Annotated in this window: 47 protein-coding genes (1 of these 47 running past the window's edge); 17 read left to right on the top strand and 30 right to left on the bottom strand. The window is 67.8% G+C overall.

Translation table 11 applies throughout. The features are described from left to right. The 4 genes from KEG57_RS45735 to KEG57_RS45720 form a co-directional block, all read right to left on the bottom strand. Nucleotides 1–1,011 carry the 5' portion of a TolB-like translocation protein gene (locus tag KEG57_RS45735; RefSeq protein WP_272429036.1) on the bottom strand. It extends 396 nt beyond the left edge of the window, so the window shows 1,011 of its 1,407 coding nt (coding positions 1–1,011); its start codon is at nucleotides 1,009–1,011; its stop codon lies off the left edge, out of view. 137 nt (nucleotides 1,012–1,148) lie between these two features. Continuing rightward, the gene (locus tag KEG57_RS45730) at nucleotides 1,149–1,643 is read right to left on the bottom strand and encodes a hypothetical protein (RefSeq protein ID WP_272429034.1); all 495 of its coding nucleotides are present in this window, start codon (nucleotides 1,641–1,643) and stop codon (nucleotides 1,149–1,151) included. Between the two features lie 18 nt (nucleotides 1,644–1,661). Then, on the bottom strand, nucleotides 1,662–2,300 hold the full coding sequence (locus KEG57_RS45725; RefSeq protein ID WP_272429033.1) for a peptide chain release factor-like protein: 639 nt from the start codon (nucleotides 2,298–2,300) through the stop codon (nucleotides 1,662–1,664). Continuing rightward, nucleotides 2,297–3,535 (bottom strand): RtcB family protein, encoded by a 1,239-nt coding sequence (locus KEG57_RS45720; protein WP_272429032.1) that lies wholly within the window; start codon nucleotides 3,533–3,535, stop codon nucleotides 2,297–2,299. Before KEG57_RS45720 ends, KEG57_RS45725 begins: the two co-directional genes overlap by 4 nt. Before the next feature lie 164 nt (nucleotides 3,536–3,699). Here KEG57_RS45720 and KEG57_RS45715 point away from each other — a divergent pair, with 164 nt between their 5' ends. Next, on the top strand, nucleotides 3,700–5,238 hold the full coding sequence (locus tag KEG57_RS45715) for a sigma-54 interaction domain-containing protein (protein ID WP_272429029.1): 1,539 nt from the start codon (nucleotides 3,700–3,702) through the stop codon (nucleotides 5,236–5,238). Nucleotides 5,239–5,567: 329 nt separating this feature from the next. On the opposite strand, the gene KEG57_RS45710 is transcribed toward KEG57_RS45715, so the two are convergent. The 11 genes from KEG57_RS45710 to KEG57_RS45660 form a co-directional block, all read right to left on the bottom strand. Continuing rightward, a complete protein-coding gene (locus tag KEG57_RS45710) occupies nucleotides 5,568–5,924 on the bottom strand; it encodes a hypothetical protein (protein ID WP_272427867.1) in 357 nt (118 codons plus the stop codon). A gap of 12 nt (nucleotides 5,925–5,936) precedes the next feature. Then, on the bottom strand, nucleotides 5,937–6,332 hold the full coding sequence (locus tag KEG57_RS45705) for a hypothetical protein (RefSeq protein WP_272427868.1): 396 nt from the start codon (nucleotides 6,330–6,332) through the stop codon (nucleotides 5,937–5,939). A 217-nt stretch (nucleotides 6,333–6,549) separates the two neighbouring features. Continuing rightward, nucleotides 6,550–6,945, bottom strand: coding sequence for a hypothetical protein (locus KEG57_RS45700; protein ID WP_272427869.1), 396 nt, complete (start codon nucleotides 6,943–6,945; stop codon nucleotides 6,550–6,552). Between the two features lie 81 nt (nucleotides 6,946–7,026). Then, nucleotides 7,027–7,392: a DUF3037 domain-containing protein gene (locus tag KEG57_RS45695; protein WP_308215666.1), complete on the bottom strand. Its 366-nt coding sequence runs from the start codon at nucleotides 7,390–7,392 to the stop codon at nucleotides 7,027–7,029. A 10-nt stretch (nucleotides 7,393–7,402) separates the two neighbouring features. Then, the gene (locus KEG57_RS45690; RefSeq protein ID WP_272427871.1) at nucleotides 7,403–8,191 is read right to left on the bottom strand and encodes a HipA family kinase; all 789 of its coding nucleotides are present in this window, start codon (nucleotides 8,189–8,191) and stop codon (nucleotides 7,403–7,405) included. A gap of 45 nt (nucleotides 8,192–8,236) precedes the next feature. Then, a complete protein-coding gene (locus KEG57_RS45685; RefSeq protein WP_272427872.1) occupies nucleotides 8,237–8,623 on the bottom strand; it encodes a hypothetical protein in 387 nt (128 codons plus the stop codon). Nucleotides 8,624–8,657: 34 nt separating this feature from the next. Beyond that, nucleotides 8,658–10,421, bottom strand: coding sequence for a monovalent cation:proton antiporter-2 (CPA2) family protein (locus KEG57_RS45680; protein ID WP_272427873.1), 1,764 nt, complete (start codon nucleotides 10,419–10,421; stop codon nucleotides 8,658–8,660). A gap of 55 nt (nucleotides 10,422–10,476) precedes the next feature. Continuing rightward, complete coding sequence (locus KEG57_RS45675; protein WP_272459693.1) at nucleotides 10,477–11,391, bottom strand: alpha/beta hydrolase family protein; 915 nt, start codon at nucleotides 11,389–11,391, stop codon at nucleotides 10,477–10,479. Nucleotides 11,392–12,149: 758 nt separating this feature from the next. Next, the gene (locus tag KEG57_RS45670) at nucleotides 12,150–12,929 is read right to left on the bottom strand and encodes a hypothetical protein (RefSeq protein ID WP_272427875.1); all 780 of its coding nucleotides are present in this window, start codon (nucleotides 12,927–12,929) and stop codon (nucleotides 12,150–12,152) included. Then, the gene (locus tag KEG57_RS45665; protein ID WP_272427876.1) at nucleotides 12,926–13,438 is read right to left on the bottom strand and encodes an endonuclease V; all 513 of its coding nucleotides are present in this window, start codon (nucleotides 13,436–13,438) and stop codon (nucleotides 12,926–12,928) included. The genes KEG57_RS45670 and KEG57_RS45665 overlap by 4 nt, the downstream gene beginning before the upstream one ends. Nucleotides 13,439–13,490: 52 nt before the next feature. Next, complete coding sequence (locus tag KEG57_RS45660) at nucleotides 13,491–14,018, bottom strand: protein-tyrosine phosphatase family protein (protein WP_272427877.1); 528 nt, start codon at nucleotides 14,016–14,018, stop codon at nucleotides 13,491–13,493. A 6-nt stretch (nucleotides 14,019–14,024) separates the two neighbouring features. Between KEG57_RS45660 and KEG57_RS45655 the strand changes: the two genes are divergently transcribed. Together KEG57_RS45655 and KEG57_RS45650 are read left to right on the top strand one after the other, a co-directional pair. Then, nucleotides 14,025–15,344 (top strand): cytochrome P450, encoded by a 1,320-nt coding sequence (locus tag KEG57_RS45655; protein WP_272427878.1) that lies wholly within the window; start codon nucleotides 14,025–14,027, stop codon nucleotides 15,342–15,344. A gap of 49 nt (nucleotides 15,345–15,393) precedes the next feature. Continuing rightward, entirely contained in the window at nucleotides 15,394–17,139 is a 1,746-nt protein-coding gene (locus tag KEG57_RS45650; protein WP_272427879.1) for a hypothetical protein, read from the top strand. A gap of 13 nt (nucleotides 17,140–17,152) precedes the next feature. On the opposite strand, the gene KEG57_RS45645 is transcribed toward KEG57_RS45650, so the two are convergent. From KEG57_RS45645 to KEG57_RS45635, 3 genes are read right to left on the bottom strand one after another with little or no spacing between them, the layout of a single operon-like run. Beyond that, nucleotides 17,153–17,557 carry a nuclear transport factor 2 family protein gene (locus KEG57_RS45645; RefSeq protein WP_272427880.1) on the bottom strand — a complete coding sequence of 135 codons (405 nt, stop codon included), beginning with the start codon at nucleotides 17,555–17,557 and terminating at the stop codon, nucleotides 17,153–17,155. A 55-nt stretch (nucleotides 17,558–17,612) separates the two neighbouring features. Then, nucleotides 17,613–18,287, bottom strand: a complete 675-nt coding sequence (locus KEG57_RS45640; RefSeq protein WP_272427881.1) for a tRNA-uridine aminocarboxypropyltransferase — start codon at nucleotides 18,285–18,287, stop codon at nucleotides 17,613–17,615. A 39-nt stretch (nucleotides 18,288–18,326) separates the two neighbouring features. After that, nucleotides 18,327–19,526 carry a glycoside hydrolase family protein gene (locus KEG57_RS45635; protein WP_272427882.1) on the bottom strand — a complete coding sequence of 400 codons (1,200 nt, stop codon included), beginning with the start codon at nucleotides 19,524–19,526 and terminating at the stop codon, nucleotides 18,327–18,329. A 168-nt stretch (nucleotides 19,527–19,694) separates the two neighbouring features. Between KEG57_RS45635 and KEG57_RS45630 the strand changes: the two genes are divergently transcribed. Both KEG57_RS45630 and KEG57_RS45625 read left to right on the top strand, forming a co-directional pair. After that, nucleotides 19,695–20,375, top strand: coding sequence for a hypothetical protein (locus KEG57_RS45630; RefSeq protein WP_272427883.1), 681 nt, complete (start codon nucleotides 19,695–19,697; stop codon nucleotides 20,373–20,375). A gap of 281 nt (nucleotides 20,376–20,656) precedes the next feature. Beyond that, nucleotides 20,657–21,304 carry a hypothetical protein gene (locus KEG57_RS45625; RefSeq protein WP_272427884.1) on the top strand — a complete coding sequence of 216 codons (648 nt, stop codon included), beginning with the start codon at nucleotides 20,657–20,659 and terminating at the stop codon, nucleotides 21,302–21,304. 13 nt (nucleotides 21,305–21,317) lie between these two features. Here the strand turns inward: KEG57_RS45625 and KEG57_RS45620 are convergent, their stop codons facing one another. From KEG57_RS45620 to KEG57_RS45610, 3 genes are all read right to left on the bottom strand, one after another. Next, entirely contained in the window at nucleotides 21,318–25,163 is a 3,846-nt protein-coding gene (locus KEG57_RS45620; protein ID WP_272427885.1) for a serine/threonine-protein kinase, read from the bottom strand. An 83-nt stretch (nucleotides 25,164–25,246) separates the two neighbouring features. Then, nucleotides 25,247–29,095, bottom strand: coding sequence for a serine/threonine-protein kinase (locus tag KEG57_RS45615; protein WP_272427886.1), 3,849 nt, complete (start codon nucleotides 29,093–29,095; stop codon nucleotides 25,247–25,249). Nucleotides 29,096–29,513: 418 nt separating this feature from the next. Beyond that, a complete protein-coding gene (locus KEG57_RS45610; RefSeq protein WP_272427887.1) occupies nucleotides 29,514–30,092 on the bottom strand; it encodes a hypothetical protein in 579 nt (192 codons plus the stop codon). A 174-nt stretch (nucleotides 30,093–30,266) separates the two neighbouring features. Here KEG57_RS45610 and KEG57_RS45605 point away from each other — a divergent pair, with 174 nt between their 5' ends. The 12 genes from KEG57_RS45605 (at nucleotide 30,267) to KEG57_RS45550 (ending at nucleotide 47,367) form a co-directional block, all read left to right on the top strand. After that, the gene (locus KEG57_RS45605; protein ID WP_272427888.1) at nucleotides 30,267–30,977 is read left to right on the top strand and encodes a hypothetical protein; all 711 of its coding nucleotides are present in this window, start codon (nucleotides 30,267–30,269) and stop codon (nucleotides 30,975–30,977) included. Nucleotides 30,978–31,710: 733 nt separating this feature from the next. Beyond that, nucleotides 31,711–32,598: an ABC transporter ATP-binding protein gene (locus tag KEG57_RS45600; RefSeq protein WP_272427889.1), complete on the top strand. Its 888-nt coding sequence runs from the start codon at nucleotides 31,711–31,713 to the stop codon at nucleotides 32,596–32,598. Nucleotides 32,599–32,610: 12 nt separating this feature from the next. Beyond that, on the top strand, nucleotides 32,611–36,219 hold the full coding sequence (locus KEG57_RS45595; RefSeq protein ID WP_272427890.1) for an ABC transporter permease/M1 family aminopeptidase: 3,609 nt from the start codon (nucleotides 32,611–32,613) through the stop codon (nucleotides 36,217–36,219). A gap of 117 nt (nucleotides 36,220–36,336) precedes the next feature. Then, entirely contained in the window at nucleotides 36,337–38,442 is a 2,106-nt protein-coding gene (locus KEG57_RS45590) for a potassium transporter Kup (protein WP_272459692.1), read from the top strand. 34 nt (nucleotides 38,443–38,476) lie between these two features. Continuing rightward, a complete protein-coding gene (locus KEG57_RS45585; protein ID WP_272427892.1) occupies nucleotides 38,477–39,223 on the top strand; it encodes a DUF5995 family protein in 747 nt (248 codons plus the stop codon). Beyond that, the gene (locus KEG57_RS45580) at nucleotides 39,220–39,912 is read left to right on the top strand and encodes a hypothetical protein (RefSeq protein ID WP_272427893.1); all 693 of its coding nucleotides are present in this window, start codon (nucleotides 39,220–39,222) and stop codon (nucleotides 39,910–39,912) included. The genes KEG57_RS45585 and KEG57_RS45580 overlap by 4 nt, the downstream gene beginning before the upstream one ends. Nucleotides 39,913–39,991: 79 nt before the next feature. After that, nucleotides 39,992–40,405, top strand: coding sequence for a DUF302 domain-containing protein (locus KEG57_RS45575; protein ID WP_272427894.1), 414 nt, complete (start codon nucleotides 39,992–39,994; stop codon nucleotides 40,403–40,405). 133 nt (nucleotides 40,406–40,538) lie between these two features. Further along, on the top strand, nucleotides 40,539–43,574 hold the full coding sequence (locus KEG57_RS45570) for a peroxisomal multifunctional enzyme type 2 (RefSeq protein WP_272427895.1): 3,036 nt from the start codon (nucleotides 40,539–40,541) through the stop codon (nucleotides 43,572–43,574). 28 nt (nucleotides 43,575–43,602) lie between these two features. Next, complete coding sequence (locus KEG57_RS45565; protein ID WP_272427896.1) at nucleotides 43,603–44,781, top strand: lipid-transfer protein; 1,179 nt, start codon at nucleotides 43,603–43,605, stop codon at nucleotides 44,779–44,781. A gap of 603 nt (nucleotides 44,782–45,384) precedes the next feature. Continuing rightward, the gene (locus KEG57_RS45560) at nucleotides 45,385–45,993 is read left to right on the top strand and encodes a hypothetical protein (protein ID WP_272427897.1); all 609 of its coding nucleotides are present in this window, start codon (nucleotides 45,385–45,387) and stop codon (nucleotides 45,991–45,993) included. 13 nt (nucleotides 45,994–46,006) lie between these two features. Beyond that, nucleotides 46,007–46,765: a class I SAM-dependent methyltransferase gene (locus tag KEG57_RS45555; RefSeq protein ID WP_272427898.1), complete on the top strand. Its 759-nt coding sequence runs from the start codon at nucleotides 46,007–46,009 to the stop codon at nucleotides 46,763–46,765. Between the two features lie 20 nt (nucleotides 46,766–46,785). Next, complete coding sequence (locus KEG57_RS45550) at nucleotides 46,786–47,367, top strand: hypothetical protein (protein WP_272427899.1); 582 nt, start codon at nucleotides 46,786–46,788, stop codon at nucleotides 47,365–47,367. Between the two features lie 319 nt (nucleotides 47,368–47,686). Here KEG57_RS45550 and KEG57_RS45545 read toward each other — a convergent pair whose 3' ends face one another. The 9 genes from KEG57_RS45545 to KEG57_RS45505 form a co-directional block, all read right to left on the bottom strand. Beyond that, on the bottom strand, nucleotides 47,687–48,994 hold the full coding sequence (locus KEG57_RS45545; protein WP_272427900.1) for a glycosyltransferase: 1,308 nt from the start codon (nucleotides 48,992–48,994) through the stop codon (nucleotides 47,687–47,689). A 56-nt stretch (nucleotides 48,995–49,050) separates the two neighbouring features. After that, nucleotides 49,051–49,551, bottom strand: a complete 501-nt coding sequence (locus KEG57_RS45540; protein ID WP_272427901.1) for a hypothetical protein — start codon at nucleotides 49,549–49,551, stop codon at nucleotides 49,051–49,053. 726 nt (nucleotides 49,552–50,277) lie between these two features. After that, nucleotides 50,278–51,039 carry an alpha/beta fold hydrolase gene (locus tag KEG57_RS45535; RefSeq protein ID WP_272427902.1) on the bottom strand — a complete coding sequence of 254 codons (762 nt, stop codon included), beginning with the start codon at nucleotides 51,037–51,039 and terminating at the stop codon, nucleotides 50,278–50,280. 20 nt (nucleotides 51,040–51,059) lie between these two features. Beyond that, nucleotides 51,060–52,187 carry a type 2 periplasmic-binding domain-containing protein gene (locus tag KEG57_RS45530; RefSeq protein ID WP_272427903.1) on the bottom strand — a complete coding sequence of 376 codons (1,128 nt, stop codon included), beginning with the start codon at nucleotides 52,185–52,187 and terminating at the stop codon, nucleotides 51,060–51,062. A 360-nt stretch (nucleotides 52,188–52,547) separates the two neighbouring features. Then, on the bottom strand, nucleotides 52,548–53,765 hold the full coding sequence (locus tag KEG57_RS45525; protein ID WP_272427904.1) for an FAD-dependent monooxygenase: 1,218 nt from the start codon (nucleotides 53,763–53,765) through the stop codon (nucleotides 52,548–52,550). A gap of 503 nt (nucleotides 53,766–54,268) precedes the next feature. Beyond that, nucleotides 54,269–54,580 carry a hypothetical protein gene (locus KEG57_RS45520; RefSeq protein ID WP_272459691.1) on the bottom strand — a complete coding sequence of 104 codons (312 nt, stop codon included), beginning with the start codon at nucleotides 54,578–54,580 and terminating at the stop codon, nucleotides 54,269–54,271. Between the two features lie 206 nt (nucleotides 54,581–54,786). Next, nucleotides 54,787–55,971 carry a cytochrome P450 gene (locus KEG57_RS45515; protein WP_272459690.1) on the bottom strand — a complete coding sequence of 395 codons (1,185 nt, stop codon included), beginning with the start codon at nucleotides 55,969–55,971 and terminating at the stop codon, nucleotides 54,787–54,789. Nucleotides 55,972–56,144: 173 nt separating this feature from the next. Continuing rightward, the gene (locus tag KEG57_RS45510) at nucleotides 56,145–57,272 is read right to left on the bottom strand and encodes a glycoside hydrolase family 5 protein (protein ID WP_272459689.1); all 1,128 of its coding nucleotides are present in this window, start codon (nucleotides 57,270–57,272) and stop codon (nucleotides 56,145–56,147) included. A 192-nt stretch (nucleotides 57,273–57,464) separates the two neighbouring features. Beyond that, nucleotides 57,465–57,671: sigma factor-like helix-turn-helix DNA-binding protein (locus KEG57_RS45505; protein ID WP_272459688.1), on the bottom strand; the 207-nt coding region annotated here is incomplete at its 5' end.

Raw genomic sequence — 57,671 nt, 5'->3', positions numbered from 1 at the left:
CGTCACGGGCTCCGGATCGACTTCGAGCGTCTCCGCATCGACGAGCCAGAGCTCCTGGTTGCCGTTCATGTCCTGATCGCCGTAGGACACGATGGTCGAGCCGTCGGGCGTGAAGCCCACGGGGCCACGCGCGCCGGGGACCTCGCGGAGCTCCTTCGTTCCCGGGTCGAGCACGAGCAGCTCGTGCGTGTAGACGATCTTGTCGTCCGGCTGGACCTCGGCCTTGCGAACGGGGAACACGATGTACTTGTCGTCCGGGCTCGTGCCGATCCACGTGAACGAGGACGAGAGATCCCAGGCGATGCCAGGTACCTCGATGTCGAACACGGGCGCCGCCCAGAAGCCGGTCGGGCCGAGCGGATAACCGGCGATCGCGAGCTCCTGCATCGACCAGCCGAGAAGACGCGCCCGCGGCGTGGGTTTGCCCTGATCGTAGAAGACGATCGCGACGAGGGTGTCGCTCTTGTTCAGGAACACCGCCTCGAGCCACTCGCCGTCGTGCGGGATCACGTGGCGATCGAGGGTGTCGGCTTCGATGACGTGGATCGGAAATTTTTCCGAGGTGTTGTCCGCGACGCCGATGAAACTGCGGCTCGGGCTCATGCGGGTGCCGTGGTACCGGATGTCGAGCTCCACGCTCTTCTTCAGCGCGAGCGTCTCCTGATCGAAGAGATCGAGCCGATCCTTTTCGCTCTCCTCGCTCATCACGAGCAGGCCCGAGGCCGGGAAGAGCAGACGCGGATCGTCACGGCCCGTGAGATTCGCGGCCTCGCGCACAAGGCCCGTGTCGGGGTCGATCGCGAAGAGTGTGCTCGCGGGGATCTTTTCAGGTTGGGCCGGGTCTTCCGTGTCGCTGGCGAGGACGAACGATGTCTCGGTGCGATCGTCGACGGCGATGGCGCCGTTGCCGAGCCACGTGTCCTGGCCCGGGTTGTTTTCCCCGAGCGCGAGGCCCGTGCAGCCGGTGAGAGCGAGCGTCGAGACGAAGGCAAGGTAGGGAAGTCGAAGCATGAATGGTCCTCCTTTGAGCGCGTCGCGCGATGGCCGGCGGTCGGCAAGAAGAGTGCCATCACGGCGTCGTTCGAAAAACGCGCGGGGAGGGGGAGCGCGGCGCGCGGTGCGAGCGCGGTGCGGCCCTGACAACGACGTCAGGCTCGCGAAGCGCGCTTTTTACGGCGGCGGTGGGCCTCGCCGGCCGCGCAGAGCAGGCCGGTCCGGGGACAAACGTAGAAGGATTGCCAGTGCCCGTGGCTCCTGAGCGGGAGGAAATTGTCGCGTCGCGAGCCTCTGCCCGCGGGCGCGTGCGGGATGCCGCCGATGAGGATCGGGTTTCGTTCGACGTACTGGAGGACGTGATCGAAGACGTGCTTCTGCACGGCGCTGTCGGGCGAGAGGGAGGCGCGGATCTCTGACCAGACCGCGTCCCACGGGCGTCCCACGCGGCGCTCGAGGAAGCGGCGGAGCGGGGCGAGGTTCTCGTTCAGATCCCGCGTCCGGCCACGGTACTTCATGCCCTCCTTGAGCGGCGCGGCCTCGGGATCGGCCTTCATGCGCGTCGCGTAGCGGCCCTTGCCCGCGCCACGCCCGCGACCCCAGTCGTACCGCGGGCGCTCGATGATGAGCTCGAACATGTCTTTTCGCATGGGTTCACCTCTCGAAGTTCACGTCTCCACGAGCGCGCCCCGCGACGAGAGCGCGTAGGTGCGCACGGGCGCGCCTCGTTCGAGCCGCGCATGCGAGGTCCATCGCGCAGCCTCCTTCGCGGCCGCCGCGTGTGCGGCCCGCTTCCGGAGGAGCACCGCGATCCGCGCGAGCGCGCGCCGCACGTTCGCCCGCTGGGATCGCTCGTCCGCGACCCGCACGACGATCCCCGTCGGCACATGCCGCGCGCGGACCGCCGTCTCCGTCTTGTTGACGTTCTGCCCGCCGGGGCCGCTCGCGCGCATCGTCGTGACCTCGACGTCGCGCGGGTCGATCGCGGCCCCGTCGTCCGCGCCGACGTCGTCGTCCTCGTGCAGCACGACGGACGCGTACCAGCGCTTGCGGGCGGCTTTTCCGCGGTCGGGACTGCGCGCGACGAGCGCGTGCGTGCCTGCCTCGCCTTCGATGCGCGCAGGATCCCCCGCGACGACGAGCTCCACCGAAAGAGGCGCGTCCTCGTCGCCGTGGATCACCGTCTCCTCGACGACGAGGCCCCGCGCATCACACGCATCCGCGAGCCGCGCCGCGAGGAGCGCGACGAACCGGCGCACCTCCGCGGGCCCGTAGCCGGCCGTCACCTGCACGACGAGCTTCTTCATTGCTTCACCGTGACGAGCGGCACGAGCGAGGCGATCGGAGCCGCGAGGCCCTCGTCGACCAGGCTCGCGACGACCGGCTCGATCGGCTTGTACGCGTCCGGGTGCTCCTCGTAGAGCAGGTCCGCGTCGTCGCACACGATGCGGCCGCCGTGCGCCGTACGGCCGAGCTCGGCGCGTTTGTACCGCGTGGCGAGCTTGGCGCGCGCTTCGGTGCGGGTCATGCGACGACCCGCGCCGTGCGCGACCGACGCGAGCGCGCCCTCGTGCCCATTCCCGACGAGCACCCAGGAAGGCGCGCCGCGGCTGCCGAGCACGACCGTGGCCTCGCCGCGGCTCGCGGGCGCGGCGCCCTTGCGATGGATCCACACAGGCGTGCCCGCGATGTCCTCGCGCCGGATCGTGTTGTGCACGATGTCGATCGCGGAGCGGACCTTGTCCCTTCGCAACGCCGAGAGCGCGCGGAGCAGCCGGCAAGCGACGAGGAAGCGGTTTGCCTGGGCGAACCGCACCGCGCCCGCGAGATCCGCGAGGTAGACGTCGATGGCCGCGCCCGTGAGCGTGACGTCGCCGTAGCGCCGCCCGATCTGGGCGCCGAGCCCACGCGAGCCCGTGTGCACGAGCGCGACGAGGCCGCCTTTTTCGAGGCCCATCGCGTCTGCCGCGGCCTCGTCGCGCACCTCGGTGACGCGCGTGATCTCGGCGAAGTGGTTGCCGCTGCCGATGCTGCCGAGCGCGCGGCCGTGCGAGGGATCGCGGTAGTCCGCGGGATCACCGCTCGGGCCGAGATCGAGCGTGCACTCGCGTTCGGCCATCGCGGCGATGTCGTCCGGCACGTTCGCGACCTCGGTGAGGCCCCTCGCGCCCTTGTGCCAGCAGGCATCGAAGACCTCGAGGGGGTCGCAGCCTTCGAGCGGATCCTCGTCCATCGCGGCGCGGACGCGGCGCTCGAGTTTGTCCACGGCGCGCGGGGAGGCGGTCGTGGCGAAGAGGAGCACGCCGCACCCGGCGTCGCCGCCGACGAGGTACGGGAGCACGCGCTCCTCGAAGGCGAACGCGGCGCCGATGGGGCCGCGTCCGGAGTGAAGATCGGGCATGCCCGCGGCGCGCACGCAGCCGGGGAGCTCGGCGACGCGGACGAACTGCGTGATGGCCTCGCCCTCCATCCAGACATCGGGGCGGGCGAAGATGCGGGCATGCGGGGGAAGGGACGGTTTGGGGAGAGAAGAAGTGCCCATGGCAGGTAGCTCGAACGGCTTGTTGATTGCGTTCGTGGCCCCGTAATGCGGAAAGCGTGCCAGTCAGATTTCGCGGAGAATTCGATGGGAGCCTCGCAGGGATGGTGCACGGTGCATCAGAACGGTGGTATACGGTGCACCATGGGTGGTGTACGATGCACCAGGTGAAGCAAGCGCTCATCACGTGGTCGGATGCGGGAGTGACGGGCCCGCAGCCCTCGCATCAGATGGCGCGGCCCGCGAGTGATCGGGGGCCGGTGCTCAGGCTGCTCGACCAGAACGAGAGCCGCTACGACGTCGCGTGGGTGCTTTCGATCCCGCAGGGAGAGACGCCCGCCCGCTCGCTCTGCCGCTCGATCGAGGCGCGCGTGCGCAAGGTCGAGCTCTGCGTGATCGACACCGATGATCCGACCGATTACGGACGGCTCTTTCGCCTGCTCGGCCCCCTCGTCGAGCGGGCGAAGTCGGAGCTCTTGGCCACGAACGTGGCGCTCGACGTCCTGCTCTCGGCGGGCACGCCACAAGCGCAGACGCTCTGGGTGATCCTGGTGCAAGCAGGCCTCTTGCCGGCGCGGATGCTGCAGGTGATCCCGCCCGCGTTCGTGCCCGTGCCGCATCCGAAGGCGGTGCGGGAGGTGCGGCTCGACATCGAGGGGTTTCCCGAGATCCGCGCGATGCGCGACGAGATCGCTCGCCTACGGGCAGCGGCGCAGAAGGGAACGTCGTCGCTGCTCGGCGAGAGCGCTCCGATGGTCGAGCTGCGGGCGAAGATCGAGCGCGTCGGCGCGAGCGACGCGCCGGTGCTCGTGCTCGGGGAGACGGGCACGGGCAAGGAGCTCTGCGCGCGGGAGATTCACGCGCTTTCGCCGCGGAAGGACGGGCCGTTCGTGGCGGAGAACTGCTCGGTGTTCGCGGAGGGCGTGCTGTCGAGCGAGCTCTTCGGGCACGAGGCGGGCGCGTTCACGGGCGCGGGGAAGAGGCGCCGGGGCGTGTTCGAGCAAGCGCACGGCGGGACGTTGTTCCTCGACGAGATCGGCGAGATGCAGCCGCGGGTGCAAGCGGCGCTTTTGCGCGTGCTGCAGGAGGGGACGCTCCGGCGCGTGGGCGGCGAGGGGCGGGTTTCCGTCGACGTGCGGATCGTGGCCGCGACGCACCGGGATCTCGGGGCGATGGTGAAGGCGGGCGCGTTCCGGGAGGATCTCTACTATCGGCTACGCGGCGCGACGCTGCTCGTGCCGCCGCTCCGGGCGAGGCCGGGCGACGTGGAGCGACTCGTGGAGTCGTTCCTCGCGGAGATCCGGGCGAAGAAGGGAGGGCGGCGGCTCCGGGTGACGCGCGAAGCGATGCGGGCGCTCGCGAGTCACGCCTGGCCGGGCAACGTGCGCGAGCTCCGGGCCGAGGTGATGCGGTGGGCCGTGTTCTGCGACGACGTGGTCAACGTGTCGGATCTGGCCCCGGACATCCGGAGCGGAAGCGGCAGCGGGAGCGCAAGCGCAAGCGCCGCCGGAAGCGCAAGCGGCAGCGACGTGCGGCCGCTGCGGGACGTGGTCGAGGCGGCGGAGCGCGCGGCCCTCGCGGCCGCGCTCACGGCGGAGAGCGGCAACCTGAGCCGCGCCGCGCGGGCCCTCGGGATCGACAGGAATACGCTGAAGCGAAAGATGCGGGCGTTCGGGATGGCGGGCGACGACGAAGCCGAACGCTAGGCTCTCAGAGCGTAGCGCCGGGGTTTCACCCCGGACCCCGACCAGGGGTTGTCCACCCCTGGACCCGGGGCCTGGGCAAGCCCTGGACGCGGGGCGACAGCGCGCGATGCGCGCTGTCGACAGGGAAGACGTTGCCACCAGGCAGGGCAGTGCTGCTGTCTCAACTGGCAAGGTCGTCGCGGGTCTTGCCACGGCCTGTTCGATGAACTGCGCATCGCGCAGTTCATCGACCCCGAGTCCAGCGCTTGCGCTGGTCCGGGGTGAAGGGGGCGGACAGCCCCCTTCTGGGGTGCGGGGCAAAGCCCCGCGCATCCCTGTGGAACACCCTCTCAGAACCGGACGCCGCCGTGCGCAGAGGCCGCGTCGATGCACGACTGGAGGGCGTTCCGATCGGCGTCGCACAGGTCGTTGTTGTTCTGCACCGTCGAGAATTGGGCCTCCTTTTCGTCGCACGTGCCCTTCTCCTCGACGCAGAGTGTGTAGGTCGTCCAGGCGTCGCCGCAATCGTAGGCGTCCGCCACGTCTTCCTGCGTCGCGAGTTGCTCGCACGTCTGGACTTCTCTCTCGTCGCTGCAGTGCTCGCACTCGCAGATGATGTCGCAGACGGCCTGCGCCCGGGAACACCCGGACGAAGCGGCGGCGAGGCCCAGAAGGAGGCCGGCATTCACGAGGATCGTTCGAATCATGCTCCTACCTCCTCAGTCACAGCGTGAATACGCGCTTTGCTCGGCTTCGCACGTGTCCGCGTCGGCCCCGCGGACGCCGAAGGACTTTCCCGTGCATTGGCCATTGCTGCAAACGGTGCCGCCGTTGCAGTCGGCGTTCGACATGCACATCTCCCCGGTGGACTGGCTCGAACACTCCAGCAAGGGATCCGTGCAGGCGACGATCGTGTCGAACTCCTCGCCGCAGCCGATTCCGTACGCGGTGTCGCGTTGCCCCTCGTACGTCGCGATGCAGGCGTCGATGTCGGCCTCGTTACCGCCGTAACACGCCTCCTGCCGCTCGCATATCCCCGCGATGTCGGGCGCGCACCCCGTCGCGAAGGCCACGACGAGGCCAAGACCCGCGAAAAGCAAGTTTTTTTGTACCATTCTTGGCTCCTTCGTCGAGTATAGACGTTTCGAAGCCAAAGGAACGCAATTTCCGTCGGGGAGGGCACAGTCCCAACGATGGAAACTCGAATGACCACCCCCCCTATCGAAAACTGGACACTCGAGTGACCATTTTGGCGAGCGCTCACTCAGAACGCGACGGGCCCATGAGGCGGGCGGCATTCACGAGAATCGTTTGAATCATGCTCCTACCTCCTCAGTCGCAGCGTGAATATGCGGTCTGCTCGACTGCGCACGTGTCCACCTGGCTCGCGGGGATGCCGTAGGACTCCCCCATGCATTGCCCATTGCTGCAAAGGTCGTCTCCACTGCAATCGGCGTTCGAGTTGCACGGCTCCCCCGTGGGCTGGATCGAGCACGAAAGCAGGGGCTTGGTACAATGGACCAACGTGTCGAACTCCTCGCCGCAGCCGATTCCGTACGCGGTGTCGCGTTGGCCCTCGTACGACGCGATGCAGGCGTCGATGTCGGCGTCATTGCCGCCGATACACGCCTCCTGCGCCTCGCATAGCCCCTCGACGTCGGACCCACACCCCGTCGCGAGGACCACGACGAGGCCAAGACCCGCAAAAAGCAAGCTTCGTTGTCCCATTCTTGGCTCCTTCGGCGAGTAAGACGGATCGAGGCAGAGCGTCGCAACGCCGACGCGGGCACTGCCGTACCGGGATCTCCGTCAGCGCGAACGCGGCACGCGGACGAGCTTGTCGAGCAACCGATCGAGCACCAGATCCGGCGCGTCGCACAGGCCCACGTGCACCTCCGAGGTCTGGATCATCGTGCTGCGCGTGGCGACGAGCCACGAAAAACGCTCTTTCCGCGAGAGGAGCCCGATCGGCCCGGCGTCGGGCCCGCCCTCGCAGACGCGCGGGATCGCCGCGAGGTGGCGGCGCACGGATTCGAGATCCACGTCCGGCGCAAGCGCGAGGAGCCGCGCCTCGTCGAGCTCGATCCGCGCGCCGAGGTAATCGTGCGCAGAGCAATGAAGAAGGACCCCCGCATTCATGCATTCGCCCCGCTCGACGCGAGGGACGATACGCACGATGGCGTACTCAAACGAGCTCTTCGCGCGCACGCTCGGCCTCCGAGAGGATCAAGGGGAGCGCGGCGAGCCGCGCGGAGAGCCACGCGCCATAAGCCGCGCGGTGGGCGTCGGGGGAAGCGAATCCCATGTCGTCCGTGAGGAATTCGTCCGGGATCGCCTGCGCGATCCGCGTGACGAACGCCTCGGACCACGCGGCCCGGAGGTGCGCCGCGGCCTCGGCGAGCGCGGTCGCCCACGGCAAAAGGACGTGTTTTCGTACGAACGTGAACGGATCCTGGCTCTCGGTGAGCGGATCCGCGGGGCCCCAGCCGTGGTGGAAATACAGGGACGCGCCGTGATCGATGAGCCAGATCCCGCGGTGCCAGGTGAGGAGGTTCGGGTTTTTCGGAGTGCGGTCGACGTTCGTGACGAACGAGTCGAAGAGCACGACGCGGGAGGCATACGCGGGATCCGGCGTCGGGCCCGCGACGGGGTCGAAGGTGACGCTGCCGGGCAGGTAATCGAGCGCGAGGTTCAGGCCCACGCTCGCGTCGAGCAGGTCGCTGATCTCGCGGTGCGGCTCGGCGCGGCCGAGCGCGGAGTCGAGCGTGATGAGCACGAGCTCGGGGACGGAGAGCCCCGCGGCGCGCGCGAGCTCGCCCGCGACGAGCTCGGCAATGAGCGCCAAGGGCCCCTGGGCCGCGCCGCGAAGCTTGACGACGTAAAGCCCGTCGTCGTCGGCCTCGACGAGCGCGGGCACCGACCCTCCCTCGCGCAGCGGGGTGACGTACCGGACAGCGTTGACGGTGCGTAGCATGCGCGGCGCAGTCTAGAAGCCCCCCGCTGCAAGGCGAAGAAACTTTCAGTCCGCGGGCGGCACCCAGGTGTCGCCGCTCTCGCACTCTGCCTTCGCTGCGGCCTCGTCCGGGTACTTGTCGTCGCTCTTGTAGAACCAGTTCGTCTGCAGGTGGCCGTCGATGTTGCTCGACTGGCAGCCGCCCCAGGCGTCGGTCATGTCGCAGACCGCGCCCTCCTCGTAGGAGCCACTCTTCGTCGCGGCCTTGAGCGTCTCACAGACGCCCTCGAACGTGAGGAGCGAGGGGCCCTTGAAGTTGCGGATGTCGGTACACTGCGGCCGGTCGGGCCGGAGGTCACAGCGGGCCTGCCTCGTGCCGAGCGGCGCCTGATCGAGGAGGTCCCCACACGCGAGGGTACCGAGGATCGGGAGGAGAAATAGAAACGTGCGCATGGACTCCGATATCGCACATCGGCAAGCCCGCGGTCTAGCTCCGGTGCGCGGCGTCCTCCTCAAAGATTCGCTCGAGCTCCGCGCCATACTGCTTCGCCGACTCGACGAGCGCCTTCTCGTCGTGGCGATGGACGAACACCTTGCGGATCTGCGCCTCGTCGTATTCGGCGAACATGCGCACCGTCTCGCGCGCGTCGTCCGAGGGCAGGCCGAGCTCCTCGAGCGTGATCATGGCCGCCTCGAGGCTCCCGGCGAAGGTTTCCCGAATGATGTTCGTGACGCCCGCGCCGAGCAGCGCGTACGCATGTTGCCGATTGCGGGCGCGCGCGACGATCCTGAGGTGCGGGAAATGCGACTGCACGACGTGAAGGGTACGCATCGAGGCGTCCATGTCGTCGATCGCGAGCACGATGAGCCGCGCGCGCTCCGCGCCCGCCGCGCGGAGGAGATCCACGCGGGAAGCGTCGCCGTAATAGATTTCGTTTCCGTACCGGCGGACGAAATCGACGTGCGTGGGGCTCGCGTCGAGCGCGGTGAACGGGATGCGCTTGAGCCGCAGGATGCGGCCGACGATCTGCCCGAACCGGCCGAACCCCGCGATGATGACGCTGCTGCCCTCGTCGTAAATCTTGTCGAAGGAGCGGCGATCCGCGGCAGCGAGGCGCTTCGTGATGCCGTCGCGGGCGAGGAAGAGGAGCGGCGTCACGGCCATGGAGAGGGTGACGACGACGATGAGTAGCTCCACGGTCTCGGGCTTCATGACCTTGGCGCCGCGGGCCACGCCGAAGATGACGAACGCAAATTCGCCGCCCTGCGAGATCGACACGCCGAGGCTCGCCGCCGAGCGCCGGCTGAGCTTCGCCGCGACGCCGAGCCCGTAGAGGACGGCCATCTTCACGAGCACGAGCCCGACGACGAGGCCAATCACGAGAAGCGGGCGGTCTTTGATCAGGCGCAGGTTCGCGGACATGCCGACGGCCATGAAAAACAGGCCGAGGAGCAGGCCCTTGAAGGGCTCGATGTCGGCTTCGAGCTCGTGCCGGTACTCCGAGTCGGCGAGCAGCACGCCGGCGATGAACGCGCCGAGCGCCATCGAGAGCCCGACGCTCGCCATGATGAGCGCGGTGCCGAGGACGACGAGGAGCGCGGTGGCGGTGGAGAGCTCGTGGCTCTGGGCCTCGGCGATGAAACGGAACGCCGGGCGCAGGAGGTAGCGGCCGGAGATGACGAGGCCCGCGATCACGGCCACGATGACGAGGCCGTGCGTGAGCGGACTGCCGGTCGAGGCCGAGGGCCCCGCGCCGAGCAGAGGGACGAGCGCGAGGACGGGAATGGCCGCGACGTCCTGGAAGAGCAGGATGCCGAACCCGGTGCGGCCGTGCGGCGCGCCGAGCTCGTTTTTCTCGCCGAGGATCTGCGTGGCGATGGCCGTCGAGGACATGGAGACGCCGACGCCAGCGACGACGGCCGCGGGGAAGGGCGCGCCGAGGGCGAGGCCGAGCAGCGTGATCGCCGCGGTCGTGACCCCGACCTGGGCGCCGCCGAGGCCAAACACGGTGCCCCGCATGCTCCAGAGGCGGCTCGGCTGGAGCTCGAGCCCGATGAGGAACAGGAGGAAGACGACGCCGAGCTCGGCGGTGTGGAGGATCTGGTCGACATCCTGGATCAGGCGCAGGCCCGAGGGGCCGATCAACGCGCCGGCGGCGAGGTAACCGAGCACGGTACCGAGGCCGATGCGCCGGAAGACGGAGACGGCCACGACGGCCGCGACGAGGAAGATGGCGGATTGTGTCAGCATTGCGCGGGAATCGAAGAGAGGAGATGAGCGTGACGGAAAAACTCTGTCGCGACCATCAGGGAAGCGCCCCGATCCCGACGATCGCCTGGGAGACCTCGGCCCATTTCGTCGACGACGGCTCGATCATGTCGAAATGATCGCCGCCCTCGATGACCTTCAGCGTGATGTCCTTCTCGCCGGCCGCCTTCGCGGCGTCGAGGTAATGGGTGCTCATCACGAGGGGGACGATGGCGTCGTCAGTCCCGTGGACGAGGATCTGTCGTACGCCGATCGGCAAAAGAGCGCGCGGAGAAGCCTCGGCGTACCGCGCGGGGACCTCGGTCGGGCTGCCCCCGAGGAGGTTTGCCGCCGCGGTGCCGCAGACGCCGAGGTCGAGAGCTTCGGCGAGATCGAGGACGCCGGCGAGGGAGACGGCGCCAGCGACGGGGAGGGGATTCACGCCGCGGAGGGGATTTCCAGCGGGCAGGCGTGCGCGAGCGGCGACCCAGACGGCGAGCTGCCCGCCGGCGGAATGGCCAACCGTGAAGACCTTCGTCGTGTCGAGATGGTGCGTCGAGGCGAGATCACGGAGCGTGTCCACGGCGAGGCCGACATCGGTGAGCGTGACCGGATACCCACCGCTGCCGAGGCGGCGGTATTCGACGTTCCAGGTGGCGAACCCTGCTTTGGTGAGGGATTCGCTCATGCCGTCCATGAGGTCCTTGCGATACCCATCGGCCCAGCAGCCGCCGTGAAGGATCACCATCACGGGGTGCGGGCCTTCGCCTTGCGGGACACGCAGCTCCCCGAATTGAGAGGGATCAGGGCCGTACGCGTGGCGCAAGGGCCCGGTCGGCGCGCCGCCGCCAGACGAGGACGCAGGCTCCGGGGATTTGCCGGTCTCGGGGCCGGCGCAGGCGGCGAGCAGCGCAAGGGAAACCACGAGGCCGAGGCGGCGGAGGGGAACGTGGCGATCGGCGCGCGGGCGCATCGTGCCCCTTGTATCAGAACAGCTGAGCATTGGTCTCATGTTGACGCCGCTGCGCTGGGGCGTTGCCCCAGGCCCCAGCAGGGGCTGTCCGCCCCTGCACCCGGACCAGCCAGGGGCTGGACCCAGGACGATGAACTGCGCGGTGCGCAGTTCATCGCAGCTTTCACCCCCTCTCCGCCGCGCGGGCAGGTCCCTCGGCCTCCGTCATCGGTCTTCGACCCCGTTCCCGCAGGTCCCGGGGCTTCCCGGATCGGTGTGGGAACCCGTTCACGCAGGTCCCGGGGCTTCCCGGATCGATGGTGCGCTCCGTTCGCGAAGGTCCCGGGACCTCCCGGATCGATGTTGCGCTCCATGCGCGAAGGTCCCGGGACCTCCCGGTCGATGTTGCGCTCCGTTCGCGAAGGTCCCGAGCTGTGTCGGGTCGACGCCGCTGCGCTGGGGCGTTGCCCCAGGCCCCAGCAGGGGCTGTCCGCCCCCTGCACCCGGACCAGCCAGGGGCTGGACCCAGGACGATGAACTGCGCGATGCGCAGTTCATCGCACAGGCCCGGTCGAGACTGGCGACGATCTCGCCAATCAAGACAGCAGTGCTGACGTCTCGACGGGCGACACGGTTCAACGGGCCCGTTGGAAGAACTGCGCGGAGCGCAGTTCTTCCACCCTCGGTCCAGGCCGTGCCTGGTCCGGGTCGAGGGGCGGACAGCCCCCGCGGGGTCCGGGGCGGCGCCCCGGCGAAGCGCTCCTCGATGGGCGTGCAGCTCAGGGCAGGGGACAGAGCGTCGTTTCTTCGTCGGGACGCGCGTCCCGGACCACATTTCCCGCGGCGTCGAGGATCCGCAGCGGCCCCTCGGGGCCCCGCTCCGCGATTCGACGATTTTCAGCGTCGAAGACGATCGTGCGTTGCCCGCGGCGCTCTTTCAGGTTCCCGTTCGTGCAATAGAAAAATTCTTTTGCGTCGAGGCCCTGCTCGTCGAAGACCAGCGCCGAGCGGACCGCGCCTTTGCCGTCGATGCGGCGCACCCATCGCCCGACGCCCCGGCCGCGCTCGTACCGGCCGGAGAGCTCGATCCATCGGTCGCCGTCGCGCTCCCACGTGACCGACGGGCCGTCGAGGTGCAGGTCCTTGATGCGGAAGCTGTCGCAATGCGTGGGATCCTTGCAGACGCGGAAGTCACCGTTCGCCCAGCCCCCCTCGTATTGCCCCGACCAACGCAGGGCCCCGGTCGCCGCGTCCTTCACCGTCCAGTCCCCGATCATACCGCCGTTCTTGCAAGCGCCCGAGACCCGGTCCCCAAAGGCGACGCGCTCGCAATGGCCGTCGGATACGCGGTTGCAGAGGTTTTCCTGGCCGACCACGTGCGCGGGCAAGAGCGTGGTGTCCACTTGCGGCGGCGAAGGCGTCACGGCCGCGCATTCGCGGGGGAAAACCCGGGTGATCGGGCCGATGAGCATGTTCCCCTCGAACAAGAAGAGGGCGACGATCAAGACGGCCGTGACGAGGCGCAACACGAGGCGGATGCGGGGGTCGTCTTTTTTCATCGCATCAATGCATCCCGGCAGAGCCTGTCGACACGGGCGAGCAGGGTGGGGAGCCGGTGCGGGCCGTGCATCGATCGGATCCACGCCGCCGCCTCGTCCGGCGTCGCGCCCGCGGCCGTGACGTGGAGCGGTTTTTCACTCTTGCCACGCTTTACCTGGGCGGCCGGCGCGTCGCCGTGGAACGCGGTCTTCGCCACGCCGACGACCACGACCCGCCCACCGAACGCCTCGAAGAGCCGCGCCCCGAGCCCCGGCCGCCCGTCGGCCGAGAGCCACACGTAGCCGTCCACGACGACGACCTCGGGCAGCGGGTCGACCTTTCCCAGCAAGCCGAGGAGCGGGGGGAGCTCGCGCCGGTAGAAGGCGCCGGGTTCGTAGGGCGCGACTTCGTCGATGCGGGCGGTGAGCTCCTTCGCGGCGGCCGCGTCGTCCCAGCGGTGAAAGAGCAGGCCGGCGGCGACGGCGAAGGTGTCGTCGGGAGCGTAGGCGACGTCGACGCAGGCGAGCATGGTGCCGAAGGGTAGCTCGGTTTTCAGGGCCGCGGGGCGGATCCTCGGCCCTTCAATGCCGGATCCACCATCGCCGGCCGGCGCGCTCGGCGTCCTTGCGGTACGTCACCTTCGCGGCCGGCCGCGCGTTCTGGATACGCGCCTCCGCCTCGTCCCCGGAGATGCCTTGCGCGACGAGGATCGCGAACATCATCGACGGGGCGCGCGACATGCCGAACTTGCAATGGACGAGCGCCTTCGCTCTCGGCCACCGCAGCGCCCCGAGGACGAAATCGATTCCCTGGAAGAACCACTCGTCGGGCTTGGGTTTTCCGTCGTCGAGCGCTGGGGCGTGCTTGTAGACGATGCCGGTCCCCACGTAGAGCGCCTTCGCCGACTCTCCCCCCCTGCAATCGAGCACGTGGCTGACCCCGTCGGCGACGAGCGCCGAGACCTGGTCTTGCTTGGCGACGGCGCTGCCGACCGCAAGGGAGCTCGTGACCCACTGGTAATCGCGGAGAACCATGCCGGCCGGCAGTTTACCAGCCTCGTGCCCCGCAGGTAAGTTTGCGTTGTGGTGCCGCTGCGAACTTGGCATCATGACGCGATGGGGAACCTACCGCCTGGGCCGCGCACCAGCATCACGAGCCTCGTTCGATACATGCGGGATCCCATCGGCTGCATGAAGCCGATCACGCAGAAATACGGCGGAACGTTCACCTTCCCGGGCGATCCCCCGCTCGTCATGACCGGCGATCCCGCGGGCATCAAGGCCGTCTACACGGCCGATCCGGACACGTTCGAGCCCCTCAACCAGGACCTCGGCGTCTTCGTCGGCCCCCGCTCGCTCATCCTCGCAAGCGGGACCAACCACAGGCGAGCGCGCAAGCTCATGATGCCCCCGTTCCACGGAGCCCGCATGCGCGCCTATGGCGAGCAGATGGTGCGGCTCACCGAGGAGCGCGCCGCGGGCTTCCAGATCGGACAAACCGTCACGATGTCCGACGTCCTGCAGGAGCTCTCGCTCGACGTCATCCTGCAGGTCGTCTTCGGCGTCACCGAGCGCGCCGGCATGCAGGCGCTGGCCAAGCTCCTGCTCGAAATTACCAATGGCATCTCGCCGCTCCTCGCCCTCTTCCCCGCGCTGCGCCGCGAATTCGGGGGCATCGGCCCCTACGCACGCTTCATCGAGCGCCGCCGCCGCCTTCACGCCGCGCTCGACGAGCTCATCGCGAAAGGCCGCGCCACGGGGCCACGCGAGGACATCCTGAGCCTCTTGCTCGCTGCGCGCACCGAGGACGGGCAGCCGATGGACGACGACGAAATCCGCGATCAGCTCATTCTCCTGGTGTTCGCCGGGCACGAGACGACGGCGATCGCCATCGCCTGGGCCCTCTACGCGCTCCACCGGCCCGAAAACGCCGCCGTGCTCGGGCGCCTCCGCGACGAGCTTTCGTCCCTCGGGCCCGCTCCCGAACCGGAAAACCTCGGAAAACTCCCGTATCTCGAGGCCGTGTGCAACGAGACGCTCCGCCGCTACCCGCTCGCGCCCGCGCCCGCGCCCCGCAAGCTCCTCCGGCCCCTGGATGTCGGCGGCTACAACCTGCCGGCCGGCACGGGCGTGGTCGCGGCGATCTCGGTCGCCCATTTCCGCGAAGACGTTTATCCCGATCCGCAGCGGTTTTCGCCCGAGCGATTCCTCGACCGCCAATACTCGCCGTTCGAATTCCTGCCGTACGGCGGCGGCGCGCGGCGCTGCCTGGGCGCGGCCATGGCGGGTTACGAGATGAAGCTCGTGCTCGGGACGCTGCTCCGGCGTCACAAATTGCGGCTCGCGTCGCTCAAACCCGATAACGGCGCCGTGCGCGCCGCCAATGCGGGACCGAGGCACGGCGTGCGGATGATTGTCGAGGAGCGCCTTTCCTGAACATGCTCCGAGCTTGACGCCCGAAGACGCTTGGTGCTCCCATGTGTCCATGCGTACTTCTCTTCGATGGATTGGCTTGCTCGGGATGGGTGTTCTGTGGGCCTCCGGCTGCGGCGGCGGCGGCGGGAGCGGGGGGAGCGGCGGAACCGCTGGGGAGGGCGGGAGCGGCGGCGTCGGCGGAACCGGCGGCGGGGGCGGTGCCTTCGATGGCGTGGTCCTCGAGCTGACGGATACCTACCGGACCGAAAATGGGGAGGTCACGAAGATCCGGGATCTCGGGATCTACACGTCGGTCGAGGCGCGGATCCTCCTGGACGGCGCATCCCAAACGTTCCCCGGCGCGCTCTCGGCGGATGGAAAACGATTCGAGATCCCCGGGGTGCCCGAGGGCCCGTACTGGCTCGCATTCACGGTCCCGCCTCCCGCGGGCTCGATGAACGGCTGGCCCCGGCTCGAGCTCTTCCGGCTCGAGGCCCGGACCGTCGACATCGGCCGCATCTTCGCGGGGCGCCCCGATGTCGTGGGCGGCCAGCAGGAGTTCGACGCCGCGATCACGGCGGACGGGCTCGCGAACTGGCAGCAGGACACCCACGTGGATGGGCTCGAGTTTTATTCGTACAACGCCGACGCCGACGCGCTCATCAGCCCCGACGCGTCCGTGCCTGGAATGCCGGGCGAGGGCGGGACGGCCTTTTCGAATTACGCGTTCCCGTGGCTCATCTCCGCGTACCCGGCGAGCCGCGATGGCGACGTGCGGCCGCTCGTCGACGCCACGAAGGGCGACATCCTCCAGGTCACGCACCTCGTGGACAGCCTCGTGCCCAATGCCGCGAATTACGACATTCCCTGGTCCACCGCGCATGTCCTCTCGGCCCGCGCCTCCTTCTCGACGAGCTCCGTCACCATGAAGGACGGACAGCCCGCGTCGATCACGGGCACCTTCCAGCCGCTCGCGCAATCCACGTTCGACATCGATTACAAGGGAAACGCGTTCCTCGCGGAGCTCGAGCAAAACGGCCCGGCGACGCCGCAGTCCGCCTCCGTCTCGCTGGGGATCCACCAGGAGCCGGGCGGGGACATCGCCATCTATGGCAACATCCCGGAGCTCGTCTCGATGCTCGTGACGAGCCAGGAGGTCCCCGTGGATCCGGCCTGCTTCCCCAGCGGCGGCGGCGGCACGTGCGACCCCGTCGCCTGCCCGAATGGCTGCAACCTCACGACGAAGCTCGCCATGCCGGGCGATTATGCGGGGACGTTCTCGTACGGCAATCCCTACACGCACGGCACACCGCATGCGAGAATGACGTTCAACTTCAACTCGCGGGTGCAGCACCCGATCGAGGGCACGACGGAGCGGCTGAACGGCTACTTCGTCCTCAGCAGGCCGCTCTCCGATGCGGTCGACAAACCGTTCACACCGCTCTTCGGCCTGCCCCGCAACGTGAAGCTCGACGGGAAGACCCTGCCCGTCGCTCAGCCGACGACCGCGATCGGCATGACGCCCACCGTCACGTGGGATCCGCCGGCGACCGGGACCCCGCACCATTACAGGGTCGTGGTCGTCTTGCTCGACGACGTCACGAACCCCATGGGGTACCTCTCCCCGCGGACGAGCGTTCTCGTGGCCAAGACGACGGAGACGTCCTTCGTGATCCCGGCGGGCGTGCTCCAGGCCGGCCGGTACTATCACGTCCAAGTCTCCGCGCTCGTCGGCGATCCCTTCGAAAAACCCTTCCAGCCCTCGGCCGGGACGCTCGCGGTCGCGCAGACGTACACGGGCATCTTCACGCCCTGAGCGGGTTCGCCCTTCAGAACGGATCGAACGCGTCGTAATGGCGGACGCGTGCGATCTTTCCATCCCGCGTATCAAAGAAAAACGCGCACGCCGCGCGCATCGTCGCGCCCTGCGCGAGTGAGCCGAGCTGCATCGCGAGGACGCCCGTCCACTCGAGCTCCAGCACGGCCTGCGTCGCGTCGCCGAACGCGCGCAGCACCCGGTACCGCTGCTCCGCGAAGATCGTCTTGCCCCGCTCGACCCCCGCCCGCATCGCCGGAAGATCGCGCCGCGCGCCCGCGGCGAAGATCCGGTTCGGCAGCTCCTCCTCCTCGACGTCGTCGGTCACGAGCCCCTGGATGTCCCCGCCGGCCTGGACCGTCTTCACGAAGGCGAGGGCGAGATCCACGGCGGGCGAAACGTGCTGCGCTTCGTTCATGCGCACGACGTAGGGTCGAAGGGCAGGGCCATCCAGACCCGTGCCGCCGCGCCCTTCACTCCTTCGGCGCCTTCGGCCCCGCCGGCGCCTCCGGCCTTCGCGGGGGACGTGTCCGCCGCGGCAGTTTTCGTTCTTCCGACGGGATGTTCGCGTCACGGACGCGCTGCACCAGCGTGCGAAAGACACGCTCGAGGCCCACGGCGATCTCCGGCTTCTCCCCGCAGAGCGTGAGCGCGGTCGCCACGGATTCGAGCGTCGAGACGTACTCGCGCCGCGGCTCGGCGCGCAGCCGGCCGTAGATCGAGGGCTTCGTCGGCCGCAGGTTCATGCGGTTCAGCTTGTTCAACCAGGGATTGCGCCACCACAGGGTCTTCGCCTTCGACCACGTCCCGTCGAGCACGATGATCCCCTCGAGCTCCTTCGGATCGAGGGGCGCGCCGCGCCTCGTGGTGACGTCGCTCTGCGCTTCGCTGTCGGGGAAGAGGACCGCCCACTTGCGCGGGTCGACGTCCTCCTCGCCGAGCGCGTGCCCCAGGTTGCGCCAGCTCAGGCCTACGACGAGCTCGGCCTTCGGCAAGCTCGCGATCAGGATCTGCGCCGAGCCGAGCAGCGCGTCCTGCTCCTGCGGGTGCTGCAAGATGAGCACGCGGCGGTCCGTCGGGTACGAGACGATCCGATCACACACGCAGGCAACGGTCGGGCGGCGGCAGGTGTCACAGGCGGGGAGCACGGCGTCACGTTACCACGTCGAAGGGGCAGGGGATCGCCGTCAGCGCGTCTGGGCTTCGCACGCTGTGACCTCGGGGACGAACACCGAGAGCACCTCCCCGCAACGACAGGGCAGATAGACGCTCCCGACGAACGCGCTCAGGTTGCGCCGGGATTCGAGCTCCTCGCCGTCGGCCAGGTGCACGACGAGCGCGCGTTTCCGAAAGGTGACCGCGAGCCCGTCGGCCTCGTGCTTGCCGGCGAAGGAGCCGTGGTCGAAGGCGCCGAGCACCGTGAAGAGCCCGTCCTCGCGGAGCTTCGCGCGGGAGGGCGAGCGAAAGCCGCGCGAGACCTGGAGGACCGGATCGAGCTGCGGGACGTCGCCTTCGAGCGGAAGCCTTTCGAGCCGGGAAAGCTCCTGATTGCCGAACCAGTGAATGCCGCGCCGCCCGTAGAGCTGGAAGAAGTAGGGAATGTCGCCGCGGGCGAGCTGCTCCGTCTCCGCGTCGAGCAGCGGCGGCCATAACGACGACGCGTCCGAGCGGGCGCGGACGTATTCGTCGGTCCCGCGCAGGCAAACCCGAATGGGCATCTCCCCGAGCTCGGGCAGGCTCGCGAACACGTCGGCGATCTTGCGAGCGTGGCGCTCGAGGAAGATGAGCGTGCCGCGGTAGGCGCTCGCCATGGCAACCAGATCGGCCGGGTCGACGGGCTTACCGAGATACGGCAGCACGCGCCGAACGCCGGCGGCGTGACGGCAGATCGCGGCGTATTCGGGATCGGCGTCCGGCAAGAGCTTCGTCTCGGTCGGGAGCGACAGATCGGCGAGGATCATCTCGATGTCGAGCGGCGCGAACACCACCTTTCCCCGCGAATCGACGCCGAGCACGAGGTTTTCCCAGTGCAGGTCGGCGACCCCGAGAAAGCTCCAGAGCGCGAGCGAGCGGCCCACGATCCGCGCGAGCTCGCGCCTCTGCTCGGGCGAGGGTAGGGGCAGCGGCTCCAGCGTGACGGCCTCCACCTCGCCGCCGTCGCGGGCGCGTGGGGAGGAGAACTTCAGGTCGGGGAGAAAGCCGAACGCCTCGGCGCCGAGCCCGTCTCGCTCGGCGGTCTCGGAGAGGAAGCGCCGGAGCGGACTGTCCGCCGCGAGCAGGAGCCACTCCCAGAAGACCGTGCGGGGCTTCCAGATGCGGCCGCCCTTGCGGGTGACGCGGCGACCGAAGTTGTGGGCGTCGCCGAGGTGGGGGCGTGCGTCGGGCATCGGGGGGCGATTTTACACGGAAGTTGTTTGGCGGCACGACACCGGACGCGAGCGGCCGCCGTCAAGTGTTCCCTGAGGAAGGCGCGAATCCCGGGGGGAAAGGCCTTGCCGAGGCGCCTTACGGAGACCCTGTACCGCACGAGCGCTCTGTAGTAGAGCCCCGCCGCGATGAACCTCTCCAAGACGGTCTACTCCTCGTTCCTCCTCGCCACCATCGTCCTCGGCGCCGCTTGCGGCGGAGGCACGACCCCTGCTCCCGAGACGCCTGCGGATGCGCCGGCGGCCGCGCCCGCCCCGGCGCCCGCCCCGGAGCCCGCCCCCGCGGCCGCGCCCGCCCCGGCGGCCGACGCGGAGCCGAGCGCCAAGCCGGCCGCCGCCGAAGCCCCGAAGCCCGCGGCCGACGTCGTCGCGCCGCTCACCAAGCCGGCCTCGACGTATCAGATCGCTGGCAAGAGCCTGAGCGAGATCGAGCAACCGGATCTGCGCGAGGCCTTCAAGGCGAGCCCGTGGAAGACGGTCGACGGCACGAACAGCTACTTCGTCGAGGGCGTGTACGAGGCGCACACGTTCGAAGTCGCGAACGGCGCCAAGAAGGCGCGCGTGCGTCTGGTACGTCCCACGAAAAAGCCCGAAAAGTCGAACATCGCGAACCTCACGCCGCGCTCGCTCATCGACGGCGACGCGGCGAAGGAGCACGGGCTCGACGAGTTCAAGGGAGCCGCGATCGGCGTCATCGCGGACGAGCCGGCCGACGTGATCCTCGCGATCGCGCTGGAGAAGGGCACCGAGGCCGACGCCAAGAAGGCGCTCGCGACGGTGATCCCGCCCGCGGGCAAGGCGAAGAAGTAGCTCGCATCGCAGCAACGCCAGGAACCGTGCCCGCAGGGATACGGTCCGTGCTCCTCGTGTCGCGCTCGGTTCTCACCGTGTATTCGTCTGGCGGCACGCACTCGGAATGCGTCGTCGCAGAAGCGTGCCTCAGCCACCACAGCACGCCCTTCCGAGGGTATCGCGCACGACATCACGCGCGGTAGCTCGCTTCGCACCCTCTTCCTCGCTCGCCACCCACGCTTCGCAGACGCCGTGGGCACGTGGATTGCCTGGGCCAAGGCGCGAACGAGGAGCTTACCGTGAAAACGAGATTGTCGAAAAGGTGCTTTGGTCTCAGCGCTGCTCTCCTTCTTTGCGCCGCGCCCGCCGCCGCGCAGGATTCGGTGAGCGCGGACGCGGCCCAGGCGGGCAAGGTGCCGCCGAGCGACGTCAGGGTGGGCGGCTATGCGGGCGTGTTCTCGGCCTACGAGCGTGGCGCCACGGTGGGGATCCACGCGCAGTATCGGCTGGGGTTGTTCGAGGTCGGCGGGTTTGGCGAGGGAGGCACCGAGTTCATGAGCCAGTACGCCGGTTTCGGGGCGACGGCAGGGCTCGCGTGGCGCGCGCCCTTCGGCTTGCGCCTCACCGCGTGTGGCGCATTGGGGCTCCACGCCTATCAGAACGTGGGGGCGCGCATCTTGAGCCCCGATCCGGGGGCCGACGGGACCACGGCTTTCGCGGGTGCGCGCGTGGGCGCGAGTTATGTCTTCGGCCGCGGTCCGAATCACGTCGAGGTCGGGATGATGGGGCTCTATGAAGGGGATCTCGTTCGCACGACGGTGACCACGCATTACCAGGAAGTGGACTGGCTCGACGGCAATAGCCGTGAAGCGACGTCCACCCATACCGTCGGGACCGATCGATTCGGGGCGCTCGTCACCGTCGGCTGGACGCGCGACTTGCTTTGAACGTTTTCCGAGGTCAAGCGGCGTCTTGCTCCCAGGCGGCAGCGAGGGCGAGGATGCGCGCGTTTACGGAGACATTCTCGAGGAAGCTCCGACGCAGCTCGGGGTCCTCGATCTCCGTCGCGCGCGAAAGCAAGAGGTCGCGGGCCTCGAGCAGCACGGTCCGCGCGCGGGCGTGATTCCCCGTTGCGTGCAGCGCCTCGGCGTGGGTGAGGCGCAGGGCCATTTTCTGAGGTCCCCCCCCGCCGCACGCGTCGTGCTGCGCGGCCGCGTCCTCGATGAGGCGCAATGCCTCGTCCGTGCGCTGCTGCCCGAGGAGGACGGCCGCGAGCGTCGCCATCGCCGCGGAGTGCCAAAGTGGGGCGCCCGAGAGGATCTCGATGGCCACGCGCGCCTCTCGCTCCGCCGCGTCCAGCTCACCGGAGCGCAGGAGGATGGGGGCCAGCATCGCTCGGAGGAGGCCTAGCAGATAGAGGTTGCTGCGCGCGTACTCGGAGTCCCGGACGTTCTCTGCCAGCCGGCGTGCCTCGTCCAGAGCCCCGCGTTCCGCGAGCGTACAGGCGAGCAGGCACCTTCCCCAGACTGCATATACGGCGGGATCATCGTCGCCCCGAGGCAAGGCGCGCAGGTCCTCCTCCACGCGCGCGTACGCCCCGAGGTGCATGTACGACGCATCGATGCTCAAGCGGCCCCACGCCAGATGCCGCCGATCGCCGGCTTGCTCGTAGCTCTCCAGGCAGGCCTTGGCGGCCGTGAGGCTCGCCCAGAAATGACCCTCGTGGAGGAACTTCACGCTCCGCATTTCCTGCAGCTTGCCCCGGATCAAGGGATCGTTCTCCGCGATCCGGCTGCCCGTCTGCTCCATCCGCGCCATGCAGCGCTCGGCCAGGTCGCGCTTACCGAGCTGCATCAGGGCCTGATAGAGAAGCCCGAGAGCGTATACGAAATGCCTCGCGCTCTCCGGGCTCGGATCCACATCGAATTCGGCCAGCACGTCGTCGGAGACCGCGCTGGCCCCGTCGCGCAGCGTGGCGTTCATGACCTTGGATGCCTTTGCGGTGTACCAGAACGGCTCGCCTTTCGTCAGCCCGCGCAGGGCCTCGTCCATGTCCGGCAGGACGAGCGCCCAGTCCCCGATCCACCCGCGGACTTCGCCCCGGGCGAGCAAGAGTTCCGTACGCAGCTTCCCGGACGCGCCGCAGCCGACGCCACGCTCGGCGCAGGCAATCGCTCCGTGCAGGTCATTGGCCTGGAGCATCTGCCTCGCCGCCGCGAGATACCACGCCGCCGCGCGCTCTGGACTCTTTCCCCGCTCGAAATGCTCGGCCAGGCGCATCGCGTCTCCCTCGCCCCATTGCAGGAACCACTCCCCGGCGAGCCGATGCCCAAGCGTGCGGTCGGGCTCCGTCAGCATCGCATACGCGCCCTCCCGCAAAAGCGAATGCCGAAACGAATACTGCTCCTCACCAGGAAACCTGCTCGTCTCGCTGCGCTGCAACACCTCGCGTGTGGCCAGCATGTCGAGCCAATCGTGCGCGCCGAGCGCCTCGTCTCCACCGCCGAGGAGGTGCTCCACGCCGCCGCACCAGAACACCTCCCCGAATACGCTGGCCGCGCGCAGCACGCGCCTTGCGCCTGCTGGGAGGGCGGCGAGGCGCGCCTCGACCATCGCCAGCACGGTCTCCGGCAATTGCTCTCCATGCCCCTCGGCCACCGCCCGGATCAGCTCTTCCAGGAAAAACGGATGCCCCCCGGCGCGCTTGACGATCTGCGCAATCGTCCGAGGATCGACGGCGTCCCCGAGCGCGCTCCGAGCGAGCTCCTCGGCGGCCCGCGGGGTCAGCTCTCCCAGACGAATCTCGGACAACCCCCGCTCGGCCCATACCTTCGGGAAAACGTCGTGCACGTCGGGCCGACCGAACGCTGCCACGACGAGCGGCTTGCCTGCGAGATCCCGCAGCGCCGCGTCGACGAGTTTCACCGAGGGGAGATCGCCCCAGTGCAGATCCTCGAGGACGAGCAAGACCGGATGCGCGCCACACGCGGCGGCCATGAATTGCCGGAAGGAGGATTGAATCTGATCGGCCATGAGCCGCGCATCGAGGCGCGCGGCGCGAAGCCTTGCGCTGTCGGCATCGGGAAAGGACGTGCCCGTCATTTCGCCGAGAAACCCCGCCACGTGGCGCACCTCGGCCTCGGCCACATGGCGCGCGACCCGCTCGGTAAGCTTGCGCCTTCGCTCCTCGATGGGTTCGTGGCCGGCGACCGCGAACGCATAACGCAGGGCCGAGCCAACGAGGGAAAATGCCGACCCTTTGCTCATCGCATCTCCGCGCCCTATCCACACGTCGACCGCGGGATGATGCTGTAAGGCCGCGCGGACGAACTCCTGGCGAAGGCGTGATTTTCCGATTCCGGGCGGCCCAGTCACGAGCACCGCGCGCGCGACGCCCTCGCCGACGGATTCGTCGAGCAAGTCGAGGAGGGCGCGCAGCTCTCGTCCGCGCCCCACGAACGGGCTCGGTTTGCCGAGCAGCGTACGCGCCGCCGCGCTGACCTCCTCCTCGCGGTGGAGCTCGATCCCGCCCGGCCCACGCACCACCACGAGCCGCGCGTCGAAGAGCCCCGCGGTCACCTCGTCGACGAGCACCCAGCGCCCGGCCGCGCGCAGGAGCGCGGCGGCCCGATCGAGGACCTGTCCGACGGGCAAAGCCTCCGCGACCTCGCCGAGGCCGGTGGCCATCGCGATGGGCGCGTCCGGGACGCGCGGGCGCAGCCAGAGGGCGCACTGAGCGGCGCGCGCGGCAGCATCCGAGGCGCTCGTTGCATTCATGAAGACCACCAGCGTCGAGCCGTCCGCCAGCCATTCGATCCGTGCGCCAAACCGCTCGGCAGCCGATTCCAGAACCTCTTGGTACGCGCTCGTGTGCTCGGCGTCGACGTCTCCGGCCGGCGGGCCCACGGCGACGATACACAGCAATCGCTGCTCGCTCCTCGTCAGGGCCTCGGCGGGCGGCACCTCGGAGAGCCACGACCAAGCATCACGCGCATCGAGACAGGCGAGCGCCTCCGCGACCTCCCCCGCATCCGCGAGCCGATCGGCCGGATCCTTCGCGAGTATGCACGCGACCAGCGCTTCGAGTCGCACCGACACCTCGGGCCGGAGTTTTCGCAATGGCGGAGGATCTTCCAGCAAAACCTTCGCCAGGATGGCCATGACGTGTTCACCCTGGAATGCGGGCTGCCCGGTCAAGCACTCGAACAGCACAGCGCCGAGCGCGAATACATCGACACGCGCGTCGAGCGACGCCGAGCCACGCGCCTGCTCGGGCGCCATGTAGCTCGGCGTCCCGAGCACCACGCCCGTCCGCGTGAACCGTGGCGAAAGCGGCATGCGCGCGAGGCCAAAATCGAGCAATTTCACCCGACCCAACGCGCCATCCACGAGAAAGACATTGCTCGGCTTGATATCGCGGTGCACCACGCCACGCGCATGCGCCGTCGCGAGCGCCGAGGCCGCTGCGCTGATGACGGCGACGCTTTCCTCGACCGTGAGCCGCCCGCGCGCGAGCCTCTCTCCGAGGTCCTCGCCTGCAAGCCATTCCATCGCGAGGAAGGGCTCGCCCGCGCTGGTGACGCCGTGCGTGACGTACCGGACGATGCCCGGATGATCGAGCCCTGCGAGCACACGCGCCTCCATATCGAACCGCGCGATATCGTGGGGCTCCCGGTCATGGAGCACCTTGACGGCCACCGGCCCACCGGACAGGCGGTCGTGCGCCCGGAAGACCGAGCCCATTCCCCCCGAGCCGGTGACCCGCTCGATCACGAATCGATCGTCGATGACGTCCCCCGCCTGCATGCGCCCCTCGTGCGGAGGAACCTAAGGCGACGCGCGGGAGATGGCATACGAAGAGGCGCTTGCATTCCTTCGCAGTCCCAAAGCTAAGCGGCGTCCCGCTCCCAGGCCGCAGCCATGGCGAGGATGCGCGCGTTCTCGGGGATATTCTCGAGGTAGCTCCGGCAGAGCTCGGCGTCCTCGATCTTGGCCGCGCGCGACAGCAAAAGATCACGTGCTTCGAGCAGCACGGTCCGCGCGCGGGCGTGATGGCCCGTCGCATCGAGCGCCTCGGCGTGGGTGAGGCGCAGGGACATCTCATAGGGTCCGCTGCCGCCGCCGCCCGCGTCGCGCCGCGCGGCCACGTCCTCCGTGAGGCGTAGTGCCTCGTCCGCGCGCTGCTGCCGAAGGAGGATCGCCGCGAGCCTCGCCTCCGCCGCCGCGCGCCAGGGCGTGGTGCCCGAGAAAACCTCGGCAGCCGCGCGCGCCTCGCGCTCCGCCGCGTCGAGATCCCCGGAGCCCAGAAGGAGGGAGGCCAGCGTCGCTCGGGCGACGCCCAGCAAATAGGGATGGCTGCGCGCGTACTCGAAGTCGAAGAGGCCCAGGAGCTCTGTGCGCGCTTCCTCCAGGTTTCCCAGACCCACGAGCGCACAGGCCCAGATCCACTTCGCCCATACCCCATACGTGGTTGTCTCCTCGCCCCTCTGGAGCACGTTGCGCGCTTCCTGGTCCGCGCGCGCATACGCCCCGAGGCACAAGTAGCCCACGGCGACAAACAGGCGAGCCCAGAGCAGGTGCTGCCGTTCACCGGCCTCCTCGTAGCTCGCCAGGGCGGCTCTTGCTGCCCCCAGGGTTCCCCAGACATCCCCCTCGAAGTAAAGCGTCACGCTTCGAGCCTCGTACAGCCTGCCCCGAACCACGGGATCGTGCGCCGCAAGCGTGCTGCCGAGCTGCTCCATACGCGCCGCGCAGAGCTCGGCGAGGTCACGCCTGCCTTGCTGAATCAAAGTCTCCCACGCGAGACCGAGGGCATGCATGATCGGCCGCGCGCTCTCCGGGTCCGGCTCCAGGTCGACGAGCGAAAGCACGTCTTCCCGGTGCACGCCGCCCCCTGCGAGCGCAGGCGCGCTCGCGAGCTTCCACGCCATGGCCGTGCTCCAGAGCGGCGTGCGCGGCGTGACCAAGCGCAGGCTCTCCTCCATGCCCAACGCAAACGAGACCCAGTCCCCTCGCCACCCGTACGCCTCGCTGCGGACGAACAAAAGCGATGCACGAAGCTCGCCCGAGGCGCCGCAGCCGAGGCCGCGCTCTGCGCAGGCAATGGCCGCACGCAGATCCATCCCCTGGAGCATCTGCCTCGCCGCCGCGAGATACCACTCCGCCGCGCGCTCCAGGCTCTTTCCGCGCTCGAAATGCTCGGCCAGGCGCAACGGGTCTCCCTCGCCACGTTGCACGAGCCACTCCGCCGCGAGCCGATGCCCAAGAGCGCGGTCGGGCTCCGTCAGCATCGCATGAGCGCCCTCCCGCAAGAGCGAATGCCTGAACGAATACTGCGTTTCGCCTGGAAACCTGCTCGTTTCGCTACGCTGCACGACTTCGCGCGCGGCCAGCGTGTCGAGCCAATCGTGCGCACCGAGCGCCTCGTCCCCGCCGCCGAGCAGGTGCTCCACGCCGCCGCACCAGAAGACATCTCCGAATACGCTGGCAGCTCGCAGCACGCGCCGCGCGCCTGCGGGGAGGGCGGCGAGGCGTGCCTCGACCATGGCCAGCACCGTCTCCGGCAATTGCTCTCCGCGGCCCTCGGCCACCGCTCGGATCAGCTCCTCCAGGAAAAATGGATGACCCGCGGCGCGCTTGACGATCTGCGCGATCGTCCGAGGTTCCGTCGTATTTCCGAGCGCACTTCGGGCAAGCTCCTCGGCGGCACGTGAGGTCAGCTCCCCGAGACGAATCTCGGACAACCCACGCTCGGCCCATACCTTCGGGAAAATGTCGTGCACCTCGGGACGGCTGAAGGCTGCAACGACCAGCGGCCCGAAAGCGAGATCCCGCAGCGCCGCGTCGACGAGCTTCACCGAGGGAAGATCGCCCCAGTGCAGATCCTCGAGGACGAGCAAGACCGGATGCGCGCCACACGCGGCGGCCATGAACTGCCGGAAGGCGTTTTGAATTTGATCGGCCATGAGCCGTGCATCGAGGCGCGCGGCGCGGAGCTTCGCGCTGCCTTCGTCGGGGAAGGGCGTGCCCGTCATTTCGCCGAGAAACCCCGCCACGTGGCGGACCTCGGCCTCGGCCACGTAGCGCGCGACCCGCTCGGTGAGCTTGCGCCTTCTTTCCTCGATCGGCTCGTGACCCCCCACCACGAACGCATGACGCAGCGCCGAGCCAACGAGGGAAAACGCTGCCCCTTTGCTCATCGCATCGCCGCGCCCGACCCACACCTCGACTGCTGGATGACGCTGTCCGACTTCGCGAACGAACTCCTGGCGAAGACGAGACTTTCCGATTCCGGGCGGCCCGGTCACGAGCACGGCGCGCGCAATGCTCTCGCCGATGGCTTCGTCGAGCAGGTCGAGCAGAATGCGCAGTTCGCGTCCGCGCCCCACGAACGGGCTCGGTTTGCCGAGCAGCGTGCGTGCCGCCCTGCTGATTTCCTCCTCGCGGTGGAGCTCGATCCCGCCCGGCCCACGCACCGCCACGAGGCGCGCGTCGAGCAGGCCCTCAGTCACCTCGTCCACGAGCACCCAGCGCCCCGCCGCGCGCAGGAGCGCGGCGGACCGATCGAGGACCTGTCCGACCGGGAGTCGCTCGTCGAGTTCGCCGAGGCCGGTGGCAATCGCGATGGGCGCGTCCGGGGCGCGCGGGCGCAGCCCGAGGGCACAACGCGCGGCGCGCGCCGCAGCATCGGAGGCACTCGCTGCATTCATGAAAACCGCCAGCATCGAGCCATCCGCCAGCCATTCGACACGTGCGCCAAATGGCTCCGCGGCCGATTCCAGCGCCTCTCGGCGCGCGCTCGTGTGCTCGGCGTCGATGTCTTCGGCCGGCGCGCCCACGGCGACGATACTCAGCAATCGCTGCTCGCTCCTCGTCAGGGCCTCGGCGGGCGGCACCTCGGAGAGCCACGACCCAGCATCACGCGCTTCGAGACAGGCAAGCCCCTCCGCGACCTCGCCCGCATCGACGAGCCGATCGGCCGGATCCTTTGCGAGCATACACGCGACCAGCGCTTCGAGCCGCACCGACACCTCGGGCCGAAGCTTTCGCACCGGCGGTGGATCCTCGAGCAGGACCTTCGCCAGGACGGCCATGACGTGCTCGCCTTGGAATGCGGGCTGCCCGGTCAAGCACTCGAACAGCACGGCGCCGAGCGCGAACACATCGACGCGTGCGTCGAGCGACGGCGCCCCACGCGCCTGCTCGGGCGCCATGTAGCTCGGCGTCCCCAGCACCACGCCCGTCCGCGTGAATCGTGGCGAAAGCGGCAAACGCGCGAGACCAAAATCGAGCAATTTCACCCGATCCAACGCGCCATCCACGAGAAAGACATTGCTCGGCTTGATATCGCGGTGCACCACGCCACGCGCATGCGCCGTCGCGAGGGCCGAGGCCGCCGCGCTGATGACGGCGACGCTTTCCTCGATCGTGAGCCTCCCGCGCGCGAGCCGTGCGCCGAGATCCTCGCCCGCGAGCCATTCCATAACGAGGAAGGGCTCGCCCGCGCTGGTGACGCCGTGCGTGACGTACCGGACGATGCCCGGATGATCGAGCCCTGCGAGCACATGCGCCTCCATATCGAAACGCGCGATATCGCGCGGCTCGCGGTCATGGAGTACCTTGACGGCCACGGGCCCGCCGGACCGGCGGTCGTGCGCTCGAAAAACCGAGCCCATTCCCCCCGAGCCGGCGACCCGCTCGATGACGAATCGATCGTCGATGACGTCCCCCGCCTGCATGCGTTCCCTGTGCGGAGAAACCTAAGGCGATACGCGGGGGACGGCATACGAGGAGGCGGTGGCAGGGAACTGCAGGAACGTGGCGACGACCTGGCTCGGATCACCAGCGCGGGCGCGGGGCGTTGCCCCGCACCCCAGCAGGGGGCTGTCCGCCCCCTGCACCCCGGACCAGGCACGGCCTGGACCGAGGGCCGAGAAACCGCGCGATGCGCGGTTTCTCGGACGGACCCGGGGCAAGACCACGAGCGCTGCGGTTTTGACTGGCAAGGTCGCCCGCTGGTCTTGCCACGACCTGTTCGATGAACTGCGCATCGCGCAGTTCATCGACCCCGGGTCCAGCGCTTGCGCAGGCCCCGGGTCCAGGGGTGGACAACCCCTGGTCGGGGTCCGGGGTGAAACCCCGGCGCTACGTTGCGACTCAGAATGCGCCTGCCACCCCGAACACCGTGTGACCGGGGCGCACGTCGATCACCGGCACGAGCGATTCCACCATGCTCGTGGCCCGTCGGGCCGTGTGCGGCTCCGGGGGCTCGTATGTCGAGAGGAAGGCTGCGTCGATGCCCACGCCGATCGCGGCGCCCACGTAGCTCATGGCCAGCATGTACTGAAAGTAAAAGCCGTCGCATTTCTCGAAGATGCACCCGACGGGCAGGGAGAGGCCGAGGGCCGTCCCCGTGATTCCGAGGTTCATCCCGAGCACCGCGAAGCCCCGGCCGACCCGCCCGTGTTTCCAGTGCACGATGGGCCCGCTCAGCACCATGCCGGTGAGCGCAGGCGGCCAGGCATACACGTGCACGCCGAAGAACACCGCCGGAACGGTCCCCACGCCGAGGGATGCGCCGGCGATCGTCAGCGTTTGCCAGCCGTACCAGACCTTGCGGGGCTGCTCGGCGGGCAAGACGACGTAGGAGGGCGGGGCCGCCTCCGCGGCGGAGGCAGATGTGGCGACGGCGAGAGCCGTCAGGATGGATGCCAGAAAGGGTCCCCGGATTCGCATGTCGCCTCACGAAAGAGCGTCTCCGGAGCAGGCGCGGATGTCAACGAGGAGCTGCTTCGCGCATCCGCTTGTGCTCTCGCTTCCGCCTCCATCCTTGACGCCCGAACGTGACCGACCGTACTCTGCCCAGAAACACGCTTCGCGCCATCGCGCCTGCGGAAGAGGGACCACGAAATGCAATTGCCCGACGTGAACGCATCGAGCGAGGGATACGAGAAGATCACCGACCATTTTCAAGGTGCGGTCGAGGGATGGTCCGACGCCGAGACCCTGACGGAGTCCCAGCGCGCGGCCATCGTCGAGGCGGGCGCAATCGTGGCGCAGGCTGCGGACGTGCTCGGCAGCGCCGTCGTCACGTGGCGGGCCGCGCAACGCGCCGCGACGAAGCTCCGGGCTCGTTATGGCATTCGTGACGCCATCCTCGACATGCGCATCATGGGCGTGAGCGACGCGATCCTGAATGGCCCCGCAATGCGGAGCCACGGGAACCCTCTTTACAAGCAGGTCTTTCAAGAGGGCACGGCCAGCGAGATCACCGAATCGAAGATCCGCGAGGAGCCGGATCTCGCGCAGCGAATCCTGGATCGACTCGACGGCCTCGACGACTTCCAGGGCAAGGCCGCAGCGCGTGCTTCCCTCCACCAGGCGATCAAAAAGAGCATGGCCGCCCGCGACGCGCTCGACCTCGCCGAGGCAGCGGAGAACCGGGCCGGCGACGCCGAGATCCAGGGGCGACTCGGCGTCCGGGCAGCGCTGGAGAAGGCCTACGGCACCCTGCGCGCAGCATTCCCAGGGCAACGCAGGCTCGTCGAGTCGTTCTTCCTCCGGCGCGAGCGCACCAAAAAGGGCCCCAAGGGGAGCGGCAGCGCAGGCGAAGAGGGCTAAGACAGCAAAAACTCGCCGCCAGAAGGCTCGACGTCGCCTTCGGCCCCCCCCAAACGGCGCCTCGAAGCCCCAGCCCGCTCCTCCGACCCCTCCAAACCTCCCCCCAACCCCCCGCCGCAGCATTCCTCCACCTCCAAACACGCGCAAGGGCATCCCCGCAAGCGTTCGGGCAGCTCCGAGCAGCGCGACGGCCCTCCTGGGCGTCGCTCGGGCATCCCCGACCCCCCGCACGACGGCTCCCGCGGGTGTTCGGACGTCTCCAAACGTCGCATCGAAGCCCCGGAGCGTGATTCGCGCACGCCCAAACGCGGCATCAGCCGGTCGAGGCGCGATTTGCCAGCATCACACGCCGCGCCGGGGCGCTGCCCCGGGCCCCGCGGGGGCTATTCGCCCCTCGACCCGAACCAGGGCAAGCCCTGGACCTTTGGGGAAGAACTGCGCGATGCGCAGTTCTTCCCACAGGCCGGTGGCAAGACCAGGGACCGCGTTGCCGGTCGAAGCCGTCTCGCTTGGCAAGGTCGCCCTTGGTCTTGCCTCGACCTGTTCGATGAACTGCGCATCGCGCAGTTCATCGACCCCGGGTCCAGCGCTTGCGCTGGTCCGGGTGCAGGGGCGGATAGCCCCTGCTGGGGTCTGGGGCAACGCCCCAGCGCGACGGCCTCGGCCTCGTTGACTGCCGTGCGAGGAGCGTGGTACGCGAACGCGGAAAATTCTGTTTTTCGTGGAGGGATCCGTGCTCGCCATCCGTAACCTCGGTAAGACCTACCCAAATGGCGTCCATGCGCTGAATGACGTCACCCTTGACATCCCGCGCGGCATGTTCGGCCTGCTCGGGCCGAATGGTGCTGGCAAATCGTCACTGATGCGCACGCTGGCGACGTTGCAGGAGGCCGACAGCGGCACGGCTACCCTGGAGGGTGTCGACGGCAAGAGCATCGATGTGCTGCGTGACAAGGACGCGGTGCGACGCCAGCTCGGCTACCTGCCGCAGGATTTTGGTGTTTATCCCAAGGTGAGCGCGGAGGACATGCTGGAGCATTTCGCCGTGCTCAAGGGGCTGACCCAGCGCAAGCAGCGCCGTGAGGTCGTGGATGGCCTGCTCCAGCAAGTGAACCTGTGGGACGTGCGTAAGCGCAAGCTCGGCACGTACTCGGGTGGCATGCGACAGCGCTTCGGCGTTGCGCAGGCGCTCCTGGGAAGTCCGCGCCTCGTCATCGTCGACGAGCCCACGGCCGGCCTCGATCCCGAGGAGCGCAACCGCTTCCTCAACCTGCTTGCCGAGATCGGCGAGAACGTTGCGGTCATTCTGTCCACGCACATCGTCGAGGACGTCACCGACCTTTGCCCGACCATGGCCATCCTGAACAAGGGCCGGGTGCTGCTGACGGGAAAGCCGAGTGATGCGATTGCGGCGCTCGAAAACCAGGTCTGGCGCAAGCAGGTCACGAAGGCGGCGTTGCCCGAATACGAGGCGCGCCATACCGTGCTCTCGACGCGGCTGGTGGCCGGCCGTCCGGTGATCCATGTGTTCAGCAGCGTGGACCCGGGGGACGGGTTCGAAGAGGTCGCGCCGAACCTCGAGGACGTGTACTTCCAGCTCCTGCGCGTGCAGGCCACCTGACGTAGGGCCGCCATGATCCGTGAACTCTTTCGCTTCGAGCTGCGCGAGCAGCTCCGTTCTCCGCTGCTCTGGCTCATTGCCGGCTTGTTTGGATTGCTGGCCTTTGGGGCGGCCGGCAGCGAGGCCGTCCAGATGGGCGGGAGCATCGGCAACGTCTTCCGCAATGCGCCGACGGTGCTCGCCACCTGGCTTGCGATGTTCACCTTGCTCGGGATGCTGGTCATCACGATCTTCATCAACAGCGCTCTCTTGCGCGACTTCGACCAGGGCACCGCGGAGCTATTTTTCTCGAGCCCGATCCGCAAACGCGATTACTTGCTGGGCCGGCTCGGCGCGGCGCTCACGGCGAGCCTGATCGTGTACCTCGTGGTCGGCCTGGGCATGTTCATTGCGCAATTCATGCCGTGGATCGATCCTGCGCGCCTCGGGCCGGTATCGCTCAGGCCCTACCTGTGGGCGTTCGTGGTGTTCGTGATCCCGAACCTGCTCTTCACCGGCGGGCTCCTTTCGCTGATGGCGGTGGTGACACGCAGCATCCTGTGGGTCTACATCGGCGTGATTGCGTTCTTCGTGCTGTACGGCGTGAGCTCCGCGCTGCTGCGCAACCTCGACAACGTCTGGGCAGCGACGTTGATGGATCCGCTCGGCACGCGCGCCCTCGAGCGCACCATCCGCTACTGGTCGGCGGAGGAGCGCAATACCGGCCTGCCGGCGATGGGGGGCTACCTCGCCGCCAACCGCGCGTTATGGACCACCATTGCCGCGGCGCTGTTTGCGGCGACGTTTGCGCTGTTCAAGACCGAGCGCAGCGGCACCGGTCGCCGGCGCTGGGGCCGGAATGCGAAGGTCGAGCCGCTCGCCGCGGCGGATCTCGCGGCCCGGCCCGTCGCCGTGGCGGCAGTGCAAAGGCCCGAGCCCGTGTTCACGACCCGCACGGTGTGGCGGCAGCTCCTGCAAAAGCTCCGCTTCGACACCACCGGCGTCCTCCGCAGCGTGCCGTTCCTCGTGATGCTCGCGTTCGGCATGGCCAACTTCATCCCGACCGCGCTGCTGCGCCGCACCATGTATGCCACACCGATTTACCCGGTGACCTCGCAGATGCTGTCTGCGCTGCAGGGCAGTTACAGCTTCCTGCTGGTGATCATCGTGCTGTTCTACGCGGGCGAGCTCGTGTGGAAGGAGCGCGGCGCGAAGATCCACGAGGTCACCGACGCGATGCCCGTGCCGAGCTGGGTGCCACTCCTCGCCAAGTTCGGGGCCCTGCTCTCGGTGATCGCCGCATTCCAGGTCATCGGCGCGGTCACCGCGATGCTCATCCAGCTTGCGAAGGGGTATACCGAGCTCGAGCCGCTCTTGTACCTGAAGACGCTGACGCTCGACTCCAGCGTGTATGTGCTGATGGGCGGCATGGCGTTGGCCCTGCAGGTGTTCAGCAACAACAAGTTCGTCGGGTATGCGCTGCTGATCCTCTTGCTCATCCTGCAGACTGCGCTCGGCCTGATCGACTTCACCCATCATCTCTACAACTTCGGTAGCTGGCCGATCGCGCCGTATTCGGACATGAACGGGTATGGCCACTTCTTGTCGCCGCAGCTTTGGTTCCAGGGGTACTGGGGCCTGCTCTTGCTTGCGCTCTTGCTCTTGTCGGTGGCGTTCTGGGTGCGCGGCAGCGTCGGCAGCCGGCGCGAGCGCTTCGTGGTGGCGCGGGAGCGGCTGCGCGGCCGGCTGGGTGCGGCGTTCGGGTTGAGCCTGCTTTCGTTCGCGGCCGTGGGCGGCTTCCTGTTCTGGAACACGAACATCCGCAACGACTACCGCTCGCCGGAGCAGAAGCTCGACCTTTCGGCGCGCTACGAAAAAGAATACGGCGCCTACAAGAATCTGCCGCAGCCGAAGATCAAGGCCGCGTCCATCCAGGTCGATCTGCGTCCCGAGACGCAGGTTCTGCGCGTCGATGGGGTCTACCGCGTGGAGAACCCACACGCCTCGCCGATCCAAGAGGTGCACGTCAGCCTCGCCGACGACAAGGCGCTCGTCGCAATCGACCTCGGCGACGCCGAACTCGTGAAACACGATGCCCCCCTGGGCTACCGCATCTATCGTCTCAAGCACCCGATACAGCCGGGCGGGGAGCGCGAGGTGCGCTTCCGCCTCGACTCTCACGCGAACGGCATCACCAACGAGGTACAGCAGACGCAGATCGTCGAGAACGGGAGCTTCTTCAACAATCGCATGTTCCCGCAGTTCGGCTACGACGAGGGCGCGCAGCTCGACGATCGGAACGACCGCCGCAAGCGCGGGCTGGGTGAGCCCACCCGCATGCCCAAGCTGGAAGACCAGGCGGCGCGCGCGAACACCTATATCGGCGACGATGCCGATTGGATCCTCTTCCATACCACCATCTGCACCGCGCCGGATCAGATCGCGCTCGCGCCGGGCTACCTGAAGGAGGAGTTCGAGCGCGACGGCCGTCGCTGCTTCAGCTACGCCATGGACCGACCGATGCTGAACTTCTATGCCTTCCTGTCGGCGCGCTGGAAGGTGAAGAAGGGGTTCTACAAGGAAGGCACGCCCGAGCAGATCCCGATCGAGATCTATTACGACCCCAAGCATCCGTACAACGTCGATCGCATGATCGAAGCGGTGCGCAAGTCGCTCTCGTATTACGAAGCCAACTTCACACCGTACCAGCACCGCCAGGTGCGGATCATCGAGTTTCCGGGGTACGCGAGCTTCGCCCAGAGCTTCGCCAACACCATTCCTTATTCGGAGTCGATCGGCTTCATCGCCGACCTGCGCGACGAGAGCGCCGTCGATTACGTGTTTTACGTGACCGCGCACGAGATCGCGCACCAGTGGTGGGCGCACCAGGTGATCGGCGCCAACGTGCAGGGGGCGACCGTGCTGTCGGAGTCGCTCTCGCAGTACTCGGCGTTGATGGTGATGGAGCAGGAATACGGCCGCGCCAAGATGCGACGCTTCCTCAAGGAGGAGCTCGACAAGTACCTCGCCGGCCGCGGCGGCGAGCGGGTCGAGGAGCTACCGCTGTACCGGGTGGAGAACCAGCAGTACATCCACTACCAGAAAGGATCGCTGGTGTTCTACCGCCTGCGCGAGGAGATCGGCGAGGCCACGCTCAATCGCGCGCTGAAGAAGTTCTTGCAGGACAAAGGGTACCAGAACCCGCCGTTCACGACGTCGGCCGAGCTTCTGGCGTACATCCGCGCCGAGGCCGGTCCGGCGCACGAGGCGCTGATCACCGACCTGTTCGAGAAGATCTGCTTCTACGACAACCGGGTGCAGGCGGCGACCGCACGCAAGCGCAGCGATGGCAAGTACGAGGTGACCCTCGAGCTCTACGCGGACAAGCGCTACGCCGACGGCAAGGGCAAGGAGACGGCGGGCGAGCTCGACGACTGGATCGAGGTCGGCGTCTTCGCGCGCGGCGAGTCAGGCAAGGAGGCGGACGAAGGGGTGCTGTACCTGGAGCGCCACCACGTGACCACGCAGCAAAAGGAGGTGACCGTCGTGGTCGACGCGGAGCCCTATGAAGCCGGCTTTGATCCAAACAACAAGCTGATCGACCGCGTGTCATCGGACAACCGCAAGCGCGTGGATCTCTAGGCCACCGCCGTCCCCGCGCGGGAGCCCCGCCTCCGCCCCCGCTTCCGCCCCCGCTCCCGCTTCCGCCCCCGCTCCCGCTTCCGCCCCCGCTCGCTTGGGTGTAGCGTCGCCCCCGCGATGAACGACGACCCGACCCCGGCCCCGAAAGCGGCCCCGAAGGCCGCTTCCGAGCCGCCCCCTGCCATGGCCGACGAACCCAGCATCGTGGGCGCCTTCCAAGTCCACGAGGCCGCCGCCGCGGCGGCTGCCGCCGACGCCGCCGCCGACGCCGCTGCGGCCGCCCACGGCACAGCCGCGAGCGCCGGTCATGCCGACGGCCACGCCCATGGCGGTCACGGCCACGGCCACGCCCCCGGCGCGCTCCCGGGCCTCGTCCTCGCCGCCCTCGGCGTCGTCTTCGGCGACATCGGCACGAGCCCGCTCTACGCCGTCAAGGAGTGCGTCACCCCGCCCCACGGCGTCGGGGCCAGCCCCGAGAACGTCCTCGGCCTCCTGTCCCTGATGTTCTGGTCGCTCAGCATGGTCGTCGCCGTGAAATACCTCACCTTCGTTCTCCGAGCGGACAACGAAGGCGAAGGCGGCACCATGGCGCTGCTTGCGCTCGTGCCCGAGAACCTCCGGCCGAAGAACAAGATGCACATCGGCTGGATCGCCGCCCTCGTCCTCTTCGGCGCGTCGCTCCTGTACGGCGACGGCGTCATCACCCCGGCCATCAGCGTCCTCAGCGCCGTCGAGGGCCTCGCGGTCGGCGCGAGCTCGCTCAAGCCCGCGGTCCTGCCGATCACCGTCCTCATCTTGCTCGGGCTCTTCTGGGTCCAGAAGCGGGGCACCGCCGGGATCGGCAAGGTCTTCGGGCCGATCATGATCCTGTGGTTCCTCACGCTCGCCGGCCTCGGCGCTTATTACGTCGCCAAGAACCCCGCCGTCCTCGCGGCGATCAATCCCGCGTACGCCGTCACGTTTTTCCTCGCCAACAAGTGGCATGCGTTCGTCATCCTCGGCTCCGTCGTCCTCTGCGTGACCGGCGGCGAGGCGCTCTACGCGGACATGGGTCATTTCGGCCGCAAGCCGATCACCTATGCCTGGTACGGCATGGTCATGCCGTCGCTCGTCCTCAACTACTTCGGCCAGGGCGCGCTCCTCCTCCAGCACCCCGAGGCGGCGGCAAACCCCTTCTTCTCCCTCGTTCCCAAGGGCCCGGCCACGTACGCGCTCGTCGCGCTCGCCACGGCGGCCGCCGTCATCGCCTCACAGGCCATGATCTCCGGCGCCTACTCCCTCACGCGGCAGGGCGTGCAGCTCGGCTTCTTGCCGCGCGTCCAGGTCAAGCACACCTCCTCGGAGACCGAGGGGCAGATCTACATCCCCGAGGTGAACTGGGCCCTGTTCGCCGCGTGCATGGTGCTCGTGCTCTCCTTCCGGGAGTCGTCGAAGCTCGCCTCGGCGTACGGCCTCGCCGTGACCGGCTCCATGACCATCACGTCGATCGTCTTTTTCGTCGTCGTGCGCGAGCGCTGGCACTGGCCGCTCGCGAAGGCGCTGCCGCTCCTCCTGCTCTTCCTCACGTTCGATCTCGCGTTCCTCGGCGCGAACCTGCTCAAGTTCTTCGATGGCGGTTACGTGCCGTTCCTCATCGCCTCGTTGATCTTCGTGTGCATGGCGATCTGGCGGAAGGGCCGCGCGCTGCTCGGGCAGGAGTTCAAGAAGCGCACGCGTCCGCTCTCCGAGGTGCTGGAAGAGCTGCGCTCCGAAAAGACGGCCGCCCGCGTGGACGGCGCCGCGGTCTTCCTCACGTCGAGCGCCGAAGAGGCGCCGCCCGTCCTGCTCCACCACGTCAGCCGCAGCAAGGCCCTGCAGAAGGTGGTGCTGCTCGTGACCGTGATTCCCGAGCGGATCCCGCGCGTGCCGCCCGAGAAACGGGTCGAGGCCTCGCTCATCGCCGACGATTTCTACCGGATCATCTTCCGCTCCGGTTTCATGGAAGACACGAACGTGCCGGTGCTGCTCGCGGTCGCGAAGGCCAAGCTCGGCCTCCGGATCGGGCCGGACGAGACGACGTACTACCTCGGCCGGGAGACCCTGCTCGCCACGGGCAAGGGAAAGATGGACAAGGTATCCGAGACGATCTTCGGTTTCCTGTCGCGCAACGCGACCGGGGCGACCAACTTCTTCAACCTGCCGCCGGAGCGCGTCGTCGAGCTCGGCATGCAGCTCGATCTTTGATGCCCGCACGTCCCCTGGGGTAACCTCGCGGCGCATGAGCAGTCGCGAGTCCCTCGCCGATCGGATAAAGGCGCGGCCCCAGCGCTCCATCCACGACGTCCTCGCCGTGATGGAGATCATCGACGGCGCCCTGCCGAGCGCCGACGGCGTGCACGCCTTCAACGAGCTCTACTTCCTCGTGACGGACCGAATCCGCGCCGAGCTCGATCGAGGGCGGTTCACCACGCCCGTGCTGCTCGAGGAGCTCGACGTGGTCTTCGCGACCCTCTACTTCGACGCCTTCCTCGCCGAGCTCCGCGCCCCCGGATCGTCGCCGCGCGCCTGGCAGCCGCTCTTCGAATCCCGCAGCGAGCGCTCGATCTCGCGGCTCCAGCACGCCCTCTGCGGCATGAACGCCCACATCAACCACGACCTCGCGATCGCCGTGGTCGAGACGTGCGGTCGCAAAGGCATCGAGCCGCGGCGGGGGACGGGGTTTTTCGACGATTACCTCCTCATCAACGACATCCTGGAGGAGGCGGAGAAGGTCGCGACGAAAAAACTCGCGACGGGGGTTTTTCGCGACGTCGAGGAGGCGCTCGGCCGGGTGGACAACGTGATGGCCATGTGGAGCGTCCGGCGCGCGCGTGACGCCGCCTGGGCCAACGCCGAGGTGCTCTGGGCCATCCGCGACAACGATCTGCTCTACGAGACCTTCCTCAAGACCATCGACCGCATGGCCGGGTTTGCCGGTCGAGGGCTCTTGCTTCCGAGGGGTTTCGGGGGAGAACCAGAGACGTGAACACGGAAGGCATGGGGACACGCGGGGGCAGGGTTCGAGGGGGCAGGCGGGAGGCGGCCGAGACCACCTGGTCGCATCCGTTGAACCCCGAGGCCGGCATGACGCCCATGCCGAGTGATCCACGCGAGGTCGAGGCGGCGCTCCGGGCAGGGAAGATTTCCCTGCGGCTCACGCCCTATTACGGGTTCCGGTACGGCGAGCGGGGCGTCCGGTTCACGCAGAGCGACAGCGCGTTCCTCGCGACCTTGCCCGAGCACAACGAGGCCACGATCAAGCGCCAGGTCGAGTGGCTCGCCGGCGTGCTCTCGAACCGCGGGATGCCGAGCCTCCTGCTCGAACAACACCTGCGCGTGCTCGCGCGCGAGCTCACGCGGGCCGTGCCGGAGAAGCGCGATTTTTATCGGGCGCTCTTCGTGGCATCCGACGGGCTCCGCTCGCGCCGGACGAAGCACATGCCGGAGAGCGCGGGCAGGCCCATCGGCGAGGCGTTTCCCGCGGCGGCGGGGCTACCGAACACGTGGCTCGCGCGGGGGACGGGGCACCTCTTCGTCGCCGCGGTGGCCGACGAGCGGGCGGGCATGCCGAACGCGGTGCCGAGCATCGAAGCCTTTTTCCTCGACGCGGCCACGTTCCCGCCGCGCTTCCTCGAGGCGGCGCGACAAACGATCAAGCGCGCGCGGGCGGCCTGACGGGCGGCCGATCCTCGAATCGGCCCTCCGTCCCTTTCGATCGCCAGCGCGGTGCGCCACGTTCCGCGGAGAGGGGACCATGGCCCGAACGAATCTCCGCGCTTCACTCGACCTCCCGTACGACGAGGCGCTGGCGAAGATCCCCCAGCTCCTGAAGGACGTCGGATTCGGCGTCCTCACGCGGATCGACATCGACGAGACGCTGCGCGCCCGACTCGGCGTGCCTTTCCGGCGGTATACGATCTTCGGAGCATGTAACCCCGTGCTCGCGCACCGGGCGCTGTCGGCCGATCCGGAGGTCGGCATCCTCGTGCCTTGCAACCTCGCCGTGTACGAGGACGACGACGACCGGACGATCGTGGTCATCATCGACCTGCTCGAATCGCTCGCCAACGACGAGGAAGCGGCGCTGCGCGAGGTCGCGGCCGAGGCCCGGACGAGGCTCAACCACTTGCTTTATTGCCTCTCGACGGTGACCCGCCGCGCCGCTTGATGCCCGGACGGGACGCACGTGTGTTGCCCTGGCAAAAGGCCTCCGCACGTTCTCGTCCACACGAAACCATTGACGCCGCACGCGGAGTCGGATACTTCGTACGCGAAACTTTCTCGCGCGAGGGATCCAGCTCATGGCGAACGAGCTTCGTTTCGATGGAAGAGTGGCGATCGTTACCGGTGCGGGCAACGGACTCGGGCGTGCACACGCGCTCCTGCTCGCGAGCCGCGGGGCCAAGGTCGTGGTCAACGATCTCGGCGGCGGCCGGCATGGCGGGGGCACGAGCTCCGAGGCGGCGGACAAGGTCGTCGCCGAGATCAAGGCGGCCGGCGGCGAGGCCGTCGCGAACTACGATTCGGTCGAGCAGGGGGGCAAGATCGTGCAGAGCGCGCTCGACGCGTTCGGCCGCATCGACATCGTGGTCAACAACGCCGGCATCCTGCGGGACGTCACGTTCCACAAGATGACCGAGGAAGACTGGGAGCTCATCTACCGGGTGCACGTGCTCGGCAGCTTCCGCGTCACGCACGCGGCGTGGCCGCACATGCGCGATCAGGGCTACGGCCGCATCATCTTCACGTCGTCTGCGGCCGGCATTTACGGCAACTTCGGGCAGGCGAACTACTCGATGGCCAAGCTCGGCCTCGTCGGCCTCTCGAGCACGCTCTCGCTCGAGGGCAAGAAGAAGAACGTTCTCGTGAACACCATCGCGCCGCTCGCGGGCTCGCGCCTGACGGAGACGGTGCTGCCGAAGGAGCTCATCGACGCGCTCCGGCCCGAGTACGTGAGCCCGCTCGTCGCCTACCTGTGTCACGAGAGCTCGACCGAGACCGGCGGGCTTTTCGAGGTGGGCGGCGGCTTCTTCGCGAAGCTCCGCTGGGAACGCGCCGAGGGCAAGACGGTGCGGCTCGGGCGCGACATCAAGATCGAGGACGTCCAGAAGAGCTGGGGCGCGATCGCGGGCTTCGACAAGACCACGCATCCGGCCGAGATCAATCAGTCGATGGGCCCGGTCATGGCGAACGTGCAGGCCGGCCCCACCAAGGGCGGCAACGACCTCATCGACGTCGATCAGGCGCTCGGGTACGAGTATCCGCCGGTTCATTCGAGCTACGACGAGCGTGATCTTTCGATCTACGCGCTCGGCGTCGGCGCGGCGGAGAACCCGCTCGACGAGAAGGAGCTGCGCTACGTCTACGAGCTGCACGGGCAGGGCTTCGTCCCGCTGCCCACGTACGGCGTGGTGGCGGCGCTCTCGGCGCTCATGGATCTCGCCAAGCAGGGCAAGACCGCGCCGGGCATGAACTACGGGCTCGATCGGCTCCTGCACGGCGAGCAGTACCTCGAGCTCACGCGCCCGCTGCCGCCGAAGGCGAAGCTGACGCACAAGGCCAAGGTCAAGGAGATCTGGGACAAGGGCAAGAACGCGCTGGTCGTCACGGAGATCCGGACGACGGACGAGTCGGGCGAGGTGCTCCTGCGCAACGAGAGCACGGCCGTCATCCGCGGCGCGGGCGGCTGGGGCGGCGATCGCGGGCCGTCGTCGGACATCAACGTGCCGCCGGAGCGCGCAGCTGACGCCACGATCGAACAGAAGATCCCCGACAACCAGGCGCTTCTTTATCGCCTCTCCGGCGACTGGAACCCGCTCCACGCCGACCCGAGCTTCGCGAGCGCGTTCGGCTTCACGAAGCCGATCCTGCACGGGCTCTGCACGTTCGGTTACGCCGCGCGGCACGTGATCCACACGTTCGCGGGCGGGGACGCGCGCAAGTTCAAGAGCATCAAGGTGCGCTTCGCGGACAGCGTGTTCCCGGGCGAGACCGTGGTGACCGAGATGTGGAAGGAGAACGACGAGCGCATCGTGTTCCGCTGCAAGGTCAAGGAGCGCGACAAGGTCGTCATCTCGAACGCGGCGATCGAGCTCTGGAAGGAGATCCCGCAGCCGAAGGCGAAGCCCGCGGCGGCTGCTTCTGCGGCGGCGCCCGCGAAGGCGGCCGACGATCCGGCCGGCGACGTGTTCATCGGGATCCGCGATTTCGTCGAGAAAAACCCAGCGGTCGTCGAGAAGGTGAAGACCATCTTCCAGTTCGACCTCAAGGGCCCGGACGCGACCTGGACGATCGATCTGAAGAACGGCAAGGGCGCGGTCTTCGAGGGCAAGGGCGCGGACAAGGCGGACACGGTGCTCGAGATCGCGTCGTCGGATTGGCTCGCGATGGCCACGGGCCAGGCCGACCCGCAGAAGCTCTACTTCGAGGGCAAGCTCAAGATCTCGGGCAACGTCATGGCCTCGCAGAAGCTCGGGTTCATGAAGAAAATCGATCCCGAGCAGGCCAAGGCCGCCATCGCGGCGCACAAGGCCAAGGCCGGCGGCGCGGCGGCTCCGGCTGCGGCGGCGCCCGCGAAGACGGCCGAGGATCCGGCCGGCGACGTGTTCATCGGGATTCGCGACTACGTCGAGAAAAACCCGGCGGTCGTCGAGAAGGTGAAGACCATCTTCCAGTTCGAGCTCAAGGGCCCGGACGCGACCTGGACGATCGATCTGAAGAACGGCAAGGGCGCGGTCTTCCCGGGCGCGGGCGCGGACAAGGCCGATACGGTGCTCGAGATCGCGTCGTCGGATTGGCTCGCGATGGCCACGGGCCAGGCCGATCCGCAGAAGCTCTACTTCGAGGGCAAGCTCAAGATCTCGGGCAATGTGATGGCCTCGCAGAAGCTCGGGTTCATGAAGAAGATCGATCCCGAGCAGGCCAAGGCCGCCATCGCGGCGCACAAGGCGAAGGCCGCGAGCGGCGAGGTGAAGGCCGAGACGGCTCCGCAAGCGGCGGCGGCGCCGAAGGGGCCGGGTGCGGCGGCGGTGTTCGATGCGCTGAAGGAGCGGCTCGGGAAATCGTCCGGGCTTGCAAAGGAAGTCGACGCGATCATCGAGTTCCGGCTGACGGAGGGCGACTGGCACGTCGACCTCACCGGTGGCAAAACCACGGTGGCGACGGGCCGGGCGACGAACCCGTCGGCGGTGCTCACGCTCTCGACGGAGGATTTCGTCGCGCTCGTGTCGGGGAAGGAGCAGGAGGCGCGGCTGTTCCAGACGGGCCGCCTGCGGGTCGACGGCGACGTACGTATCGCCTCGAACCGCCTGCACTTCTTGAAGGGGCTTTTGGGTTAATCGCGCACGTTCGCAGAAGGAGGCTCAAATGGGCAGGCGAGTCAACGTCATCGGCGTCGGAATGGTGAAGTTCCAGAAGCCAGGCGCCAGCGAAGAGTACAACGTGATGGCCGCGAAGGCGGCGCGCACGGCCCTCGCGGACGCGGGCGTCGATTACAACGAGGTCGAGCAGGCGTACGCCGGGTACGTCTTCGGCGACAGCACGTGTGGGCAGCGGGCGGTCTACGAGGTCGGCCTGACGGGCATTCCCGTCATCAACGTGAACAACAACTGTTCGACCGGCTCGACGGCGCTCTACCTCGGCCGGCAGGCCATCGAAGGCGGCCTCGCCGAGTGCGTGATCGTGGTCGGCTTCGAGCAGATGGAGAAGGGCGCGCTGAACGCGAAGTGGGCCGATCGAACGAACCCGATGGACAAGCACCTGGACGTGATGAACCGCGTGCAGGGCTTCAACCAGGCGCCGCCGACGGCGCAGATGTTCGGCGGCGCGGGGCGCGAGTACCGCTGGAAGTACGGCGCGAAGCGCGAGACGTTCGGCAAGGTCGCGGAGAAGGCGCGCAAGCACGCGAGCAAGAACCCCTACGCGCTCTTCAACGAGGTCCTCTCGCTCGAGCAGATCATGGCCTCGCCCGAGGTCTTCGATCCGCTGACGCGCTTCCAGTGCTGCCCGCCCACGTGCGGCGCGGCGGCGGCGATCCTCTGCTCGGACGATTTCGCCCGCAAGAAGGGGATCTCGAACGCGGTCTACATCGCGGCGCAGTCGCTGACCACGGATTATGCGTCGAGCTTCGGCGACAGCATGATCAAGATGATCGGCTATGACATGACGAAAACGGCCGCCGATCAGGTTTACGCGAAATCGGGGATCGGGCCCGAGGACGTGCAGGTGGTGGAGCTCCACGACTGCTTCACGGCGAACGAGGTCGTGACGTACGAGGGGCTCGGCCTGTGCAAGGAGGGCGAGGCCGAGAAGTTCATCGAGGAAGGGAACAACACGTACGGCGGCAAGTACGTGACGAACCCCTCGGGCGGCCTGCTCTCGAAGGGCCATCCGCTCGGGGCGACCGGCCTCGCGCAATGCACCGAGCTCGTCTGGCAGCTCCGCGGCACGGCCGAGGCGCGCCAGGTCGAGGGGGCGAAGGTCGCCCTCCAGCACAACCTCGGCCTCGGCGGGGCCTGCGTCGTGACGATGTACCGCAAGGACTGACGCGAACACGCGCCGGACGAACGGAGGCCGCGCTCGAAAGGGCGCGGCCTTCGTCGTTTCGAAAGCGGTTGTGGCGCGGCGACGACACCCGGACACGAGCGCCCCTGTAGAGAAACGGCGACACCACGACAGACGCGCCGTGGCGTGACCACGACACCCAAGTAAGGCTCCACCCGCGTGCTTGGAGGAGGGGAGACACGCCTCGGGGGGTTCGTGCGGCTTTTCTCGCTCGGCATCTGTCTTGCTCGGTCATCGCGGCGGAGGCGCACATGCCCACGAAGCGTTTCGCCGCCGTCGTCCTCGCGCTCTCGATGACGACGAATGCTGCGGCGGCAGAAGAGCCCAAGGTCGACGTGTCTTCGAATGCCGAGTCCCGGACGGAAGCGCCGCGGCCGCGGCCCCATCAAATCAATGGATTCACCGAGGTTCGGGGCTCCAGATCGAAGGCCTGCTCTCCGGCTCCCTGGGCTTCGACATCCACGCGGGACCGGTCGTCGTGGGCGCCTACGGGACGGCGTATGGGTTCACTGGGGACCCATGTCCCGGTGTTCGGACCGGGCGTGCGTCTCGGCGGGCGATTCTAAGGACGAGAGGAGCTTCGCGATGATTTCGTTCGACTGGAGAAAACAAAGCGGCATCCTTGCCATCCTCCTCGCGCTCGGGACCGTGACGAATGCGGCGGCGGCGAAGGATTTGACGAATCCGTACGAGCGGTACGAACCCAAGGTGGAGGAGCCGCCTCCGCGGCCCTACCAGGTCAATGGGTTCTTCGAGATGCGCTACAGCATCGGCGGCGCGGAGAGCGGCGTCGCGGGGCTCGAGTTCTCGTACCTGGCCCATCCACACGTCAGGCTCGGCGCGGCGCTGAGCCTCCCGATCGGGGTGGGGTCGGCCGAATATTGCTGGGAACGGGGGTTCGATTGCACCTTCAACTACGTCGCCCCCATCGGCTTCGTGGAGGCGCACGCCCGCCCGAAGGCCGTCTTCGATCCGTGGGCCCGCGCGGGTATCGGCGTCCCCTTCATCTATTCGCACCATGACCCACTGAGGCCCGACCTGCGATTGCGCGTCGAGGGCATGTTCATTGCATCGCTGGGATTCGACATCCACGTAGGGCCGTTCGTCGCCGGCGTGTACGGGACGGCGAACCTGTTCACCGGGGATCATTCGCCGGTGTTCGGCCCAGGCGTGCGTATCGGCGGTCAATTTTGAAAGGGGCTTCCCAATGAATCCGAACGGAACGACGAAACCCATGGTATCGATGATGGAGACGCTCGCCCACTGGCATTTCCGCCGCATCGAGGAGTGCTCGACGCTGCTGCAATGGCTGAATCCGCAGCCCGGGGAGCGGGTCCTCGACATCGGTTGCGGCGACGGGTATTACGACGCGCGTATCGCGGCGCGAGGCGCGCACGTGGTCGGCGTGGACATCCATGAAAAACGTCTCGCCAAGGCGCAACGCAAGCACCAGAGCGAGCGGACGGACTATCATTACATGGACGCCGAGGAGCTCGGCTTCGAGCGCGCCTCGTTCGACAAGGTGATCTCGTTCTGCGTCATCGAGCATTTCCGAAACGAGGACCGCGTGCTCGAGCACGTGAGCCGCGTGCTCCGGCCCGGCGGAAAGCTGTTTCTCTCGGCCGACAGCCTGTCGAACCCCGAGGTCACGGACGCGGAGCGCGAGGCGCATCGCCGGAGGTACGCGGTAAACAATTTTTACACCATGGAGCACCTGCAGGAAAAACTCGAACGAGCCGGGCTCGTGCTCGAGCGATACCATTACATCCTCACGACGCCCATCACGCTCGCGCTGGCGCGGCTGTCGTGGAAGCTCGACGATCTGCCGCCGTTCCTGATGCCGCTGCACGGAATCGGGTACGCGGCGCTGGGGACGGTGGGCAAGTTCATCTCGGATTTCGCCGAGGATCACGCGCGGCGGCCAGACAGCGGGCTGACGCTTTTGGCCGAAGCGCGCAAGCGCTGATCCCTTCGATGAAGGCACGCATGCGACACCTCCTCGCCCTTGTTTCATGCCTCGCTCCCGGCTCGATCGCCGCGGCAGCGTCGGCCGCCGAGCCTCCGCCTCCGCACGCCCCGGCAAAGAAGCCCTTTCCCCGCTGGAGAACGAACCATTTCATAGAGGGTGCGCTCGCCCTCAACGCTCCTGGCGTCATGTTCGTGCACGGCCCCGAGGTCTCGTACGCGCTGACCCCGCACCTCCGGCTCGGCGGAGCCTTGCAGCTCCCACTCAAGGTCTCCCAAGGATATCATTGCGCTGATCCGTGGCTGGGGGAGAGCCCTTGCAACTTCTACTCGGTGGGGCTCCGCAGCTACGCGGAACTCCACGCAGCCCAGGGCACCGAGGCCGATCCCTGGATACGCGGCGGCATCATGCCGCTCGTCCACGCCCCGCGCGCCCACACCGCTTCCACTTCCTACCAACCCGATCTCGGCTTCTTCGCCTCCGCCGGCATCGATTTCAACATCGGCCCGGTGTTCGTGAGCCTCTATGGCACAGTGTCCGCGTTCGTCGGAGAGCAAGCCCATCTCGGAGGCGGCGGCCTCCGGCTCGGCGGGCAGTTCTGAGGCCGTTGCGCCGGGGCTCTGCCCCGGACCCCGCGGGGGCTATTCGCCCCTCGACCCGAACCAGGGCAAGCCCTGGACTCGGGTTGGAAGAACTGCGCGATGCGCAGTTCTTCCACGAGCCGGTGGCAAGACCAGGTACAGCGTTGCCAGTCGAAATGGCAGCGCCGCCGCTTTGCCTGGCAGGGCCTTCGCTGGTCTTGACTGCGGCCTGTTCGATGAACTGCGCATCGCGCAGTTCATCGACCCCGGGTCCAGCGCTTGCGCTGGTCCGGGTCCAGGGGCGGATAGCCCCTGGTGGGGCCTGGGGCAACGCCCCAGCTCAGCGCCTACCGGACACGAGGCCGTCGAGCACTGCTGCAAACCGATCTGCGGCCGTCTCCGAGGAAAACTCGGCTGGCGCCGGGACGGGGGTGGGCAGCGCGCGCGCCCTTCGGAATTGCTCGTAATGCGCTGAGAGGGCCGCCACGAGTGCATCGACGTCCCCGGGCCGGATGCGCCGGTTGTCCGAACGGTGCGCGAGCAATTCGTCGACCTCGACGTTTTCCGTGATCGAGACGATTGGCATCCCCGAGGCGATGTAATCGTACGTCTTCGCCGCGATCCGCAGGACCACGCGCGGATCCACCATCGAAAGCAGCACGTGGGCGCGGCGCAGCTCGCCGAGCAGGGCGCGTTGCGGGATCGTCGGCGCGAACTCGACGAAACCCGAGAGCCCCAGCCGTTCGACCTCGGCGCGCTCGTATTCTGTTGCGCGACCGATCTGCCGGAGCACGAGGTCCGCGGGGGTGAGGTTTTCTCGGTCGATGAGGAGGCGCAACGCCCGGCCGATGTCGTCGACGCGTGTCTCGGCGCGCAAGGTGCCGGTGTGCAGGATCGTGAATCGCGCGGGCGGCTCGGGCGACGCGGGGGCGGGGTCGTAGAGGGACGCGTCGAAATGGTTGCGGACGAAGGACGATTTGCCGGCGAGGAACGGGTAGCGCTCCTGGTATGCGGCGAGGGCGCGGCGCGTGTTCAGGACGACGTGGTCGGCGCGCGCGAGGATGCGTTGTTCGAGGGCGGCGACGACGTGATGGCGGGCCCGCTCGGCGGCGTCGCGTGGCGGCGCGGCCCCGGACTCGTGCAGGCCCCAGGGGTCGCGGAAATCCAGGACGAGCGGCAGGCCGAGGCTGCGGGCCACGTGTACGCCCACGGGCAGGCAGGAGAAGGGACCCGCGCTCACGACCACGGCGCGCGCGTCCTCGCGGCGGGCGAGCTCGACGGCTTCGTGGGCGGCGTGCGGGCCGTGGAGCAAGCAGCGGTCGCCGAGGTCGCGGAAGGGGTTCAGGCCCTCGATGGGGCGTGCGGGGCCACGCGGGGCCGGCTTGGGGCCGCGGAGACGTTTTTCGAGGGCGGTGAGGCCGTCGCGCGCGGCGAGGATGCGGCGGTCGACGTAGGCGTCGTGGGTCACGACCTCGGGCGGCAGGGCGCGGACGAGCTCTGGATCGCGGGCGTCCTCGGGGAAGGTCGCGCAGAGGACGGCGGGGCGGAAGCCTCGCGGGACGAGGTGACGCGCGAGCTTGACCCAGCGGTATGCGCCGACGGCGGCCTGGGGCGCGAAGTAGGGGGCGATGAGGAGGAAGGTGCGCACGGGGTCCCGACGCGGCCGACGATAGCAGACGCGACGCGGACGTGCTGGAGACAGCTTCAGGTGCCGTCTGCGGCCGGGGTCTTGGCGGCGGCGGCCGCCTCGTTCTTGCGGCGCGTCGCGGCGGCCTTGACGCCGACTTGCGCGACGTATTTGAGGAGTTTTTCGAATGCCGCTTCGACCGAGGGGTCCTTGCGGGCCACGGTGCGCTTGACGGTCTCGGCGAGCTGGGAGAACTCGGCTTCGCGCTGATCCTCGTGGTAGGCGATGCTCTCTTCGAGGACCTCGACCAGCTTGCGGGCGTCGCCGAGCAGCTCATTGAGCAGCTTGACGTTCGCGGTGGAGGTCGCGATGCGCCCGATCAAGTCGAGCGAGACGCCGAGCGTCGCGGCGTATTTTGTGAGGGCGCTGGGCACCTCGAGGAGGACGTCTTCGAGCCCCTCCTGCGCGCGCTTGAGCATACGCCCGGCCCCCGGCGCCAGGTCGAAGATGATCTCCTTGGCGGCGTTGGCATCGATGAGAAGCTTGCCGGTGAACGGTGCGATGGGAACGTGTGCCACGATTCCTCCTGGGGTGTGTCCCCGTCGGATGCGGTGTGTTTGCACCGTATGTGAACGTGCGTGTCGTGGCAACAAAATAAGGAGAAGTGGGACGGGCGAGTGAGCCGTGACCCTCCTGGCGAAGGTTGGCGATCTCCTGGCGGAGGCGGGGGACGTCCTTCCGGGCATCCATGAACTCCTGCTGGAGGTGGGCGGCGTCCTGCCGGAAGCGGGTGAGGTCCTCCCAGATGAGGAACGACGTCCTGGTGGAGAGGGGCCACCTCCCGGCGGAGAGGGGCTAGCTCCTGCCGGAGGTTTTCGCACCCACGGGCGGAGGTGGGTGACGTCGGGGCGGACGTGGGCGATTTCCGGGGTGAGGTGGACGATCGCCTGGCGGAGATGGAGGGCCTCCGATCGGAGGTCACTCGACCTCCGATCGGAGGTCACTCGACCTCCGGCAGGAGGTTCAAAGACCAACGACGACCCTGCCCACCAAAACCGCGGCGTTGACGATTCAACTGGCAACGTGCCCGTCGCCAGCGTGGAACGCACCTTCCTGGTCTTGCCTGCGGCCTGTGGGAAGAACTGCGCATCGCGCAGTTCTTCCCCAAAAGGTCCAGGGCTTGCCCTGGTTCGGGTCGAGGGGCGAACAGCCCCCGCGGGGCCCGGGGCAGCGCCCCGGCGCGGCGGCCTTTGCCCTTTCAGGAACCGTCATTCTCCGGCGAGTACCTCATTCCATTCATGAAATCAGCCCCCGAGGAATTCGCCCGTCACCCGCACAAGCTCGTCGGGATGCGTCCAGATGAGCGCGTGGCCAGCGCCATCGATCATGACGAGCCGAGACCCGGGGATTCCGTCGTGGAGCATCTTCGCGTGGTGGATCGGGACCGCGTCATCGTTCGAGGCGGCGATGACGAGCGTCGGACATCGGATCTGGGCCAGACGGCGCCTGCTGTCGAACGCCATCGCCTCCCTCCACGCGGACACCATCATCTTGTCGTCCTGGTTCGCGATGAGGTCGATAACCCAGTCGGCACGCTCCTTGGCAAGCTGCTTCAATCCTTGTGCGAGGACGAGCTTCGCAAACCGCCTCATGCCAAGGGCGTGGATGAGAAACGGCACGATGTGGCCTTCGATCCTCTCGCGCAATGTCGCCATGTTGAAGGCGTAGGTGCATGCGAGCACGAGGTGGTCGCATCGACGGGGGTGGTCGAGGACCAGTTGTTGCGCAATTGCACCGCCCTGCGAATAGCCGAGCACCGCGGTAGAGTCGATGCCCAGATGGTCGAGCAGGCGCGACAGGTCAGATGCAAGCTGTGCCGTCGTATACGGCGGCGCAAGTCCCCGGCTCCGCCCGTGGCCGCGCAGGTCTGGAACGATCACGCGATGCCGGGCTGCGAGATGTTCGATGACCGGCTCGAACATCTCCCCCGTGATCATCAACCCATGTATGAGCAGGAGGGGCGGTCCTGATCCGCGCTCGGTGAAGTAGACGAGATCCGAGGGCACCGGGACAGAGCTCCGTGACTTCACGGCTTGAGGATTTCCTTGTCGAGTTTCTTTCCGATGGCGCGCAGGCGTGCATTGAGCTTCCGTCCTCGCACGGGAATGGCGCCTGAAAGTGCGGGCCGTAGCTTGCTGTAGAGCGGCGCCGCGACAAGAACATCCTTGTCCGTATACAGATCGGTTCGGGCAGGGAGCAGATACCGCGGGGGCGCTCCGTAGCGAGCCGGCAAGAGCGAGCGTTTGACTTCCGCGGAGCTCGTGACATGAGCGATGAACGCGGTGGCATCGGGCAAGCACTTCTCGTCGCAGGTCGTCGAGATGGTCAGCATGTCTACCCACGCAAAGGGATGCGAACCCTTGTCGGAAAGCGGAAGCGGCTTCATCTCGATGTCCTCGAGGTCGAGACATTCACCTTTTCGACAGGATTCGTGTTGCTCCAACGCGATGTAGTACAGACGCTCGGAGTATCCCACGAGTGCTCGACCACGCTTTCTCGCGAATTGTCGCGCGTAAAAGCTGGTTGCCTCGTGATAATCGGAATCGCGGCACATGCCTGTGTCGCAGAGAGTTATGGCTCTCTGAAGATTTGCGGTCGCGCCGCCGAGAAGGTTTGTGTCAAGCAGATACGGTTCTGCAGCGGACAGGTCCCCGAGCTCATCGAGCGTGGCATCGAGGTACAGTTCTCCCAGGGTCGACTTGCCCTTCGCGTCGACCAGGAGTCCTTGATCCGGCGAATGCTTGACTCCTATCAGCGACTCGACATCTTTTAGCGTGCCTGCGCTTCCGAGCGGGTCACCCGATCGATAGAAGATGTAGTTCGTGCAGGCCCAATGGGGCAAGCCCCACCACTCATTCTTGACTTTCGCGGAGTCCTCCGCCACCTGAACCATGGTGTTCGCGGGGGGCACCAATTCCTTTGGGAGCGCCTGGATCCGCTTCTGGTCTATGAAGTCCGCCAAGAAGACGCCGTCGAGCTCGTAGACTTGTGCGTTGGTATTCGTGATCGCCTGGGGCTCGTCCTCGTTGTAGTAATTGGCAGAAAGGTCGATGATCTGCAGGTCGACGTCGGGGTGGTCGCGCTCGAAGCTGTGTTCGATATCGTAAAAGAGGCTCTGGTAATCAGGCAGGAAGGGGTAGAGGGCGACGGTCAACGTACGTCGAGGAGCAGGGGCACAGTCTGCCTTCGCATTCGTTGACGCGGCTGGGGTCGCCGCCGGGGCGTCGGGAGCGGGGGGAACCGTGGGCGCACATCCGAGAAGGAGCACGAAGGCGGCTGTCAGGGCAGTGCAACGGATGATGGTTGATGGCATGGCGTCTCTCCCGTCTCTCAGTTTCCGTCGGTCTCGAATAAGGGCCACTGCGCTGCGGATCGGCGCTACGGCTCGCCCCCCCGCGGCGCGAACGTGGCTCGTTGACCAGAAGCTCCCGCCATCACCCAGGCCCACGGAAGTATGGATCTCACGACACGGCCCCAATCTGCAAGACAAACCAGAACCCTTCGGGACCACACATCATGCCTGCACGACGATGTCGCGCGTCTTCAGCTTGTCCTTGATGGTCAACCTTTCGAAGATCGGGCGCGTGACGGGCGAGCTGGCGAGGCGGAGGAACGCGGAGCGCAGGATCCGCTGAGCTTCCCCGGACGGGGTGAAGAACGCCCTCATTTTCACCCCGTCGGCCTGCAGCTCCGTGATGAACGGGCGCAGCTTCTCCTCCCAGGCGACGAGCGCGCGTCCCACGTCGTCAGGGTATTTCTCCAGCATGTTGCCAAGGAGCTCACTCCCGGCCAGGCCGGTCGAAGCGCCCATTCCTGAATACAGCGTCAAGCACCACGCGGCATCGCCGACCAGCACGACCCGCCCCTTGTGCCAGCAATTCATGCGAACCTGGTTGACCGAGTCGAACAGGTACTCGTCTGCGGCCGCGAAATCGTCGAGGAGCTGCCTCAGCACGGGCCCTGCCGGTTCCGGTCCGTACGCCTTGCGCAGCGACTCGATGGGGGGCCTTCGGAACTGCGCATCGACGTCGTCCACGCGGTAGGAGAAGAGCACGCCGGGGTTGTGGTCCGCGAAGGGGAAGACCCACGCCGACCGCCCGGCCTCGGCCAGGACCAGCCCATCATGCAGGTTGTAGCCGCGGACGGGTTTGCTGAGGATGGCTGCCCCGATCATGTAGTTCAGCGGGTAGAGGTAGTCTTCGTGCAGGCCGAAGACGAGCTTCCGGACGGTCGAGCGCATTCCATCGGCGCCCACCACGAGGTCGAAACGCTCGGTCACCGTCGCGCCGGTCTTCGTGTGGGTCATCGTGACCTCGGCGCCGCGCTCTCCCTGCTCGATCCTGGTGGGGACCGTCGAGAAGCGGATCTCCGCCTGCTCCGGCAGCGCGTCGAAGAGCGCATTCTCGACATCGCCGCGCAGCAGCATGCGCGGCGCGCCGGGCACGTCGGCGAAGGCCATGCCCTTGCGACGACGATTGGCCCGGTCGACCTCGAACGTCTTGCTTTGCGGGTGATTGCGGTTGCCCATCGCCTCCAGCACGCCGAGCCGCTTGGCGGACGCCTGGCCCGTGCCGAAGAGGCCAATGAAGTAGCCGCCTTTGCGGCGCTCGGGTGCACGCTCGATGATCACAGGCTCCCAGCCAGCGCGGTGCAGCCGCAGGGCCGTGGCGATGCCGGCAATGCCAAGTCCAACGATCAAAACGCGGCGCCCATGGGTTGCTGAAGTCGTCATGATGTTTTGACTCTAGCCATCGACGGCGCCCGCCGGCAGAGCATGGGTTGGGGCGGAAATCGGCCTGGATTGGGGTCGGCTGGAGGGCCCCATTGGTCTCATCTGGGAGGCGCTGAGCTGGGGCGTTGCCCCAGGCCCCACCGGGGCTATCCGCCCCTGGACCCGGACCAGCGCAAGCGCTGGACCCGGGGTCGATGAACTGCGCAACGCGCAGTTCATCGAACAGGCCAGGTCAAGACCAACGACGACCCTGCCGGCCAAGACAGCAGCGCTGACGTCTCGACCCATGACGCCGACGGCGTGAGACATACCTCCCGCTCCTTCTCTCGACCCAGGAAGAGCGCGGGCGGGTTCGGCGCGCGCAAGGTCAGCGGAAGTGACGCGGGGGAGTATCCGCGACCTTTTCTGGCGCAACGCCAGACTTTACGAACCGGATTGCGCGACGCGGGGGGAGGGGTCGCGCTCGCGACAACGCCCTGCCGCGTTCGGTGCCGGCGTACCGATCAGGGGTAAGTGTAGGTGTAGACGATCCAGCCGTTGCTGACGGTGCAGCTCGTGACGAACGTGATCGCCGAGGCCGCAGGCGCGCCGTGGTTCACCCACGCGTGGTGCTCGGCGATGTTCCACTCCGCCTGGGTGCAGGCGCGCCCACGGTCGAGCGGGTCCGGCGCCTCTCCGGCGCCCTCGAGCGCGATCTGGTCGCCGCCCTCGAGCTCGCGCCCGTCGCTGTCATCGAGGCCTTCGAACGCGAGTTCGGCCTCCTCGATCTCGTCGCCCCCCACGGCACAGCCCGCGAGGGACGCGGAAGCGATCATCAGCCCAACCAGAGCGTGCTAGAACATTGTGTAGCCTTCCTTCCGCAGGGGCCCGCTCCGCGCTTCGGCGAGCAAGCGGCAACCACCGGTGACCAGCATCCTGCAGAACCCCGGTGCCACACGTCCCCTGATCTCGGCTGATCTCGCACCCTCCCGGGATCGGAGGGCTTCGCCCCGGCGCGGCGGCCTCAACAAGAGACCCATGCTCAGGGGGCCGGGTCGAACTTCATCCAGCAAGTGAGCGGACCGCGCGCGGTCAGCGACATGTTCCAGGTGGGTTCGCGCGTGACGTGCACGCCGCGGATGTGCGGCAGGATCTCCTCGAGCGCGAAGCGCGCCTCGGCCCGTGCCAGCGCGGCTCCGAGACAGAAGTGGATGCCGTGGCCGAAGGAGATGCTCGCGCGCTGCTTGCGGTCTATGTCGAAGCGGTCCGGGTCCTCGAAGTAGCGCTCGTCGCGACAGGCCGAGGCCACGAGCAACAGCAGAATTGCGCCTGCGGGGACGCGTACCCCGGCGATTTCCTCCTCCGCCACCGACAGGCGCACCGCCATTTGCACCGGCGACTCGAAGCGCAAAAGCTCCTCGATGAAGTTTGGGATCTCGGTGGGATTGGCGCGCAGGCGGTCGAGCAGCGAGGGGTATGTGGCGAGGATGCGCAGCGCGCAGGTGAGCATGTGGGACGAGGTCTCGTAGCCCGCGACGATGATGACGAAGAGGGAGCTCAGGATCTCGTCGTCGGTGAGGTGGTGCCCCTCGATCTGGGCGTCGAGCAGGTCGCTCACCAGATCATCGCGCCGCGCGCGCCGCCGCTCCTCGATCACCTCCAGCAGGTAGCGCTCCTGCTCCGCGATGGACGCGCGGATGCGCGGCTGGGCCTCGGGTGGCGTACCGGGATTGATGGCGATGATATCGTCGTTCCATGCGCGGATGCGCTGGCGGTGCGCGCTCTCGATGCCGAGGAGGTTAGCGATGACGCCCATGGGCATAGCCGAGGCGATGTCGTCGCACACGTCGATCTCGCCGCCCTTGCGGGCACGGACGACGAAATCACGGGCAACGGCGCGGGCCAGCGGCTCGATGCGCGGGAGGACGCGTACCTTGAAGGCGTCGGTGGCGAACGCGCGGTACTTGCCGTGCTGCGGAGGGTCCATCATGGCGATGGAGTCGGCCAGCGGGTTACGCTCGATCCATGGCTGAATGGCCGCGGCGCGCTGGCCATAGGACGAGAAGCGCGTGGGTTGCTTGAAGATCTCCACGATGTCGTCGTAGCGGCTCACGGCCCACATCCCGCCGGGATCGACCTGCGTCACCGGTGCCGACCGGCGCAGCTCGGCGAAGTACGGATACGGGTCCTTGCGGAACTCGGGGTCGAACAGGTTCAAGCGTGCCATGAGGCTCCTTGGCGAGGGGTCAGTCCTGGAGAGTGCGACGCGGCGAACGGGGCTCGTACCATGATAAGCGAGCACGGCGTACGCGCGAATCGCATATCGGCGCGCGTCCGATTCCGTCCGCACCCGCGTGCCCGAACCGACCCCCTTTCGGTGCAGGCCTTCCCGGGCAAGGGTCAGCGCAAGAGCGCATCCTGCAGGTACGTGACCCAGTTCCCGGTCTTCACGTCCATCGCCTTCATGGTGCCCCCGTCGTCCCAGTACGCCCAGGCAATACCGCGCAGCTCGGCCTCGCGCCGGACCAGGCGCACATAGGTCGCGCGCGATTGCTGATCGGCATTGTCGATGCAGCCGAATTCGCCCATGTACACCCGGCGCCCGGTGGCCTGGATGTAGCGGTCCACCTTCTCGAACTCGGCCCGCACACCAGCCGGCCCGTTTGGGTTCTGCGACAGGGGCTGCGTGTTGTAGCGGCTGAACCAATCGTTCACCCAGCCCACCCGCTGCGCGGCCTCGACGGGCGTGAGCGGCGCTGCCGGCGGGCCGGGGAAGACGATCCCGGTCGTGCCGTATTCCGGGGCCATCCACGGCGCGCCCTGGTGCGTGAAGAGAATGGGCTGGTACATGTGGAACGTGGGGATCAGGTTGGGGTCGTCCTTGGGCAGCGTGAGCTCGTCCAGCCAATCGGCCGAGGCCCAGAAGTACCCGTCGACGATGATCCGCCGCGTGGGATTTTTCGCGCGGATGATGGCGATGGCCTTGTTGGAGATCTCGTTGACGATGTTGGCGTTCAAGTTTCCGTTGGGCTCGTTGAGCAGCTCGAAAACCACGCTGGGGGGGCGACTCGCGTAGCGCTCGGCGAGCTGCGTCCAGATCCCCAGGAACCGCGATGTGTGCGCGGCCGGTTCCTTCATCAGCTCCTCGTAGTGGTGGAAATCGAGGATCACCGACAGACCCCGCGCCGCCGCCCGATCGAGCGCCCAGTCGACGCGCTCCAAGAACGCCGCGTCCACGGTAAACGGCGCGCTCGCCTGGGCGTGCGCGCTGAAGCGCACCGGCAGCCGGACGTGATCCAGGCCCGCAGCGGCCGCCATCTCGAAATGGCGCTCGTCGAGCGTCACCCCCCACGCGCCCTCGTTCGGCGCGTCGAGGGCGTTGCCCAGGTTGATGCCGCGCCGGAAGCCCTCGAACGGCGCGGACTGCGCGACGCCGGCGGGGTTCGGCGCGATGTCCCGGGCCGAGCCCCGCGGGATGCAGCCGGAAACCAGGGGAATCCACGACAGCGTGTGCCACAGCGCGCGCATCGAATCGCCTCCGACCGCCACGCTGCCCTGATCAGTGGCAGGCTGCAAGACACACCGCTGAACTGAGGCGGAGGCGGGGGCGGAGGCGCGTGCGGAGGCGGAAGCGGAAGCGGAGGCGCAAACGCAAACGCAAACGCAAACGCAAACGCAAACGCAAACGCAAACGCAAACGCAAACGCAAACGCAGGCGGATCAGGCGAGCGCGAGCGTTTGCAGGTGCCGTCGGGCGAGGGAGATGCGGGCGTAGGCGGTCTTCGTTTTGATGCCGAGCACTTCGGCGATCTCCCGGATCGAACGGCCTTCCAGGTAAGGCACCACGACCGCACGGATGCGCGGGCCGATCCTCAAGAGGAATCGCTTGAGCCGGAAGAGCCCGTACGTCGCCAGCACGAGCGCCTC

Source organism: Polyangium jinanense (assembly GCF_028435365.1).
The sequence above is the reverse complement of the archived record's forward strand: the minus strand, read 5'-3'. Positions and strand labels throughout refer to the sequence as shown.

Coding starts and splice junctions, on each gene's coding strand:
- KEG57_RS45730 (WP_272429034.1), bottom strand. CDS start 1,643: ATGCGAAAAGACATGTTCGAGCTCATCATCGAGCGCCCGCGGTACGAC.
- KEG57_RS45725 (WP_272429033.1), bottom strand. CDS start 2,300: ATGAAGAAGCTCGTCGTGCAGGTGACGGCCGGCTACGGGCCCGCGGAG.
- KEG57_RS45720 (WP_272429032.1), bottom strand. CDS start 3,535: ATGGGCACTTCTTCTCTCCCCAAACCGTCCCTTCCCCCGCATGCCCGC.
- KEG57_RS45710 (WP_272427867.1), bottom strand. CDS start 5,924: ATGATTCGAACGATCCTCGTGAATGCCGGCCTCCTTCTGGGCCTCGCC.
- KEG57_RS45705 (WP_272427868.1), bottom strand. CDS start 6,332: ATGGTACAAAAAAACTTGCTTTTCGCGGGTCTTGGCCTCGTCGTGGCC.
- KEG57_RS45700 (WP_272427869.1), bottom strand. CDS start 6,945: ATGGGACAACGAAGCTTGCTTTTTGCGGGTCTTGGCCTCGTCGTGGTC.
- KEG57_RS45690 (WP_272427871.1), bottom strand. CDS start 8,191: ATGCTACGCACCGTCAACGCTGTCCGGTACGTCACCCCGCTGCGCGAG.
- KEG57_RS45685 (WP_272427872.1), bottom strand. CDS start 8,623: ATGCGCACGTTTCTATTTCTCCTCCCGATCCTCGGTACCCTCGCGTGT.
- KEG57_RS45680 (WP_272427873.1), bottom strand. CDS start 10,421: ATGCTGACACAATCCGCCATCTTCCTCGTCGCGGCCGTCGTGGCCGTC.
- KEG57_RS45675 (WP_272459693.1), bottom strand. CDS start 11,391: ATGCGCCCGCGCGCCGATCGCCACGTTCCCCTCCGCCGCCTCGGCCTC.
- KEG57_RS45670 (WP_272427875.1), bottom strand. CDS start 12,929: ATGAAAAAAGACGACCCCCGCATCCGCCTCGTGTTGCGCCTCGTCACG.
- KEG57_RS45665 (WP_272427876.1), bottom strand. CDS start 13,438: ATGCTCGCCTGCGTCGACGTCGCCTACGCTCCCGACGACACCTTCGCC.
- KEG57_RS45660 (WP_272427877.1), bottom strand. CDS start 14,018: ATGATGCCAAGTTCGCAGCGGCACCACAACGCAAACTTACCTGCGGGG.
- KEG57_RS45655 (WP_272427878.1), top strand. CDS start 14,025: ATGGGGAACCTACCGCCTGGGCCGCGCACCAGCATCACGAGCCTCGTT.
- KEG57_RS45650 (WP_272427879.1), top strand. CDS start 15,394: ATGCGTACTTCTCTTCGATGGATTGGCTTGCTCGGGATGGGTGTTCTG.
- KEG57_RS45645 (WP_272427880.1), bottom strand. CDS start 17,557: ATGAACGAAGCGCAGCACGTTTCGCCCGCCGTGGATCTCGCCCTCGCC.
- KEG57_RS45635 (WP_272427882.1), bottom strand. CDS start 19,526: ATGCCCGACGCACGCCCCCACCTCGGCGACGCCCACAACTTCGGTCGC.
- KEG57_RS45630 (WP_272427883.1), top strand. CDS start 19,695: ATGAACCTCTCCAAGACGGTCTACTCCTCGTTCCTCCTCGCCACCATC.
- KEG57_RS45620 (WP_272427885.1), bottom strand. CDS start 25,163: ATGCAGGCGGGGGACGTCATCGACGATCGATTCGTGATCGAGCGGGTC.
- KEG57_RS45615 (WP_272427886.1), bottom strand. CDS start 29,095: ATGCAGGCGGGGGACGTCATCGACGATCGATTCGTCATCGAGCGGGTC.
- KEG57_RS45610 (WP_272427887.1), bottom strand. CDS start 30,092: ATGCGAATCCGGGGACCCTTTCTGGCATCCATCCTGACGGCTCTCGCC.
- KEG57_RS45605 (WP_272427888.1), top strand. CDS start 30,267: ATGCAATTGCCCGACGTGAACGCATCGAGCGAGGGATACGAGAAGATC.
- KEG57_RS45595 (WP_272427890.1), top strand. CDS start 32,611: ATGATCCGTGAACTCTTTCGCTTCGAGCTGCGCGAGCAGCTCCGTTCT.
- KEG57_RS45590 (WP_272459692.1), top strand. CDS start 36,337: ATGAACGACGACCCGACCCCGGCCCCGAAAGCGGCCCCGAAGGCCGCT.
- KEG57_RS45585 (WP_272427892.1), top strand. CDS start 38,477: ATGAGCAGTCGCGAGTCCCTCGCCGATCGGATAAAGGCGCGGCCCCAG.
- KEG57_RS45575 (WP_272427894.1), top strand. CDS start 39,992: ATGGCCCGAACGAATCTCCGCGCTTCACTCGACCTCCCGTACGACGAG.
- KEG57_RS45570 (WP_272427895.1), top strand. CDS start 40,539: ATGGCGAACGAGCTTCGTTTCGATGGAAGAGTGGCGATCGTTACCGGT.
- KEG57_RS45565 (WP_272427896.1), top strand. CDS start 43,603: ATGGGCAGGCGAGTCAACGTCATCGGCGTCGGAATGGTGAAGTTCCAG.
- KEG57_RS45560 (WP_272427897.1), top strand. CDS start 45,385: ATGATTTCGTTCGACTGGAGAAAACAAAGCGGCATCCTTGCCATCCTC.
- KEG57_RS45555 (WP_272427898.1), top strand. CDS start 46,007: ATGAATCCGAACGGAACGACGAAACCCATGGTATCGATGATGGAGACG.
- KEG57_RS45550 (WP_272427899.1), top strand. CDS start 46,786: ATGCGACACCTCCTCGCCCTTGTTTCATGCCTCGCTCCCGGCTCGATC.
- KEG57_RS45525 (WP_272427904.1), bottom strand. CDS start 53,765: ATGACGACTTCAGCAACCCATGGGCGCCGCGTTTTGATCGTTGGACTT.
- KEG57_RS45520 (WP_272459691.1), bottom strand. CDS start 54,580: ATGATCGCTTCCGCGTCCCTCGCGGGCTGTGCCGTGGGGGGCGACGAG.
- KEG57_RS45515 (WP_272459690.1), bottom strand. CDS start 55,971: ATGGCACGCTTGAACCTGTTCGACCCCGAGTTCCGCAAGGACCCGTAT.
- KEG57_RS45510 (WP_272459689.1), bottom strand. CDS start 57,272: ATGCGCGCGCTGTGGCACACGCTGTCGTGGATTCCCCTGGTTTCCGGC.